Origin of the sequence: Vibrio sp. 10N.247.310.98 (assembly GCF_041467395.1) — a bacterium.
GTDB lineage: Bacteria > Pseudomonadota > Gammaproteobacteria > Enterobacterales > Vibrionaceae > Vibrio > Vibrio crassostreae_C.
In genome coordinates this window covers 1-57,671 of sequence record NZ_JBFSUL010000023.1, presented here as the reverse complement: position 1 = coordinate 57,671, position 57,671 = coordinate 1, and the positions used below count along the sequence as shown (strand labels likewise).

The window sequence follows — 57,671 nt, the reverse complement described above, 5'->3', positions numbered from 1 at the left end:
ATTGGCGGTTGTTGCGCTCCCATACTTTCATTTCCGCTTGCGCTTCTAACTGTGTCAGCATTCGACTCATCGCGGCAGGGTCAACGTTCATCATCTTAGATGCCTTACGTAACGACCTGTATTTTGATAACGCGTTTAAGTACTCGAGAGCACGGATATTAAAGTGGTGCATTCAACTTCCTTGTAATTCAACTGACACTTAATCAAGCGTCTCACAAATTTGCTGCGAACATATATCCCAATTTATCAAGATCGTCATTGCTCTTACTAACTTGTGCACCGAGTCACTTCAAGACATCACATCAAAGGCTGATATACGTGTTTTAGCTTGCTGTCGATAAAACAAAGGCGACAACTTTCGTCATCGCCTTTGTGGTCATTATCCCGATGTAAACCTCAAGCAGTCAATAACCGGTCACTTCACTACAGACCAACAAAGAAACTGATCACCAATGCGTTGATCAAATCAACAAAGAAACCACATACTAATGGCACCACAATGAATGCTTGTGGGCTTGCGCCATATCGATGAGTTACTGCGGTCATGTTCACAATTGCTGTTGCGGTCGAGCCTAGAGTGATACCACCGAAGCCTGAACATATCACCACAGAATCGTAGTTTCTTCCCATCAAGTAATAAACGACAAACACAGTAAACAACAGGGAAAGCAAGATCTGGATACTCATGACAACAGAGATATAGCCAAACAGTCCATCGAGATCCCAGATACGCAACCCCATCAATGCCATGGTCAAGAACATGCCTAAACAAATATCAGAGATCATCGCTAAGCCTTTGCGGCCTTGAGCGATTTTCTCTTGTGTACGACGTTTCTTAAACAGTGCGCGACCAACGTTTCCGATTAGGATACCTGCGATCAAACAGCTAACGAATAACGGCAGTTTTAGGCCCATCGAGTCGATAACTTCACTCAAGCTGTAACCCAGCATTAGTGTTAAGTTAAGAATCAACCACGCCCACAGAACGCCGTAGTGGCTAAGCTCTGTTTTTGTTTCACTCTCTTGGAATGCACCAACCGTAACCTCTTCTTCATTAGAAGGGCTTACTTTGTGTTTATTGAGCAGGTAGTTCGCAATCGGACCACCAATCACACACGCTGCAATTAAACCAACCGTGTTTGAAGCGACACCAAGTTCGAGCGCGTTAGCAATACCAAACTCTTCCACAAACATTGGCGCCCAAGCTAACGTTGTGCCTACGCCGCCTATCAAGCTAACAGACCCAGATAGCAAGCCTGCTTTCGCATCCATTCCAAAGCCAGAAGCGACTGCCATTCCGACTACGTTTTGCAACACGATAAAAATGGCAGCAAGACACAGTAGGATGAACAACGGTCGCCCGCCTTTAATCAGTGTTTTAATATCCGCTTGGAGCCCGATGCCAGCAAAAAAGTAGAGAAGCAAAAAGTCTCTGACATCTAGGCTAAAAGTGATTTGGATTTCAAAAATATAGTAAAGCGCCGCTACGGTCGCTGCGCAGACAAAGCCACCAATCACAGGCTCTGGCAGTGAATACTTTCTTAATACTTCAGATCGCTCGATCAAACCTTTACCGATAAACAGTAATGAAATCGCGATCGTAAAAGAGAGCATTGGAGAAACTAGGGTTTCTGTCATGAGGTTATGGATTCCTAATAGTTAGATTATTCATAATATTGCGTACTATTAATAATCTAGGTTCACGCCAAAAAATCAAGCGATTATCGATGATAAAAACATCTAATATGGTTAATTCTGCGACGGTATTAATAGAGATTATAACTATAAAGCAATGATTAAAGGAACGGATATTAGGGAGGTATACAGATGAGGTGGGATATAGAGGCTCTAAAACGAGAAAACCCCAGCATTTCTGCTAGGGTTTTGAATAGTGGTGGAAGGATGGGGATTTGAACCCCAGATACGCTATAAACGTATACTCGCTTTCCAGGCGAGCGCCTTAAGCCACTCAGCCATCCTTCCACAAATTGTGTGTTGAGCATGTCACTCAACGAGGCGCTACTTTATTGATTCTGCTTGCTTTGGTCAAGGGGCATTCTCAAAAAAAGTGCCTTTTTCGGTTTGTTCGATTACAAATTAACTCATTAGATCAAAAACAAACCAAATTTCATTCTTTCGCTGCACTTACGCTTGTTGCTTTTCTTAAGCTTGTTGATAGTAGCCAGGAACTCGAAACCATTTACGACACATATCGAGGAAGTAGCCGTAAAGTACGCCCATACCGCACGAGATAACTGCATTACTGGTGACAGCCGTAACGATCTGGTCGCCTGAAGCACCCACTGCCAACAAAATACCCGCATACACTGGAGACTGGAATAACACGTATGCCATCAAATCAGACAAGTTTTTCATCAATGAGCTTTCTGAAAGTTTTGCACCATTGCGTAAGAACCAATCACGAAAAACGCCATAAGGCCAAGCGATAGCAATGTTTATAGGAATAGATAACGTTCGAGAAGCAAGAGATTGCTCAAACGTCATACCAGAAATAAACACTTCTACGATCATGCCAGAAATAAAACAGAAAACGACCATAGCAAATGTATCCGCAGCTGCGTTTCGAATACAAAATGGACCACGAGACTTCATTGACGACAAACCTAAAATATATCACTGCTTAATTAGTGATTTAGTAACATATAAACAAGGCACATTTGCACCTCACCAGATAATGTCGCTATTAAATCACAAGATTAGTAGTCATACACTCCAAATTAAAAATCAAGTTGTAAATTAACAACCAAAAACCACTTTAAAAGCAGTCACTTTCACCAAAAAATCCAACCAAGGTCAAATATTGGACAGTTCGTCATTTACTTACCGTAATTAAACAACATTTAAGCCATAGGTAGATTTACAGTAATGATATTAATGACATCTTGTGTAGGTGGTGATCCTAAAGCAACCTGCTCTAACGCTTTATCGACTTGTTCAGTAAGTTCCGCGTTGTTCATAGCTTCAACGTGGACACGTAGGCTCTCTAGTGCAAATTGAATCAGTTCTAGGTTGTTGTCTTCTAGCGCCACATACAACGTCACTAACAGCTCTTCAGTGTTATCTTTCTTGCGAAGATCAGGTTTAGGCAGTGACTCGCTTTTACTTTTCGAATCGTGTGGTTTTACGTCTTGGCTTTCGAGCTCATCCGCTTTTACTTCATGGTATTGATAAAGCTTATTTGAATAGCGGAACAAGGCATCATCCAGTTCACGCTCGTCAATCGGCTTAGCAATAATATAATCCACACCTGCCCCCAACATACGCTCACGAGTCTCTTTAAAGACATCAGCCGTACAACCAAACACCAATACCGATGACACATCGCCTATCAAAGCACGAATAGCAGTGGTTGATTCAACGCCATCCATCACAGGCATATGGTTATCCATGAGCACCAAATCAAAGCGCTCAGCAACCACGGCTTGTATCGCAAGTTCACCGTTTTCGACGCTCTTACAGGTAAAGCCTTTACTGCTCATGAAGGCTTCAATGATCACCGTATTCGTTCGGTTGTCCTCGACGATCAGTACCTTTAAGCCAGAGTAGTCCAACTTCTTATGTGGCAAACTCTCGATTTCTCCTGGCTGACATGGCTGAATCTTCAAGCGAACATCAAAACTCGTGCCTATCCCTTCTTCACTGGTGACGGTAATACTGCCATCCATCAACTGGGCAATTTTCTTCACAATCGCGAGGCCAAGGCCAGTACCGCCAAAACGCCTTGTGGTCGAAGACTCCGCTTGTTCAAACGGTTTAAAAATACGCTTCTGAGCTTCTTTAGAAATACCAATTCCGGTATCACGAACTCGAATGCTCAGATAGGTGTCACTCCCCTCTACAACTTCTTTCAGGTACACCTCAACAAAGCCTCTGGAGGTGAACTTCACCGCGTTGTTCAATAGATTAAACAAAATTTGGCGAAGGCGAGCTTTATCTGAGAAGTACCAACGACCCGAAGTCACCTCAGAGTACACTTTGAATTGAAGCCCTTTCTCGGAAGACAATGTGTAGTAAACACTGTTAATACTGCCGATGATCGAATCAAGCGGGAAACGCGTTTCATCAAGATCCAACCTGCCCTGCTCGATCTTCGAGAAGTCTAAGATCTCGTTGAGTAGAGTCATCATATGATCGCCGGACTCATACAAGCTCTTAAGATGCTTCTCTTGTTCAGAATTTAGAGGCGTTTTTAATAGGATTTGAGCGGTACCCAATACCCCATTCATCGGAGTGCGAATTTCATGTGACAAGGTCGCAAGGAAAGCGGTTTTTGCATTGGTGGATGCCTGAGCTTTAACCTTTTCCGCTTCGAGATAAATGGTCTTTTCGTTGAAGGTTTTAATCAAATGGCCGATTTCGTCATCACTCGGGTAATCCACATCAATGATTTCGCCGGCTTTCGAGCTATCAACCTGTGCTGCAATCCTTGTGATTGGACTAATCAAATAACGGTTCAATAAGTAATACCCCGCCATGACACAAAGTAGCAATAGCGGAACAATACCGCCTTCAATGCTCATCACCTGACGAAACACTTCGTCTTCTACTCGTGATTTGGAGTTCACCACATCCACTTGCCAGCCGAAATCACCAAATTGATTGCTACTGATGTAAATGCCTTCAACGAGATTAAAGTTATGCGAAACCAACACTTGGTTAAGCTTATCTCTGAGCGTAATGCCAAGGTTGTATTCTTCGGCGTGGTTCTTGATAAAACCAAGCAGCTCTTCGAGCGAGAGATCCACCGTGGCAACACCGGCAAAAGTACCGTCGTAATAATAAGGGGAAGACGCCGTAATCATTCGAACGTGTGTGTATGGGTCGATATACACATCGCTCCAAGAGATCGTTCCTTGTTTTTTGTTGACGACAGAGGTGTACCAATACTCTTCTTGATAAGGGGCATTTTTGGGGTTGTTGTAAGAATATATCTGATCGATTCTTCCATCGTCGGCTTTATTAAAAAAGTAACTGTTGAGAAGCTTTTTAGAATCGAGCGCATAAGGTTCAGGCCAAATACCGGCACTGACAATTGTATCGTCGCTCGCCGCCAACATGGACTTAAATAGCGGAATAACATCATCACCATTGCGATGTGCTTGAGCAAACCCAACGAGACTGTCTACAAAGCCTTGAGAGCTGCTGAGTGGCTCTGTAATAAATGCGGATAACAATTGCGTACGCAAGTCGAGATTTTGTTGTAATTTGGCGCGCACAGGGGATTCTACGACGTAATACGTCACACTACCGACAATGGCAATAAACATCGCAAGGTATAATCCAAGCGCTACCATGCTTTTTTTCTTTAAAGACGACCGTATCTGCATAATTCTTTTATTGTTTTCTTTTCTGTTAAACCTAGTGTTTATCATCCATGACATCAAGCCTTTTTAGATTGAAGCTTGATTGGCACAAGTTCATTGGTACTATAAGCGCAAATATGTTCCCTTTTACGGTACCTCACTTTGACTTTACAAGATATTCTTGCGCTTCCAGAGTTGGAAGGAAAGCTAATCACAGAACACAAAACAATGGGCTTTGTCACTGCAATGGCAGCGGCACCGAATGTGTTAACCCCGCATGAGTGGCTACCGTTCTTATGGGGTGGCGAAGAAGTCGCACCTTTTACGGATGGTGAACAGCTAGAAAGCTACATTGAAGTTATCATCGAGCTTTGGAATAAAACCCGCCCAGAACTGATTGAAGGGACTTGGGTTTGGCCTGAAGCTTGTCAATTAGACGACGAAGAAGTGGTGAACACTGCCGCTCGTGATTTTTGTGAAGGCTTGCTTCAAGGCTGGCAGATTGCTCGCGACGATTGGGAAACACTAATGCCTGAAGAGAGCGAAGATAACGCACTCGTTGGCGGTGTCCTGCTGTCACTGAGCATGCTTTACGATCCAGAAACGTCAATTGCTACGCTTGCAGAGCAAGGCATCGAAGGCCTAGAGCAGTTCGAAGAGATCTTTAACGCTGTTCCTGTGATGCTTTGCGGACTAACGCAGCGTGGCATTGCACTGGCTGAAACTCAATAACAGTTAGCTTTATACAAGCCAAAAGGCCTCATTATGAGGCCTTTTTTAGTTTTCAGACGAAATAAAATAGTCGCTTTAGAAGCCTTTCCAATCGAAGTCATCAATTCGCTCATCAGCAATATAAAACAGCTTAGTGCCACTGCTGACCACTTGATCTAACTCTGGGTTGAGTTCAATACCGCTCCCCGTATCAATGGCGATCAGAGTTGCTTGATACTTCTCTTTAAACACTGAGAAAATAGGCGCGACGGTGACAGACTCAGCGTCTTCAGGGAAATACGTTGAATACTGTGTCATGCCTCTTGTTGAGCTCAATAATTCTTGGTGAAGCGCACTGGAACCTGGGTCTACCGCAGCCTTTGCTAGCATCTCAGCACCCACCGCTGGAATACATTCTGAGTTAGGGCAATGCTTGTGTAACAAATCGCTCAGCGCTTCATCTTTAAAGTAAACAAGAAGGTGCGCTTTAGGGTTTCGGTTGGCACAGTAAAGCGCCGCAGATAACGTAATGTCGTCTTCTGGGTTATCAATCAGGATGCAACTTGCAGACTCAATGCCCGTTTTCTCCATCTCTTTGCCATCGGTGTAGCTGTTTACTTTGACGAAATTGATTTCACCGGGTAACGGGTTCTCGATATCTGAACGCGTACATAGCACGATTGGTCGTTTACCCGTTTCTTCGTGTTGTAGCATGCGGATGAGATGAATGGTTCTTTGCTCATTCCACCCCAACATCAAAATGTGGTTGTCCACTCTAACTCTCCTTTTTCCTAGCAAGCCCGCTCGCCAATATTCAACACCTTCTGTCGCCACTTTACCGAGCAACGCGGCAAAAAGGCTCAACCCGCCTGGAATCACAAATAGAATAACGATCCACTGCCCCGCTACCGTGGTCGGTGATAAATCACCATAACCAACCGTAGAAGCCGTCACCACCAAGTAGTAAGCGAATACGGTAACCGAACTGGTTAAATCTGTTTCACCCGCCAAATACAGCATCGACCACGATAAAGCGATGTAGCCAAGAAAAGTGAACAGTAAGTTTTTGCCATTCAAAACAAAGATGTTTGCTTTGATCCAGCGTTTGAGTTGTAACCAGATTATCATTCGAGCCTCTAATCTTTTCCTCTTACTTACATGCTAGAAAAAATACGCGATATCAACAAGATGTATCATCAGAAAAAGATACATGACCACAAGATTGATATTGGCGGCCTATACGCAGATACAAAAAACCAGCACTATTGGCTGGTTTTTTTATTGGTTAGATAAAAGAACGACTTACGCGTTACCTTTTACCTGCACATTTAACTGCTCTGCAAAATCTAGCATGCGGTTCAATGGAATAAGAGACTTCACGCGTAATTCGTCAGAAACGAAGATTTCGTGTTGCTCACCACCATTCTCAAGCGCGTTTTCAATCGCTTCAAGGCCGTTCATTGCCATCCAAGGACAGTGTGCGCAGCTACGACACGTTGCACCAGCACCCGCTGTCGGCGCTTCAATCAGCTCTTTTTCAGGAACCAATTGCTGCATCTTGAAGAAGATGCCTTTGTCTGTCGCAACAATCATCTGTGGATGAGGCAGCTCTTTTGCTTTCTTGATCAGTTGGCTTGTTGAGCCTACAGCATCAGCCAGTTCAACCACGCTTGCTGGTGATTCTGGGTGAACCAAGATAGCCGCTTCTGGGTATACCGATTTCATTTTCTTCAAAGCATCAGCTGAGAACTCATCATGAACGATACACTCACCTTGCCAAAGCAACATGTCAGCGCCAGTTTGATTTGCGATGTAAGAACCTAGGTGACGGTCTGGCCCCCAAATAATGGGTTTGCCTTCAGCGTCTAGGCTTTCAACGATTTCTAAAGCGATGCTCGACGTAACTACCCAGTCTGCACGAGCTTTAACAGCTGCAGAGGTGTTCGCGTATACAACCACAGTGTGGTCAGGGTGAGCATCACAAAATTCTGTAAATTTGTCAGCTGGGCAGCCAAGATCAAGCGAACATTCAGCTTCAAGTGTTGGCATTAAAATGCGTTTTTCAGGAGTAAGAATCTTTGCAGACTCACCCATGAAACGAACACCAGCGATGATCAAAGTGCTTGCTGAGTGACGGTTACCGAACTTAGCCATCTCTAATGAATCGCCAACGAAACCACCAGTTTCTTCTGCCAGAGCCTGAATTTCAGGATCGGTGTAGTAGTGTGCAATTAGAACTGCATCTTTTTCTTGAAGTAGTTTTTTGATGTTTGCGATGTGGGCCTGTTTCTGAGCGTCGCTCAATGGAACTGGCTTAGGCGGAAACGGGTAAACTGTATCGATTTTATCTAGTATATGACTCATTGCTCTTGCTCTACGCAACTTCTTCCGAGAATCCGAGTATTCTACACAGGACAGCGATTGGGATCAAAAAGGATTGGTTGCAAGCGGTGACTAGCTAATGCTTAAAACGCATAAACAAGGCGATGTGTTGTCATCACTAGCAAGAGAAGTAAACACTAAACGGAAGTGAACAGGTATAAAAAAGAGGCGCCTAAGCACCCCTATTTTGGTTATAAGTGGGTTTTGGCCACTTTAGCCGAAGCACTGTTTGGGTGCTCGGTTACGACTTGTTGGTAATATTTCTTAGCTTGCGTCGCGTTGTTGTTGCGCGCTGCTATGTCACCAAGCTTAACCAGTGCATCTGCTCGCTTGTTTGAGTCTTTGTACGACACAACAGCAGCGAAGCTCTTCACGGCTTCTTTATCTTGCTTCTTAGCGAAATAAAGCTGACCTAACCAGTAATGTGAGTTAGGTGTGAAGGTAGAATCTGGGAAGTCTTTTTGAAACTTTTGGAATGCAGCGATAGCACCCGTGTAGTCTCGTTGCTTTAGAATCATATCTACAGCATTTTGATAAGCAGTTTGCTCATCCACATCAGTACTGAACGTACCAGAAGCGTCTTTAGAGCCTTCGCTCGCCGCCACTGCTACCGTTGCTATTCCTGCTGCTTTCACCTCGCCTCTTACGCGATCCAGTTCAATGAACAGTTCACGCTGACGCTCTAGCATTTGCTTCATATCGTAGCTGTTTCGTTCCAGCTCACCACGAAGTTCACTGATCTCCAGTGCCATGTCGTCGATTTGCTGTTGCATTTGAAGCTGAACGAGATTGCGATTTTGAAGCAGGCGCTCTAAACGCTCAATATCTGATTCGTTAGATGCTGATCGAGAGGAAGATGATGAATGGGTTGCGGTGCTATTGAGATCGGATACTGGAGCTGGTGCAGCGAACGCGGTGTTCGCTGCACTTGCCAGTAACGAAAGCAAAATGACTCGCTTTGTGTTACTGAACATGAGGCAATTCCTCAATTATATAGTCTACTAAAATTAGTAAACTAGTACTGCGCGACGGTTTTTAGCGTACACATCTTCAGATTGACCTAGAAGAAGTGGCTTCTCTTCACCGTAGCTTACGATAGAGATTTGGTCAGCTTGAACACCTAGAGCTTGTAGGTATTTCGCTACAGCTTGTGCACGACGCTCGCCAAGTGCGATGTTGTACTCAGGAGTACCGCGCTCATCAGCGTGACCTTCGATAGTAACGTTCATGTCAACGTTCTTAACTAGGTATGCTGCGTGAGCTGCTAGCATTTCTTCGTAATCGCCAGCGATAGTAGAGTTATCGAATGCGAAGTAGATTGTTTGAGTTTCACGTAGCGCTTGCTCTTTAAGCTCTTGCTCAGACAGTTGACCGTTAGCGTCAATTGGCGTTACAACAGTTGTGTCTACATTGCCTTCTGAACCTGAAGTTGTTTGGTTGCTTTCAGTACCAGATGTTGCAGATGTTGCTTCATCAGTTGAGCTACATGCCGTTACTGCCATCACTGGTAGTGCAATCATCAAGCCTTTAAGAACTTTGTTAAGTTGCATCTTTTTTTCCTTACGTTATCAAACTTAGTTTCTACAGCGACTAAGAGTGCTATAGATAGTTAAATGCCACAATAGTTAACACTATCAATAGCTAAAAGAATATGTAATTTTCCCTAGAGGAACGGTGACCATGCAGGCGCTCTTACGCGTCCGTTAGTTGCCGGTAATCTAGCTTTAAAACGTCCATCGATAGAAACCATCGATAGTACATTTGTTTTGTTGTAAATAGAGCTATAGATAACCATACCTCCATTCGGTGCAATACTTGGAGACTCATCTAACAATGTTTTTGTTAGTACCTGAACCGCACCGGTTTCCAAATCTTGCTTAGCCAAGTTAAAACCTGAGTTGCTGCGATTCACCATGATCATGAATCGACCATCAGGAGTGATCTGGCCACCTAAGTTTTGGCTACCTTGCCAAGTAATACGAGAAGTCGAATTATTGGACAAATTTACATTATAAATCTGTGGTTTACCACCACGATCCGATGTGAAAATAAGAGACTTGCCATCTGGGTGCCAGAATGGTTCAGTATTATTCGAACGGCCGCGGGTAATTTGAGTCAGCTTACGGCTAGCAAGGTCAAGTGTGTACACCTGAAGGCTGCCCGTTTTCGACAATACCAATGCCAATGTTTTACCATCTGGCGAGAATCTTGGCGCACCATTGTGACGAGGGTATGACGTCACTTTCTCACGTTCACCCGTGTAAATATTCATGATGAATATTTCAGCTTGGCCATTCTGGAAGCTCACATAAGCTAGCTTTTTGCCGTCTGGTGACCATGCTGGAGACATGAGAGGCTGCTTAGAACGAAGTACTAAACGCTCGTTAAAGCCATCGTAGTCAGCAACACGAAGTTGATACGGGTACTTGTCTTTATCGTTCACTACCACGTAAGAGATACGAGTTAAGAACGCGCCTTTCTCACCAGTTAGCTCTTCATACACTAGGTCTGAGATACGGTGTGCGTACTCTCTCAAGCGATTACCAGGAACCGTAGCCTTCTTATTGAATAGAACGTGATCTTTAGAAAGCACTAATTGGCCTTCATCACTCAGCGCACGACTTTGTCCTTTGGTCAGTTGACCACGAACAATGTCGATCAATTGGTAATTCACCACATACTGCCCTTCGGCATTTTTAGTGATACTACCGGTAAGCAATGAGTCAACACCTAGGTTAGTCCAAGCATCAAAGTTAACCTCAGTTTCGCTGTAAGGCGTTTGAGGCATTTTGCTTGTCGCAACTGGGCTGAATTTACCACTGCGCTGTAAGTCAGAAGCGATAACCGCTGATACATCGTGTGGCAATGGCTCTGAGCCTTCCCAACGGAAAGGTACAATAGCGATAGGTCTTGCAGAGTTAATACCGTCTGTAATAACCAGCTCCAGCGCTGCATGTGCAAACTGGCTGCTTGTAGCTATTAAGAAAACAAAACTCAGTAATAGTTTCTTTAACACAAGTTCGTCCTTTTACTCTGGTGATACAGTTAAGTTAATGTCTTTCAGTGAGTTCACAATGTCTGGGTCTTTAGGCAACGGGTAAGATTGTACTTGTGCCACCGCACGCTTGGTTGCTGCACATAAACGGCTATCGCCATCTAAGATACTCAAACTACCCAATATCGCGTTAGAGCCCGTTGGAATCAGCTTAAGGTTCACTCGACATGAGCGTCCTCGATAGCTGTCTTCTAACAACAGGTTCTGTTGAATCAGTTGGGTATAGATAGCCCCGTAACGTTGCGCTTCATCAGTGATAAATTGTTGTCTTGCTGAAGAGTTTTGAGTCGCTTCCGTTTCAAGCCCAGCAAAGATATCGTTCAATGCGGCTTCTTGTTGTTTACGCTCTTTTTCTGCTTTTGCTGCAGCTTCTTTTGCCTTACGGGCTTTCTCTGCTGCGGCTGCCGCTTCTTTCTCTTTCGCTATGCGTTGCTTTTCCGCGAGTTCAGCGGCTTCTTTCTCTTTACGAGCTTTGTCTGCTGCCTCTTTCGCTGCTTTTTCTTTTGCCACGCGTTCTTGTTCAGCTTTTGCGATTGCCGCTTCTTTGGCTTTACGCTCGTTCTCGGCTTTCACTAACGCAGCTTCTTTTAGCTTACGGTCAGCTTCGGCTTTAGCGGCTTTCTTTTGCTCTTGCTGTAAACGCGCTTCTTCAGCTTTGCGTTGTTTCTCTTTCTCAACTCGACGCTTTTCAGCTTCACGAGTTGCTTTAGCTTCTTTCGCTTGCTGTTCTTTTAGCTTGCGAATATTTTCTTCTTCAGCTTTACGATTCTTTTCAAGTCGTTCGCTTTCACGTCTTAGTTTGTCAAGACGCTCTTGCTCTTTCTTGCTTGCCGCTTCTCTTTGTTGACGAATCTGTTGAGCTTGCTGGCGAACCAACTGAGGATCAATCACCACTGCTTGAACCATCTGCCCTGTAGGCTTTGGCTCTGACATCGTGAAATCCGCCCCCCAAATGAGCGCAACGAATAAAATGACGTGCAGCCCAAGAGAAATAAGAAGCGGTGATCTGAAATTATTGGATTTTTTATTATTCGCTTTCATGAATGCTACGGAGCTATTCCCTTATATCCGTTAAAAGGCCAACCTTTGGCACACCTGCACGGCTTAATTCATCAAGTAATAAAACCACTTCAGCGTATGGCGTTGCGGCATCACCACCAACCGCCACTGGAGAGTTTGGCTTCAGAGACAACTCGGCTTTCACACGGACGATAATATCTTCCATTGATAAGCCACGCTGTACTTCTTCGTCATTAACGCTCAAGCCAAGTTCACCGTCTTTGTTCACTTCAACGATGATGAAACTTGCATTGTCGTCACCCAGTAGGTCTTGTGCCGATTTAGCCGTTGAAGCCTGAGGCAATTCAACGTCAACGCCTTGAGTAACAAACGGCGAAGTCACCATAAAAATGATCAGCAAAACAAGCATAACGTCGATGTAAGGTACAACGTTAATCTCTGCTGTCATTTTGCGTTTTTTAGGTTGGTATCCAGCCATCTATTATTCCCTGCCAGCCATCGCTTGACGGTGAAGAATACTGTGAAACTCTTCAGAGAAAGTCGCGTAGTTGTGTTCTAGCTTGCCTACTCGGCTGCTGAAGCGGTTGTACGCCATTACCGCTGGAATCGCAGCGAATAGACCCATTGCTGTTGCGATCAGTGCTTCTGCAATACCAGGAGCAACCATTGCGAGCGTCGCTTGCTTCACTTCACCTAATGCGATGAATGAGTGCATGATGCCCCAAACCGTACCAAATAGGCCGATGTATGGGCTGATAGAGCCAACGGTCGCCAAGAAAGGTAAGTTAGTTTCTAGTTCATCAACCTCACGAGCAACGGCAACGCGCATCGCACGGCCAGTGCCTTCCATAATGAAGTCAGGTGATGTTGCATTCGATTTACGAAGGCGAGCGAACTCAGTAAAGCCTGCGTAGAAAATTTCTTCAGTACCAGAAAGCTCGTCTTTGCGTTTGTTGCTCTCTTGGTACAGTTTTGCAAGATCAACGCCTGACCAAAATTTGTCTTCAAACACTTCTGTTTGTTTAGAAGCTTGAGATAACACTTTACTTCTTTTTATGATCATCGCCCAAGAAACAACAGACATGCCCATAAGAGTCAGCATGACCATCTTAACTAGTAAACTAGCTTCTAAAATTAGGCCTAAGATTGAGATTTCAGCAGTCACTATTCGTTAGCTCCGTGAGAATAAATGTTGGCATTGCTTTGGGTTTCATTTTTTGATTATCGATACATGCTACCTTAACCATTGCTTTACACAATGCCTTGCCATCAGGATTTACGATCTCTTGACAGAAGACCAAGGTAGCTCGCTTCAACTCGTAAATATTTGTAATGACTTGTAAAGAATCATCAAGACGCGCGCCTTGAATAAAATCAATGTCCATATGTCGGACTACAAAACCGATGTTTTGTTCTAACAATACTTGCTGAGAAACGCCAATTGAGCGCAACATCTCAGTTCGAGCGCGTTCGAAAAACTTAAGATAGTTTGAATGGTATACAACGCCACCCGCATCGGTGTCTTCGTAATACACAGTCACTGGCCACGTAAATAGCTTAGATAATCCCTGCAATTTGCTACCACAATCCAAAACGATAAAGATCTCACTATAACCTAACTCCTTATCATTAATAGTATATCGCTGTGAATTTTTTGATTTGAGAGACGAAAAAAAGGCCATCTGTATAAGATGACCTCTTTTTGGCTAAAAACCCAACAAGTATAAAGGCTCACGTTGTTATGAACCTAAATCCTTTGCCTTTTATAGAAGGCGCAGCACCGTTAGGTAGAGCAAAATTGTGAGTGAAACATATGGGCTAAACAGTAGCTGCCACATCCAAGCTCTTGGCTTAAATCCGATACCGTAAACCATGCTTGAGCATACTGCCCAAATAAACATTGGTCCGATGATCGCGTTAAAGCCACCGATGCTTGTCGCATACGCTTCAGGATCCCACATCACTAAACCCACATGCATGAAACCCAATACTAGGGCTAAGGCTCTAAGCAGAGTCTTATCCATTGGTTGATGCAGCTTAGCGATTTGCTCTGCGAGATTACTCACTGTCTTTGTCCATCATTTCTGAATGCTCTAGCCATAGAGCATTGATGATGCCGAATGCACATGCTAGAAGTACACCCAAAATCCATGCGAAATACCACATAAAATTTCTCCTAAGTTATTTCACTTCTAGCTTAGTAAGCTGAAACGTCGTTATCTTCGATGTGTTTCTTATCTAGACGACCGAACATTTTGTAGTATGTCCAAGTTGTGTAGCCAAGAATCACAGGAACCATTACCGCCGCAACGACAGTCATAAGACCAAGCGTTAGCTCACTCGCTGTTGAATCCCACATAGTCAAGCTTTGGTTAGGGTTCAGGCTTGATGGCATTACGAATGGGAACATTGCAAAACCAGCCGTTAGAATAACACCAGCGTTCGATAGGCTTGAGAACAAGAATGCGAAACCACCACGCTCAAAGCGAGATGCAATCACAGCAAGCAGTGGCATTGCTACACCAAGGATCGGCGCAGCCCACATTGCTGGATAAGTTTCGAAGTTTGTCATCCAAGCACCCACTTGAAGTGATACTTCTTTGTTTAGTGGGTTTGAGTCAGCAAACGTATCGATAGTGCTCGTAATTACATAGCCTTCGATAGATTGAACCCAGAAACCACCAATAACGAATAGAGCAATAGCAATTAGGCCAGTGATCTGAGCAACGTTACGAGCACGAGCGTGCAGCGCTTCTGTTGTCTTCATTTGAAGCCATGTTGCACCTTGCATCACGAACAACATCAGAGCCAACACACCACAAAGCAATGCAAATGGGTTAAGCAGAGCGAAGAACGTACCATGGTACTTAGACATCATAAATTCGTTCAGTTCAAATGGAACACCTTGTAGTAGGTTACCAAATGCCACACCGAAAATGATTGGTGGTACTGCGCCACTAAAGCAAAGTGCATAGTCCCAAGTTTTGCGCCATTTTGGATCTTCGATCTTAGAGCGGTAGTCAAGTGCAAGTGGACGTAACCAAAGCGCTGCTAACGTCGCGTACATTGCGAAGTAGAAGCCAGAAAACGACGTTGCGTAAACCAGTGGCCATGCAGCAAACAATGCACCACCCGCAGTGATAAGCCAAACTTGGTTACCATCCCAGTGAGGGGCAATCGTGTTTAGCATAATACGACGTTCAGTGTCGCTCTTACCGATAACAGGTGACAGAGCGGCAACACCCATATCAAAGCCATCAGTTACGGCGAAACCAACCAGTAGAACACCGATCAATACCCACCAAATAAGTCGTAAGCTTTCGTAATCAAACATAATATTCCCTCACTTATACTTCAACTGAACGGCTAACTTTGTCTTCAACAGAGTTATCGTTTTGTTCGAAGTGGTAACGGCCTGTCTTCAAGCTACTTGGACCTTTACGTGCGAATTTCAGCATTAGGTAAACTTCAGCAATCAAGAACACTGTGTAAAGTGCCAGGATAGCGAATAGAGAAGTCCAAAGCTGTTCAATAGTCAGTGCTGATGCAGCAACGTTAACCGGTAGGATTTCACCAACCGCCCATGGTTGACGACCAAACTCAGCAACGAACCAACCTGCTTCAATCGCAATCCAAGGAAGTGGGATTGAGAATAGCGCAGCTTTAAGTACCCATGGTTTCTGTTCGATTTTCTGACGACACGTTTGAACAAACGCAGCACCGAATACAAACAGCATGATGAAGCCACAAGCAACCATCAGACGGAATGACCAGAATAGAGGCCAAACTGTTGGGATAGAATCATCCGCAGCCATTTGGATTTGGTCTTCAGTTGCATCAACAACGTCGTCTGTGTAGCGCTTAAGAAGCAAGCCGTAACCTAGGTCACCTTTCACTTCGTCGAACGCAGCCATGTTTTCTTCAGACTTATCGCCTGCACGTAGCTTTTCAAGCAGCTCGTACGCGTACATACCAGTACGGATACGATCAACGTGGTCATCACGTAGGTCACGTAGGCCCGTTACTTCAGTATCAAGCGAACGCGTTGCGATGATACCCATTACGTAAGGAATTTTAATTGCGTAGTCAGTATTCATTGTCTCTTGGTTTGGAATACCAAAAACAGTAAATGCGGCTGGTGCTTCTTCAGTGTGCCATTCCGCTTCTACAGCAGCGAGCTTCACTTTTTGAACTTCACCAAGCTCGTAACCAGATTCATCACCTAGTACGATTACTGACAAGATCGCCGCCATACCGAAAGACGCTGCAATCGCGAAAGAGCGACGAGCAAAGGCAAGGTCACGACCTTTAAGAATGTAGTATGAGCTGATACCAAGGATGAACATTGCACCCGTTGTGTAACCAGAAGCTACTGTGTGTACGAATTTAACTTGTGCTACTGGGTTTAGTACAACTTCAGCGAAGCTCACCATTTCCATACGCATAGTTTCAAAGTTAAATTCCGCACCCACTGGGTTTTGCATCCAGCCGTTTGCTACCAAGATCCAAAGCGCAGAGAAGTTAGAGCCAAGTGCTACTAACCAAGTTACCGCTAAGTGCTGACGCTTTGACAGTCTGTCCCAACCGAAGAAGAATAGGCCAACAAAAGTAGACTCTAGGAAGAATGCAACAAGCGCTTCGATAGCTAGCGGAGCACCAAAAATGTCGCCAACATAGTGAGAATAGTAAGACCAGTTAGTACCAAACTGGAACTCCATGGTTAAGCCTGTCGCTACACCAAGAGCAAAGTTAATACCAAACAATTTACCCCAGAACTTGGTCATGTCCTTGTAAATTTGCTTGCCAGTCATTACATAAACTGACTCCATAATGGCAAGTAGAAATGCCATACCTAAAGTCAGTGGAACAAATAGGAAGTGATACATCGCTGTAAATGCAAACTGCAATCGCGACAGATCAACAACATCAATCATGGTAACTCCTTTGTGTCGGCTGAATGACACTTGTGTGATTATTCACCGCAAAAATCCATGTTAAAACAATTTATGTAATTGTTATTACAAGTTGAAATTTGTAGCAAAAACGTACCGTTATAGTTAGATTATTGTTAAGCATGAGCTAATATAGCTGGCGCTAATATTACTGGTAAAATCAGTATGTTTCAAAAGGTTTATGGGAGAACCCTGCGTTGATTTGTATCAAATTTATTCGAGCAAATTAGAGTTATTTTTGTACAATTATGATTAAAATCACACCAATTATGCTTGTCTTAATAACAGCGCATGATATCTGTGACAAATGCTCAGCACCGCCTCAACATCCGAATTACAACTACCTATAAAGTATTAACAAAAAATATGACAACTTATTTCATTTCCTGTTATCTAAATCAAACCTGAAATCAAAGTTTCCATTTTTGAAGCTCCCTTTTCGATCTTTTTATCGACTCGCTCAAAGAGTTGTTATTCAGTAAAAAGCAAAAAAACCCAGCGCTTATGCAACTGGGATCTTTAAAAATGAATAATTTAACGATTGGAGGGTTTATCTATTCCAAAGTGTAAATACGCTCTGTCGGTCGCGATTCGACCTCTTGGCGTCCTTTGAAGGTAACCTTGTTGAATCAAGTAAGGTTCTAACACATCTTCAATAGTGTCTCTCTCTTCACCAATCGCGGCAGCCATGTTGTCGATACCTACCGGACCACCACCAAACTTCTCCATAATCGCCAGCAGAAGCTTTCTATCCATGTAGTCGAAACCTTTAGCATCGACATCCAACATGTTTAGCGCTTTGTCAGCAACCTCCGGACAAATATGCCCGTCGCCTTTTACTTCCGCATAATCACGAACACGGCGCAGTAGACGGTTAGCAATACGTGGCGTACCACGAGCTCGGCGAGCAACTTCTAGCGCCCCTTCGGACTCCATAGAAAGACCAAGGCAATCTGCACTGCGCTGAACGATGTTTTGTAGATCTTCAACCTTGTAGTACTCAAGACGCTGAGTAATACCAAAACGGTCACGTAACGGCGATGTCAGTGAGCCAGCACGAGTGGTTGCGCCAATCAAAGTAAAAGGAGGAAGGTCAATCTTGATAGAGCGTGCCGCTGGGCCTTCACCAATCATGATATCTAATTGGTAGTCTTCCATTGCAGGGTACAACACCTCTTCAACCACAGGGCTTAAACGGTGAATCTCATCAATGAACAGGACATCATTTTCTTCGAGATTGGTCAGTAACGCCGCTAGGTCGCCTGCTTTTTCTAGAACAGGGCCTGAAGTCGTACGAATGTTGACATCCATCTCATTGGCAACAATGTTCGCCAACGTGGTTTTACCCAAGCCTGGAGGGCCAAATATCAACAGATGGTCGAGCGCCTCGTTACGCAGTTGTGCCGCTTTGATGAAAATCTCCATCTGGCCACGAACGTGATCCTGACCTTGATAGTCAGCCAGTGCTTTAGGGCGTATTGCACGATCAATGACATCTTCATCTTTGAATACTGGGTTATCCGGTGCAATCAGGCGATCGGCTTCAATCATAAATTCTGTTATTCCTAACTATGCTCTTGTTGACTCTGCGCTTCTTGACTCTGTGTAAAGGCAAAGTGAATGAGTCTATTTTGTCGAACAAGTATATTGGGTATTAAACCATCGATTTCAGAGCTTCGCGAATCAACTGTTCGCTGGTCATGCCATCTTTAGCCACTTGAGAAACCACCTTGGAAGCTTGAGTCGGCTTGTAGCCTAATGCAAGTAGCGCACTTACCGCTTCTTCTTCCGCGTCGTGAACGGTTGGCATAGAATCAATCGGAGCTGCATCTGTCGCTGGAGTAAACAAGTCACCCGCGCCCCACCCTTTCAGGCGGTCTTTCATTTCAACAACCAGACGTTCAGCGGTTTTCTTACCCACACCCGGAAGTTTAACCAGCGTCGAGATGTCTTCACGTTCAACACTTTGAACAAACTGGCTAGCCGTCATGCCTGAAAGAATGCCAAGGCCTAGCTTAGGGCCCACACCGTTCGCTTTGATCACTTCACGGAACAGCGCACGCTCTTTAACCGTGTTAAAACCATAAAGTAGCTGCGCATCTTCACGTACAACAAAGTGCGTGTAGATGATTGCCTCTTCGCCCACGTTTGGTAATTCGTAAAAACAGCTCATTGGCATTTGAACTTCATAGCCAACGCCACTCACTTCGATTAGTAATTCTGGTGGCTGTTTTTCTATTAATGTACCGCGTAGACGTCCGATCACAATTCACTCTCTTGATGGAATATAATTTGAGGGACAGAATATAAAAGAACTGGATGCTTATCCAGTTCTTTGTGTTTATTAGGATGATTTATTTAAGCTTGCTTAGCTTGGGAAACCACGCTGTTTAAGCCTTCGACCAGTTCTTTTACTGAGGTGACATGCCCGGTCAGTTCAGAACCATAATTAGCGACTAAACTTGACACGGATTTGGTTTCTGCAACGCTCTGCGCCACTTCTGAACTGGCGAGATCGAGTTCTTTCAATGAGCTCATCTGCATCGCCATAATATTGGTGAGCTGATTAACATCGGTCGAGATGGTTTGCACCTCAGAGATAATGCCGTTCATTTCATTGGCCGTAGTTTCAATGATGGCTCTGCCATGTTCCACTTCTTCTTTACTTCGGTCTAATAAGGTTCGAATTTCTATCGCGGAATGGCTGCTTTTCGCCGATAGCTCTCTCACTTGGTCTGCAACTACCGCAAAACCTCGTCCTTGCTCACCGGCACGAGCCGCTTCTATAGCTGCATTGAGTGCTAATAGGTTGGTTTGCTCGGCAACCGAGGTAATCAAATCAGCGACTTTCATGATTTCTTGATTACTTTGAATGATCTGGCTGATTGCACTGGTTGAGGCTTCTAGTGATTCTGAGCTCTTTTGCGCTTTCATTCCGACCGCTTCGCTGCGCTCTTTTAGCTCACCCACAAATGAATTAGATTCTTCGATGCCTTGAGTCATTTGATGCAGTTGTTGGCTCATCTGTTCTGCTGCACTCGCCTGAGATTCGCAATTGATGTTCAACACTTCAACTTGAGCATGCAGGTCTTGAGACTGCTGATCTAAATGGACAGATACGCCCTGTAAGCTTTCAGAGTTTGAGTTAGCTTGGTCTAGGACAATAGAAAGTCGACCTTCACTTTGCGTCGCTTGATTGGCAATCTGTTGGCTTTCCGAGATCGCATCTTCTGCCATTTCAATCGCCACCTCTTTTTGCTTAGCGGTAAACGCTTGAGCAATGCAAATCACCACCAGCGGCATGATCACACCAGACCATGTTTCAACCACCACCGCTTCCGGAGTAAGTACTAACTGCGGAAATTCAAAGCCATCAAGATGAGCTGAAGTCATCACCAAAGAAACGCCAATCACTAACCCACTCCATACAAGGGCGACAATTCGAGTTCCCGACAAGAAAAAAGCGACCACTAACAAAGGCACCCAATAAGCCTGTGTTGACGCCACCACACCACCGCTTTGGTAGATGATGTTCAACGCGTGTACTGCCATCCCGACAAAACCAAAGCTAAGTGCAAGGCTGGGTTTACTGGTAACACGCAACAGCAGTGCGGAGATCAGTTCAAACACGATAAGGAATACAGATGTGGTGATCAGAAGTTGCTCTTCGTGCTTTGTCCATTTAATTAAGCTGTAGACACCCACAAAGAAGGCGATAAAGGTAAAGAGTAATAAGATATCGGCTTGTCTGACTTGGTTGTTACTCCACCCATTACTTTTGGGTAGAAACAACGCGCGCCACAGCTTGATAGGGTTCATCAGTGATCATCCTTGATTAACTTGTTAGACCTCTAACCAATGTTAATAAAATGTTAAATGATGCGCAATGTTATTATTTGTTTGTGTTCGAAAGATCTCATTTCATCAAGGATTTAGGGGCGTATTGTTTTGAACTGAGCCAAACGAGGCGTAAGGCTCATGTAATGCAAGCTATTAGAAAATAGAGGGATGGGATTAACGGTAGCGCCCTTTTCTCGCGCCTGTCGCTTTACCAGCAAGAGCTACCAAGGTTTTATTGGTGTTGGCGTGAGTGATCGCTACGCCTAGAGCATCGGCAGCATCGGCCTGTGGTTTAGCGGGTAACTTAAGCATGCTCATCACCATGTTCTGAACCATCGACTTATCTGCACCACCATTGCCTGTCACCGCTTGTTTGATTAGACGAGCCGCATATTCATGAACGGGGAGATCAGCATTTACCGCTGCCACTATCGCACTGCCACGCGCTTGTCCCAGCTTAAGTGCAGAATCCGCATTCTTCGCCATGAAGACCTGTTCTATCGCAAACACATCCGGTTGAAACTGAGTGATGATTTCGCTCACACCGGCGTAGATTTGTTTGAGTCGGCCCGGCAGGTCTTTTTCAGAGGTGCGAATACAACCGCTACCTAAGTAATATAGATGGCGACCATTTTGACGAATCACGCCGTAACCGGTAATGCGTGAGCCAGGGTCAATCCCTAAGATAATAGACATAACTTCAAATACTGATTATTTATACATGCTTTATGAGCTTAGTATATCGAACGCAAAAAAAAATGCCCGTCAAATTAACGGGCATTTTATTGTTCTACTACAAAATTTAGCTCTATCGAAAACTCAAAGCTTCAGTAGAAAGTTAGGCTAATCGCTTGATTAGTCTTCTTTCTTCGCTAGTTTAACTGCGATTGCTAGCTCTTCCAGTGATGCTGGGTTCGCTAGGCTTGGCGCGTCTGTTAGTAGACATGCTGCAGCTGTTGTTTTCGGAAATGCGATAACGTCACGGATGTTCTCAGTACCACAAAGCAGCATTGCTAGACGGTCAAGACCGAATGCTAGACCAGCGTGCGGTGGCGTGCCGTACTTAAGCGCTTCAAGTAGGAAGCCGAACTTCTCTTGTTGCTCTTGTGCTTCGATACCTAGGATACCAAATACCGCTGTTTGCATTTCTGCGTTGTGGATACGTACAGAACCGCCTCCTACTTCGTAGCCGTTGATTACCATGTCGTATGCATCAGAATTTGCTGCTGCTGGGTTCGCTTTTAGCTCTTCTGCGTTCACACCTAGTGGTGATGTGAATGGGTGGTGCATTGCGTGTAGGTTACCTTCGCCGTCTTCTTCGAACATTGGGAAGTCAACAACCCACAGTGGAGCCCATGCAGATGTGTCTGTTAGCTCTAGATCCGTACCTAGTTTAAGACGAAGTGCGCCCATTGCTTCAGCAACGATGCCCGCTTTGTCTGCGCCGAACAGAATGATATCGCCAGATTCAGCTTGAGTACGATCTAGAATACCGTTGATTACGTCTTCGCTTAGGAATTTAGCAACTGGAGATTGAATACCTTCCATGCCTGCAGCACGGTCGTTAACCTTCATCCAAGCTAGGCCTTTCGCGCCGTAGATGTTTACATGTTCAGCGTAGCCGTCGATTTGCTTACGAGTTAGCTTAGCACCACCTGGAACACGGATAACTGCTACACGACCTTTTTCGTCGTTAGCTGGGCCAGAGAATACCTTGAATTCAACATCTTTAACCAAGTCAGCAACGTCAACTAGCTCTAGTGGGTTACGTAGATCTGGCTTATCAGAACCGAAACGACGAATCGCTTCAGAGAAAGGCATTACTGGGAATTGACCTAGTTCAACATCTAGAAGTTCTTTCCACATATCGTGAACAAGCTTCTCAGTCACGTTACGTACTTCTTGAGAAGTCATGAAAGATGTTTCGATATCGATTTGAGTAAATTCAGGCTGACGGTCAGCACGTAAATCTTCATCACGGAAACATTTAACGATTTGGTAGTAACGGTCAAAACCAGACATCATCAGCAGTTGCTTGAAAAGCTGAGGAGATTGAGGAAGTGCGTAGAAGCTACCTTTGTGAACACGGCTTGGTACTAGGTAGTCACGAGCACCTTCTGGTGTCGCTTTCGTTAGTACTGGCGTTTCGATGTCTAGGAATAAGTTCTCATCTAGGAAACGACGAACGAAGCTAGAAGCACGTGCACGAAGCTTAATACGGTCGCTCATTTCTGGACGACGAAGATCGATGTAACGGTACTTAAGACGCTGCTCTTCAGAGTTCGTTTGGTTGAAGTCTAGTGGAAGCGCTTCTGAACGGTTAATGATCTCTAGACCCGTCGCGTAAAGTTCTACTTCACCAGTAGCCATGTCTTTATTTACTTGGCTGTCCGGACGAACTCGTACTTCACCAGTAAACTTGATACAGAATTCATTACGCAGTTGGTTAGCGATCGGGAAGATATCTTTCATATCTGGATCGACAACAACCTGAACGATGCCTTCACGATCACGCATATCAATAAAGATAAGACCGCCTAAATCACGGCGACGGTTTACCCAGCCGCACAATTCTACAGTTTGTCCCGCCAGGGACTTGTTCAGGTTACCACAGTAATGGGTACGCATAATGAATTTCCCAATCTCTTAATTATTTACTAATTTCCAAGCTGTCAGTGGTCATTCCACACAACAGAGCAAAGGAACATTTATACGCGGAAACTCGCTTAAAATCGACCTTCCACATTCGAATTTATTGTGTTTTATCTGGCTTTGCTGCTTTTTAGCCCATCAAGTGCGCAAAGATTCATCAAAACCGAAAAAATTGCGATAATTATATCTCGAAAGTACCTTAATCAGCAAAACTCTCGTAAAGTAGATTTTCGTTTCAACCCAAAAACTTTTTGTAATGACTGATGGCGTGATGGATAACGGTGTAATAGATGGATAATCGTGTAATAACAACAGAAACTTTACCTCTAAGACTTGGATTAACTATGTGGTCTCATTCTGAGTGGCAAAGTCAGTTCTACGGTAAAGGCACCAAGCCTGCCGAACGCTTGGAAAAATACACCCAAGTTTTCCATACCGTTGAGGGCAACACCACCTTTTACGCTACGCCAAGTATGTCTACCGTTCACAATTGGAAAGCCGCCAGTCACGATGATTTCAAGTTCACCTTCAAATTGCCCAAATTCATCACCCACCAGCAACAACTGAGACACTGCCAAGCCGAACTCAAAGAGTTCTTGATGACGATGTCGCCACTGCATGACCGTATTGGTCAATGGACGATTCAGCTGCCGCACAGTTTTGAGCCCAGCATGCTGCCTGCCCTACAAAAGTTTTGCACCTTATTCCCAAAAGATATGCAGCTTGGCGTCGAAGTTCGACACTTAGGTTTCTTTGATAAGGGCGATGCGGAAAAACGCTTCAACCAATGGCTGGTTGAGGAAGGCATCAATCGCATCATTATGGACAGCCGCCCCGTTTTCTCTGCGCCACCCACCACAGAAGCGGTGATCGATGCGCATCAGAAAAAACCGCGTGTTCCTGTTCATGCAATTGCTACCGCCAATAACCCGATGATTCGATTTATTGGTCACCCAGACCAAGAACCTAATATTGAGTTTTTTAAGCCTTGGTTTGCCAAAATCCCAAACTGGCTTAATGAAGGCAAGCAGCCCTATTTAATGATCCACACCCCAGACAATAACCACGCACCTGAACTTGCGATTGCTATTTATAAGAGGCTACAAAAGCAAGTCTCTGAAAATACATCATTATTACTGCCCAACTTGGAACAATTTCCAGCTCAGAAAGGCAATCATCAAATCTCGATGTTTTAAGGCTTCTTGTACGTACAACAGTAATCCTCAACTGTAATCTGAGTTTTCGTGACAGCAGTCCTATTTTTTCGTAAAATACGCCCCCTTTTATTTGGTACGAGTTTTATACCAATAACGCTGACTGTCGAGAGAGAATGCTATGAGCAACACAGACAATATCTTTTCCGCTCCTATTGATAAAATTGGAGACTTCACCTTTGATGCAAGGGTTGCTGAAGTATTTCCGGATATGATTCAACGTTCGGTGCCTGGCTATAGCAATATCATCTCTGCAATCGGCATGCTGGCTGAGCGCTTTGTAAAGCCACACTCAAATATTTACGACCTTGGCTGCTCGCTTGGTGCTGCGACACTTTCTATGCGTCGTCACATTCAGCAAGAAGGCTGCACGATTTTCGCGATCGATAATTCAGAAGCCATGGTTGAGCGCTGCAAATTGCACGTTAATGCTTACCGCAGTGACACACCGGTAGAAGTGATTGAAGCCGACATCCGTGAAGTGGAAATCAAAGACGCTTCTGTTGTGGTGCTTAACTTTACGCTGCAATTTCTTTCTCCAGACGATCGATACGCTCTGCTTGAGAAAATTCATGCTGGCTTGCGCCCAGGCGGGATCTTAATCCTGTCAGAAAAATACGTATTCGAAGATGAAAGCTCAAATGAACTGCTTATCGACCTGCACCATGATTTCAAACGTGCTAACGGGTACAGCGAGCTAGAAGTAAGTCAGAAACGTAGCGCAATTGAAAACGTGATGCGCCCGGATTCGATCCCTGTTCACAGAGAGCGATTTGATAAGATTGGCTTCTCAAGCAGCGAAGTCTGGTTCCAATGTTTCAACTTTGGTTCAATGTTCGCGATAAAGTAAACATTTTAGATTACGTAACCGTCGCGACACCGTTAGCACGTACTAAAATGTCATCCTCAAGAGCGAGGAACAAACGAATTGGGGATCTCTTATCAAACACGATAAACGAGATTCCCTAGCATGTTTGTCCACACTCTTAATGGAGTGACAAATTTAATTTCTACACCACCAACTCAGTGAAAACCTATGTTTAATTTTGCCAATTTTTATCAACTTATTGCCCAAGATACTCGCCTTCAGCCGTGGCTAAATGTCCTGCCACAGCAACTGACCGATTGGCAAAATGCAGAGCACGGTGACTTTGACCGCTGGCTACGTGCACTAAACAAGATTCCACAAGACGTGCCAGATCAAGTTGACCTGAAAAATTCAGTGACGATTGGTAGTTCTACGCCATACCACACAGGCGAACTGAAAAAGCTAGAAAGCTTATTGAAGACTTTCCACCCGTGGAGAAAAGGTCCTTATACGGTTCACGACATTCATATCGATACAGAGTGGCGCAGTGACTGGAAATGGGATCGTGTGCTTCCACATATATCTCCATTAAAAAACCGTTCGGTTCTCGATGTAGGTTGTGGCAATGGTTACCACATGTGGCGCATGCTGGGTGAAGGTGCTCGCTTAACGGTTGGTATCGATCCTTCCCACCTATTCTTGGTTCAGTTTGAAGCAATTCGTAAGTTGATGGGCGATGACCAACGAGCTCACCTATTACCTCTAGGTATTGAGCAGCTCCCAAAGCTAGAAGCCTACGACACGGTATTCAGCATGGGCGTGCTTTACCATCGTCGTTCACCACTGGACCACTTGATTCAACTGAAAGACCAATTGGTGTCTGGCGGTGAACTGGTTCTTGAAACCTTGGTGATTGAAGGCGATGAGAACGCAGTATTAGTTCCGGTTGACCGTTACGCGCAAATGAGAAACGTCTACTTCTTCCCTTCAGCTCGCGCACTGAAACGCTGGCTAGAACAAGTTGGTTTTGAAGACGTACGAATCGTTGACGAAAATGTCACGACAATTGGTGAACAACGCACCACAGAATGGATGACACACAACTCTCTTCCAGATTACCTCGATCCGAACGATCCAAGTAAAACGGTTGAAGGTCACCCTGCACCGAGACGTGCGATTCTGGTAGCAACAAAGCCATAGATTTACTGCCCACAAAGCAGTGGCATATTGAGTAAATAAAGCACAAGCCTATTAAGGCAGCAAAACAATTGCTTGCATGGTCAAAAAGCCACTGTTAATTTCGCGGTGAACCTTGCTTCCTTAGCTTAAGAATTGAACAAAAATTGACTTGTGTTTAATAAGTGAGCTATTCCAAATAGCAATAATTGGCGTAGCGCTCACATTGCGATTCAATATGACCAGACTCTTACAATAGGATGCTTCACGCATCCTTTTTTGTGGGCTAAACTTCTAAATAGTCTGAACTATTCTCTAATTCTCAAAGGTTTTTTTATGTTTAAGCGATTATCGCCTATTGTGGCGGTTGGTTTGCTCTCTGGTTGTACTCTTACAAATGGTGCTACCTACCACCAAGAAACTCTCGACGCTATTTCCCGCTCAGAGACAAACATCGCAAATAAGGTTCAAAATCTTGAACTGCAACTAAGCAATCAAAGTGACTATATTGAAAGCTTAGAAGACGAAATTACTACCCTTTCTAGTCAATTAGATACCCATCTAACGAGCATGGAACACAAGGTTATTGAAGAGCTAGAGGAAGAGGAACCGGTCGCTATTGCCGTTGCTCCTATCGCTCCTATATCACAACCGACTATCCTTGGCGGCATCGAAAAAGTGTTTATCGACTCTATCAAGCAAAGCTTTGATGCTCGTGTTGATACAGGTGCAACCACCTCTTCTTTAAACGCTGTCGATATCAAAGAATTCGAACGTAACGGCAAGAACTGGGTTAAATTTCACCTAGACGACAAAGCCCAAGCTAAAGAAGACCAGAAATGGATTGAAGCGCCTGTTGTACGTTATGTAAAAATCCGTCAATCAACCAATGATCAAGCAGAACGTCGAGCTGTGATCGAATTATGGGTGAAAGTTGGAAAAATCCATGAAAAAGCGCAATTTACATTGGCGGATCGCTCTCAAATGAGTCACCCTGTGTTATTAGGGCGCGAATTTATCAAAGACATAGCGCTAGTAGATGTAAGTAAAAAGTACGTACAAACGGAAGTTAAATAACAATAGTAGGGTAAGCTATGACGTCAAGAATTCCATTTTATATCTCTATATTCCTGCTTATTGTGGCAGGTATAACACTGAGTATGTTCAGACATACGACCTACGGTGTACCTTGGACTCCAGGGGAAACCAGACAGGTTTGGGACGTTGAAGCTCGCATCGAGTTCAACGCAGTAGGCAAAGAAGCAAAAGTTTCCTTAGCGGCTCCTCATACTCAGTCTAACTACACACTTATCGGCGAATCGGCTTCATCGCCGGGTTATGGTATCTCTTACTTGAATACCGAATCAGGTCGCCGCGCAGAGTGGTCTATTCGATACGCAGATGGCCCTCAAACTATCTACTACAAAACACAATTCCTAGTCGACAACCAAGCAAAAGTTGATGCTATACCGCCAGAAGGCGAAGTCGCACAGCCAAGCTTCGACGGCCCTGAAGAAGCCGCTTCTTTTGCATTGATTGATAGAGCGACAAAGCGTTCTGCAGACAACCTCACTTTTACCCGTGAGCTCATCAAAACACTTAACGATCCAGACAGCCAAAACTCAGCGCTTATTCTGAATAACATGACTAAAGTGGAAGCGACACACAAGCTACTTTCAGCAGCAAACATTCACAATAAAGTGGTTGGTGTTATCGAGCTAGAAGATGGACGTCGTCGTCAATCTATCCAGCAAATGAACCAGATCTGGGATAACGATCAATGGGTTTTATTCTCTCCTGAATCAAGCGAACAGCAAGTTCAGCCAAACCTGCTAATTTGGGATGAATCAAATGTATCTCTATTAGACGTGGTTGGCGGTCAGAACAGTAAAGTTCACTTCTCGATGATTGCTCAGGAGGTGACTCCCACTGAAGCAACCAACAGTAAAGTCTCTGCGGATCAACTGTTAAACCTTTCCATTCATAGTCTGCCGCTAGAAGAGCAAGCGATGTTTAAAACCATCATGCTGATTCCTATCGGTGCTCTGATTGTTGTGTTCCTTCGTGTCATCATAGGTCTGAAAACGTCCGGTACCTTCATGCCAGTACTGATTGCGGTAGCCTTTGTGCAAACACAATTGGTAACGGGTATTGTCGGTTTCCTACTTATCGTAGGTACGGGTCTGATTATTCGAAGTTACTTGTCCAAACTCAACTTACTACTGGTCGCCAGGATATCCGCCGTAATCATCACGGTAATCATGATTATTTCTGTATTCACTGTGGTCGCGTTTAAAGTGGGTCTGACTGAAGGTCTATCCATTACGTTCTTCCCAATGATTATCCTATCTTGGACTATCGAACGTATGTCTATCCTATGGGAAGAAGAAGGGGCGAAAGAGGTAGTGCTACAAGGTGGTGGTTCTCTATTTACCGCTGTTCTTGTTTACTTAGGCATGACTAACCCGTTCATCCAGCATTTAACGTTTAACTTTATTGGTTTACAGCTTGTTATTCTAGCGACCATCTTGCTACTAGGTAACTACACAGGCTACCGTCTAACCGAGCTTCGTCGCTTTAAACCGCTAGCGGAGGACTAAGTTATGTTTGATCAATTTACTTCACCGTTTAAGTTGAAAGACAAAGGCATAATGGGAATGAACAAGCGTAACCATAGTTATATTGGTCGCTACAATGATCGTTCCAAGTATCCACTCGTTGATGACAAGCTTAAGACGAAGATCATTGCTGAACAGGCTGGTGCTACTGTACCAAAACTGATTGGCGTGATTGGTCATCAAGCTGAAGTAAAAACAATCCACAAGATGGTAAAAGAGTGGCCGGGTTTCGTAATCAAGCCAGCTCAAGGCAGCGGCGGTAAAGGAATCCTTGTTGTGACTTCTCACAAGGACGGCGTTTACACTAAGCCATCGGGTTCTACTATCAATGAAGAAGACGTAGAGCGTCACATAAGTAACGCTCTTGCCGGTCTTTTCTCACTTGGTGGTAAGAACGATGTTGCGGTAGTTGAAAACCTCATCAAGTTTGATGAGTGTTTTGATGGCTTCAGTTACGAAGGTGTGCCAGATGTACGAATCATCGTATTCAAGGGCTACCCTGTGATGGCGATGATGCGTTTATCTACTTCGGCTTCCGACGGTAAGGCTAACTTACATCAAGGCGCTGTAGGTGTAGGTATTTGTATTGCGACGGGTAAAGCCGTTCGTGCGGTTCAATTTGACCACCCAGTAACTCACCACCCAGATACGGGTAAAGAGTTGGCGCTACTTCAGGTACCACACTGGGAAAAACTGCTAACACTAGCTTCAAGCGCTTGGGAAATGACAGGTCTTGGTTACATGGGTACTGACATGGTTCTAGACCAAGAAGAAGGCCCAATGGTACTTGAGCTTAACGCACGTCCAGGTTTGGCTATCCAAATCGCGAACGGCGCAGGTTTATTGCCTCGATTGCACCATATTGAGAACCTTGGTACACCGGCTGAATACCCGAAACCAGCAGAGCGCGTTGCATACGCTGCTAAGCAATTTGGTGTTCACGGTAGCGAAATTGTTCCAAACTAAGCTCATCTAAATTAAAGCGAAACGACTCAGTTATTGATACTGAATCTAGCTCGATAAAAAGGCCGCATAACTCTGAGAGTTACGCGGCTTTTTAATGCCAGCCGTCTTCACCGAGCTAATATGATTAAGCCTCTGTTACTTCACTCTCAGGCTCACGAATAGGATCAATACGCACAGCCGCCACCTTAAATTCAGGGATCTTCGCGTGTGGATCAGTCGCTGTGGTAGTCAAACGGTTAACTGGTGATTCAACAAAATGGAATGGAATAAATACCACACCCTTTTGCATTCGTTTAGTCACAAAGGCCGCGATTTCGATTTCACCACGACGTGTTGAGACCTTAAGCATCTGACCATTCCGGATACCTAGCGCTTCAGCATCATGAACACTCACCATGGCACGCGGCCCTGCTAAGTTATCCAACCCTTTTGTTTTACGTGTCATGGTTCCGGTGTGGAACTGTTCTAGAATACGGCCTGTCGTTAATACTAACGGGTATTCCGCATCCGGTAGCTCAGCAGCGTATCTAAACGGAATCGCCTCCATTTGACCACGCCCACGCGTAAATTGGGTCTGGTGCATGATACGTGTGCCATCAGGGTTGTTCTTATTACTTGGCCATTGCACGCCGTTCACCGTAATGTTCTCCCAACGTAAACCACCATACTGTGGCGTGACACGCGCTATCTCATTGGTGATATCAGCAACCGAGTCATATTCCCAATTGCCGCCCATCGCATTAGCCAACATTTGGATAATCACCCAATCTTCTTTCGCTTCACCTGGAGGCAATACCGCCGGGTTAATACGCTGAACACGACGCTCGGTATTAGTAAAATGACCAGACTTCTCAGCAAACGAGCAAGACGGTAGCACCACATCGGCATATTGAGCGGTTTCGGTTAGGAAAATATCTTGAACCACGAGGAAATCTAACGCTTCAAGACCTTCAATCACATGCGCTTGGTTCGGGTCACTCAGCACTGGGTTCTCGCCCATTACGTACAGACCACGAACATCTCGATGACACGCTCCATCAATAATTTCGGTCAACGTTAAGCCTGTTTCAGCCGGTAGGTCAGAAACACCCCACTCCATCGCGAATTTTTGACGAACCATTGGGTTGTACACTTTCTGATAACCCGGAAGGTTATTTGGCAATGCGCCCATGTCACACGCACCCTGAACATTGGATTGACCACGTAATGGGTTGATACCGCCGCCTTCAATTCCGATATTGCCACACAAGAGCTGTAGGTTAGCGATTGATCGAACGTTATCGTGACCAGTGGTATGTTGCGTAATGCCCATCGAGTAGTACACCGCTGTACGCTCTGCAGTACCAATCAATCGCGCCATTGCGAAGATGTCTTCCGCTTTAACGCCAGTTACCAGCTCCACTTTGTCTAGTGAATAACTTGGTGACATTACCTCTTGAAGCAAGGTATCAAAGCCATCCACACGGTCTTCGATATACTCTTGGTCGTACCAACCGTGTTTGATGATTTGCTGCATCACACCATTGATCAACATTACATCAGTACCCGGTCGGTGCGCTAAATAAAGTTCAGCATGGTCAGCAATATCGATTCGTTTTGGATCGGCAACGATCAATCTCGCTCCACCATGTCTCACAGCTTGCTTGATATGCGAGCCAATAATTGGGTGTGCTGACGTGGTGTCGGAGCCAATAATAAAGATCACATCTGAGTGCTTGATGCTTGGAATATCATTGGTCATCGCCCCGCTACCTAGCGAAGCCTCTAAACCAGTAACAGTAGATGCGTGACAAAGGCGCGCACAGTGATCGACGTTATTGGTACCGAGTTCACGACGTATGAATTTTTGGAAGGCATAGTTATCTTCATTGGTGGTTTTCGCCGACGAGAACCCCGCTAAAGCGTTACTGCCAAAGCCTTGCTTAATCGCAGTAAACTTCTCGGCAATAAGCTTAACTGCCTCATCCCAACTTGCAGGTTGCAACCAGCCATCTTTACGAATTAATGGTGTGGTTAAACGCGCATCGCTGCCCACAAAATCGAAGCCAAATCGTCCCTTAACACACAACATGCCTTCATTAACCGGAGAGTCTCCGCCTTCGATATAGCGGATTTTGTTTTTCTGCTCATCGATATGCATGGTTAGCTTGCAGCCGACACCGCAATAGGTGCAGATGGTATCGACTTTCTTGAGTACGTCTGTGTCTCCCTGCTTTCTGTCGCGAGCATCCACCATTGCACCGGTTGGACACACCTGAATACACGATCCACATTGAACGCAGTTTGAGTCGCCCATTAAGGTCTTATCTGCCCCAAAGTTAGGGCGACATTCAGGTCTTGATGCAGGTTTGCCATCCGATTGATTCATGAAGCTTAGAACGCCATGAACATTCTGTTCTCGACATGCTTGAATACACTGGCCACAACTGATACAGCGGTTGGCGTCAAAGATAATGAACTCAGAACTGTCATCGACCGAAAATTTTTGCCTTGTTAACCCGACCTTCGCTTCTTCAGCACGAATCGCCTGCCAACTCTCATTCGAAGCCACATCGATTTTGTACTCTGGATGCGTTTGCGTTGCTTTGTATTCGGTCGAGTAGTCTCGTAGGTCGCAATCAGTATTGGCTTGGCAGCCACACTCTAGACATCTTGCAGCTTCCGCTATTGCATCAGCATTATCAAACCCTGTTTCTACTTCATCAAAGCTTTGTTCACGCTGCTCGGGCGTTAGTTCTGGCATGATCTTACGAGCCATACGTTGTATCGACTGGTATTGCTCAGGATCCACCGCTTTGAGCTGTTTGTGTTTTCTTGAGTTAAACGGTTTGGCCGGAATATTTTCCATATCACCATGGAAGAAGCGATCGATCGCTTGTGCAGCAATACGCCCATCCCCAACCGCTTCGACTGCAGTTGCAGGGCCGCGTCGGAAATCACCAATACTGAAAATATTTCCGGTTCCGGTATGCATGGTTTGTGGATCAGCATCTGCGGTATTCCAACGAGTAAGAGGAATATCAATTGCTTCATTGTCCATAAAACTCAGATCAGGCTTTTGTGACACGGCAGCAATAACCGTATCAAACGCTTCAACAAAGAACTCGCCCGTTGGTTTAGGGCTGCGACGACCTGAAGCATCAGCCGGACCCAAAGCCATACGCTCTAATCGTATTTCTGATACATGACCATTTTCATCGGCTATGTTTGCTGCCGGGTTGGTTAAGAAATGGAACTTCACACCTTCATGCTCAGCTTCTTCGATTTCGTAATCTTCTGCTGGCATCTCATCTCGAGTACGACGATAAATCAGCGTAGTATCCGCGCCATCACGAACTGCGGTTCGAGCACAGTCAATCGCTGTATTACCGCCACCGATCACGGCAACCTTTTTACCAGTGACGTACTGCTGATCGGTCACGTAATCTTTCAGATAATCGACACCCAAATAACAACCTCCGAGTTCGCTACCCGGGTAATTCATCTCGACCGCTTGCGATGCACCAACGGCTAAACAAACCGCATCAAAATCGTTACTTAAATCAGACAGTGTAAAATCAACACCGAGTTTTTTACCGCACTCAACCACCATTCCGTTGCGACACATCAACTCGATTTCTTTATCTAGAATCGACTTAGGTAAGCGATATTCAGGGATACCGTAACGCAGCCAACCACCCGCTTGCGGCATCGACTCATAGACACTGACATCATAGCCTTCGTTAGATAGGTAATAACCCGCCGTAAGCCCACCGGGGCCACTACCGACAATTGCAATACTCTTGCCTTTATTCGGTTTCTTAGCTGGCATGTAGCTCTCTTGAGTCGCTAAATCCGCGTCGGCAGCGTGTCGTTTGAGTTGGCGAATCGCAATGGATTCATCAACCAAGTTACGACGACATTCGGTTTCACAGAAAGCAGGACACACACGACCAATTGAAAGCGGCATTGGTAATGTCTTTTTGATCACTTCAATCGCTTTGATGTGATCATTTTGAGCAATATGGTGCAGGTAAGATTGGATGTCGACCCCAGCAGGACAGGCTGTTTGGCATGGCGCCTCACAGTCAGCGTAATGATCGGTCATAATGCGATTCAACGCTTCTTGTCGATGATTCGTTAACTGTTTTGACTGAGTGGTAATATTCAACCCATTAGACACTTCAAGCTCACAAGAGCGAGTAACACCAACGCCATCAACTTCAACGACACACAAATCACACGGCACTTTATCCGCTGTTTTGTTCAAACCACATAAAGATGGGATTTCCAAACCACATGTTTTTGCCGCTTCAAGAACGGTTTGTCCTTGCTCGACGATTCGATATTTCCCATCAATCACGATTTGAATCATACCTAAGTCCTACCTTTACCTTTCGCACACGCGAGTTATCAACAATTAAAATTTAAGTAATACAATATTATTAATATTATTAAATCTATGTCATTACCATACATTATTTGTGGTTTTGTGCGTGTGACCTCAAACAAGTTCCATTGATAATAACCACAAGGTATGAGTGGTCTTATCAGTATCGATAAAAGAATTAGGCGAGAGGAGTTCAGTTGAGGAAATTAGATTCAAGATACAAAAAAGCCCCTATTGATTAGGGACTTTGTACAAATATCATTGAGTCGCTTTCGAGCTTATAACTCAGTTATCAAGCTTATTGCTCGGCTATCAAGGTTATTGCTCAGCTTCTTCAATAAGCTCTTGAACTGGGGATGCCGGTTTGTTTTGAGCAAAACCGCGCAGGCCAACAACATGTACGTGCTCGTGATCTTTAAAGACCTTACGAACCAGTTTGTAGGTTGTGCCTTTCTCAGGGCTAATGTTCTCTGGTGCTGCAATCAAAAGTTGCATACCTAAACGGTCACACAGTTCGAACAAGGTAGAGATAGATTTCGCATCCAGACGAGCTGCTTCATCAAGGAACAACAAACGACATGGAACGATGTCTTTGCTACGAAGTCGACGAGACTCTTCTTCCCAGCTCTGAACAACCATCAGTAGGATAGACTGACCAGTACCGATCGCTTCACCCGTAGACAGTGCGCCCGATTCCGCTTGTAACCAACCGTCTGAACCACGGTTAACTTCAACACTTAATTCTAGGTAGTTGCGGTAATCCAGTAGCTCTTCACCTAGAACTTGTGGAGAACGTTGACCCATATCGATATGTGGGTTAACACGTTGGAACAACTTCGCCATCGCTTCTGAGAAGGTAAAGCGTGTTGATTCAAACAAGTCTTTGTGTTGCTCTTGCTGAGTCGCTAGCCCTGATAGCAAGATCTCGTGGCTTTCACGAATCTTAACGTTCAGACGTACGCCCTTAACCTGACCAAAGTAGATGTTCGACAGCCCTTGGTTCAGCATTCGAATACGGTTCTGCTCGCGCTGAATCGTTTTCTTGATGATGCTTGCTACCGACTCAGAGCTGATCGCCAAGCGGTTTTCACGCTGCGTCAGTTCTTCTGTTAGTCGAGCTAGCTCCACTTCCATCTCTTCGATTGCTTCAACCGGATCATCCGTATGAATGATGTCTTGGCGAATACGTTCGCGAAGGTGTTGATAAACCGCAATGTAGAACAGAACCTTACGCTCTGGATGTGCGTTGTCTTCAGATAGACGCAGCGAATCACGTAGGTCGTCATTGTCAGCTACAGCTAGACGTAAAGCACCCAGTGATTTATCCGACATAGAACGAAGCTCGCCCGCCGTTAGGTAAGCCAGTTCACGCTTATGAAGACGACGTTCAACATCATTTTCACGAGCTAAGCGAAGTACTGAACACCAGCCTGCTTTTGCTGCAACAACGAAAGTACGAAGCTCTGTGTACTCTTTCTGAACTTTCTTAAGACGCTTAGCCAAGGCTTTCATCTCAAGTTCTGTTGACGTAATCGTTCGCTCGTATTCGCTCTTACGGCTGCGAGATGTGTGCAGACGTTCTTGAAGTTCATCACGACGACGTACAGCACGCTCTTCAGCGCCTTCGTCAGCGTTTACGCCGAACTCTTGTAGCTCTTGTTTGAACTCTTGAACCGTCTCTTGCTTCGCTTGATGTGAGCTCTTCAGTGCCGCCAATACTTGGTTGTATTGGTTCATCTGTTCGCGAGCTTGCTTCAAGCCATCGCGGCCTTTGGTTCTTGCTTGTTCAGCTTGAACCAACTTCGCTTTCAGTTGCTCGCTCAGTTCACTGCTCTTGTTAAGCAAATCAACAGAATCCGCGTAAGCAAAGTAGTGACGACGCTCAATCAGATCAGACAGTGCGAACACTTTGCCTTTTAGCGTTTGTAGAGCGCTGTCGGCTTGACGATACTCGGCCTCCAAAGCTTCGAACTGCTCTGGGTCAGCGTCTAGTGCAGATACGATTTGCTCTAGAGAAGTAAGCGATTTGCCGTGCTTATTCAAGTAAGACTTAGCTTCACTTAAACGCTCTAGTTGCGCTTCTAATTCAGCTAAGCGCTCAGCCAATGTTTCGTCTTCTAAAATACGAACCATAGGTGCTAATTTATCTAGCGCACCAAGTGCCTGCTTGCTTTGTAGAAGCTGACTGCGTTGCTGCTGCTCTTTAGAGTTAAGCTCAGCCAGAGAACGAACAATTTGATTACGCTTATCACGAATCGCAGCAAGTGCTTGCTCTGGGTCTGCGTTAAACGCAACGTGCAGGTGCTTCGCAACAAAGCTGTTGAATGCTTGGTATAGGCGATTCAGTTTTTGAGAGTCAAACGCTGCCTTCGCGTGGTTTTCAACCACAACGTCACGCTCTTCGCGCAATTTCTCTAGACGTTGTTCACGAGCCGCACGGCCAAACAGTGGGATCTCAGGGAAACGAGAGTAACGCATTTGGCGATCGTTCAGCTGAACACACACTGCGCCTTCAAGCTCATCGGCATTGAATGAACTGTCATCAAACGCGTCGACATCGCCTTCTAGGATGTAAAGGTCTTCTGGACAATCATCAAGATCCACCAGCTTCTCTTTAATACCATCAAGATCAGAAACCACAATTGCGTGACGAGCCGGGCCGTACATCGCACTGAAGTACGGCGCATCACCAATAGTGATATCATCGTAGATCTCAGAAAGCAGCACGCCACCAAGCGTATCCGCTAGGCCTTTGAGGCGAGGATCGTTAGAACCACCTGGAGACGCTAAACGCTCAATTTCGTGCTCAAGTTCAGCTCGGCGCGTAGCCAACTGATCTTTTGCTACCGCTTGAGATTTCTCATCTTCAAGCACTTGTTGCATTTGAGTCATCACCGCTTGGCTATCTTCTAGCTCAGCGTCGGTTTGATCTCTTAATGCTTCAAGCGCATCGTTTGCCGTGATCCATGCTGGAGCAATAGACTCAAGTTTTTGAATCTCTTGATCGTGGTTTTGTTGTACACGACGTTGCTCACTCTTCGCTTCACGCAGCTCTTCTTGAGCGTACTCAAGAGACTCGATCTGCATAGCATGACGTTCACGTTCTTCATCGAAAACCGCTTCGTCAGTCAGTGAGATGTTGTGTTGCTTTTGGTATTCAGTCGCAAGCTCTTTTGCTTGACGCTGCTGAGCCACATCACGAGCCATATCGCGGTGCTGAGCACGCCACTGCTGTTCATTTTCAACAACGTGTTTTGCGTTACGGCCTTTTTCTAAAGCTTGCTTAGCGCTTTGAGACGCTTCTTTACGCTCAACGTCACCCACAATACTTTTAACAAGAGCGAGCGCTTTGTCGAACTGCGCAGAAGCAGCAGAAGACATGTCTAGTTTATGTTTAGTAGACAGCAGCGTTTGAGTGCTTGATTCTTCTTGTGCTTTTAGCTCTGAAACCAGAGTTAGTGCGCTTTCTGCCGTAATAGATTCATCACCAAGCAACTGCTTAGTTTTCTCTAATGCTTGAACCGCTTGCTGGTATTGAAGTGCACGCGTTTGTTGAACATCCAACGCTTGTTGGTAGTCAGCAAGCTGAGTTTTCAGGCTATCCACTTCTTCTTCAGTGATGGTTGCCTGCTCTTCGGCAAGAAGTACTCGCTCTTGAGCTTCTTCAACCACCATCATTTGCTCTTCTAGACGCTCGTTAAGCTCTTCTAGATCTTCGCTGTAGCGGGCAATTTTCTCTTGCTGACGAAGTGCAGTTTGAACCAACTGAAGATGATCCGATGCCGCTTGGTAATCTTGCTCTAGTGCCGATTCTTGATCGACAAGTAGTTCTAGTTCTTCTTGAACGCGATTCAACAAATTGTTTTGATCAAGCAAGGTTTCACGAGAACCGAACAGTTCACCACGGAACTTCATGGTTTGATCTAACTTGTTACGACGATCGTTTGCATGGCGCATGTAATCTGCAGCCACGTAGTTCGTAGATTCAGTGATCAAGTGCTTGAACAGGTCACGATCCGACTGAGTCGTCTTGATCGCTTCTAGCGTCATGCGGTTTTCACGTAGTGCTGATTCCATGTCTTGGAATGCTTTCTTCACACCACCGTTTTGCGGTAGAAGGTAATCACGCAGAGAGCGCGTAATTGCACTTGAGATACCACCGTAAAGTGATGCTTCAATTAAGCGGTAGAACTTAGAACGGTCGCTGCTGTTACGCAGTTTCTTCGGTACCACACCGTATTCAAACATCTGTGAGTGGTAATCAACAATCGAAGAGAAGGCTTTAAAATGCGCGCCTTCGTATTGTGCAACCGCCGCTTTCACGTCGTTCAACTGACATACGCGAGCGTGGCTGTCTGAAACGTTCTGAATCAACACATCCGTTGGTTTCACATGGCTTGGAAGGCCTTGAATAACGAACGGTTTGATGTCGACTTTCTTATCACGACCCGCAACTTGCTGCAGTTTTACTGCAAACAATAGACGTTGATTACGAGAGTTCACAACATCTAGCGCGGCATAACATGCGCCTGGCTGAAGCTTACCGTAAAGGCCTTTATCACGAGATGACTGCGAGCTACCCGCTTCCGTTGTGTTACGGAAATGCAGAAGGCTTTGGTCAGGGATCAGTGCTGTGATGAATGCCGCCATTGTGGTCGACTTACCCGCACCGTTACCGCCAGAAAGCGTTGTAACCAATCCATCAATATCAAAAGTACGCGCAAAGAAGCCGTTCCAGTTGACCATGGTTAATGATTGATACTTACCTCTTTCAATCATGCTTCACCTTCTACTTTTGTTTGTTCGCCATCGTTTGACTCAAGGTCAAAGTCAGCTTGATCGTTAAAAATGTCTTGTTGACCGTTTTCGTTTACGTCTGCAACTACTTCTGATACAGCTTCCGCTTGTTCTTCATTCAACAAGCTACCTTGGTTAGGCTCTTGGGTATGCACCACAGCTTCACCATCACGGATAAGACGTAATTGCGCTTCTTTCATATCGTCACCAACACGAACGTCAGCGCCAAAGCGGAATACCGCTTCGCTGATACGGAACTTGCCCGTTTCACCAATCGCAATCAGCATGCCGATACGGCGTAAACGACGCAGAGAAGTACGAACTTTTTCGAACAGCTTTTCTTTATCTAAGTCAGAACCAGATGCACGGTTGGTTGCTAGCTTCATGAGTTTTTTCTCATCCGCTAACGACATCAATTCATCAAACAGTTCTTGATTGGTGAAGATACCTTCATGAGCCAGACGTTCTGGGCTTAGGTATAAGAAACACAACACCTTGCCAACCAACATGTCGAGCTCAGACAACACACTACGACCAATCAGAGACGTAGAACGCGGACGCAAGTAAAAGAAACCTTCCGGCGCTTTTACCAGTTCCGTATTGTAGCGTTGATAGAAATGCTGAAGCTCAACTTCAAAATCAGACAGCAACGCGTGGTTATCTAGATCTTCTGTTGAAACATGCTTGCCTGAACGCAGCATGCTATCTAGCGCAGGGAACAGTGGGTTCGCTATCGCTTTTACCAGTTTCTCTGGCATGTAATCATCAGTACTTGTTAATGACATTTGCTTGTACCTTTGCACCGAAATCGTTGATTGCCTGCCAATCTGGCTGAATAGCCTGATAGTCAGACTCTGAGTAACCTAAGCGTACGGCTTGGTCGACAACAATTCTGGCTAAATCAAAATGGTGTGTGCGAGGGTGTGCAGCGAGGTAATCGCGTAACACAAGGCCAAGATCAATTGGCGCGCCTTGCTGTTTGTGAGCTTTTAACATCTCTGCAATTCGATCTGAAAGCAGGTCATTCACTTGCTCAAATTCTTCGTACTCTACGTCGATTGGTGCTTGTCCCATCACTTCGTCATCACGAAGCATAAGCGCTTCATCACGAAGATCCGTCAGCTTCTCTGCATCGGCGTAAGTCAAAAGCCAAGGCGCATCAAAGTAGTCGGTAACCGACTGACGCAAGCGTTGGCTAAAGGCACGGTTTTTATCCATATCAATCGCGGTACGAATAAACTTGTGAACATGGCGGTCGTAGCCGATCCATAAATCGATGGCTTGTTGACCCCAACTGGTGATTCGGTCTAGCTTCATCTGCAAGCCGAACAGGGTTTCGCCAACGAATTCGAGTTCATCGTCACCGTAAACAATTTCTTGAATATCGAGGATCTGTGTTTGCAGTTCATCACCCGCCGCTTGCAAGGTGTCTTGCAATTCTTTCAGCGTGGAAGAGGTTTCTGAAAGCAAGGTTTCACAGTTGTTAATCGCCTCTCGCCAATCCTTGTTTAAAAGGTCGGCAATTTGCTGTTTAACGGTTTGCTGCTGCTCATCCATAACACGTTGGTTAAGATCAATCTGATCGAAAATTTCACCAACAGAATACTTGAGCACGCCGTAAACATTCTTTCTCCAATGTCCTGGAGTTCCGCCTTTTTGTGCTGCTTCAATGGCTTTTGCCATCTCGTCCGCAACCATAGAAAGCTGGATAGACAGTTTTAACTTAGAGAACTGACGGTGGCGTAAGTAATAATCTGAAATACCAATCGCCAATGGTGATAAGCGATAAATACTCGCACCATCGGTGATTTCGCTGGTAAAGCGGCTAATCAACTTCTGTTTAACTAACTCGTTGATGGCATTGTTGGCACGAAACGCGGACGCTTCGCCAGTATCTTCAAACAGTCGAGTGACGATGGTAAATGCATCGTGCAGTTCACCCTCGCCCAACTCTTCATCGAACCTTTCATTGCTTAGTACTGCGATAGCGATCAAAAATGCTAAGCGCTCTGGTGGCAAGTTTAATGAAAAATCATGCTGCTTGACCCAGCCCACCAACTCATCAATTGGCTGCTCTTCGGCAGTTTGAGTCATTTCACTCATTGTGGTTCCTGTTACTGTTCTTCGTCATATCGAATGTATTAGATATGACGCCTATTTCTTTATGACGCGGGCTTCTTACGATTGCATAGCGCATGTTGTGGCTTCTTTTACCACATTCACCGCTGTTATTGCGCAGGTTTTTGAGCCCAAACGTGAATATAACGGCCTAGTGACAGATATGGCTCTTGGCGACATAGCTGTTTTTCTAGTTCCAATACATCTTCAAATTGGTAATCGCCCATGTACTCCATATTACCTATGTAGTCACTGAAAGAACGAATGCCTGATTTACCACAGATTTCTAGACCGGCGTCTTCTATCCATTGGTAAACCTCTTCTGGCTTCAAGCCTTTTTGTGGTTGCAGCTTAAACCGTTTTCGATGTGGCATCCCATTCAATACATGAGGAATGTTGCCACAAATCACATTTTTCAGGACTAATCCGTGGTGGTTGTAAAACATTATCGAAGCAACGCCACCGGGTTTTACTTGCTCCAACAATAAATCAAGCGCCTCTTTAGGATCGGCTAACCATTCCATTACCGCATGAAACATCACAAAATCGACTTTTTCATCGAGATGTTCTACGACTTTTTGTACCGGAGAATGGATGAATCGATACTGTTCTAACAAACCCGCTTCGTTGATACTTTCTTGTGCAAGCTTAAGCATCTCAGAAGAGAGATCACACAAAGAGACGTTATGCCCTAACGCCGCAATTTTTTGCGACATCTGTGCAAGACCGCCTCCCGCATCAAGCACATGCAGAGGCGAAGCTGAATGGTCAAATTTGCTCAAAGCTTGTTCTAAATCTTCCCATACGATGATCTGACGGATCTCTCCTTTGTCAGAGCCGTAAATATTTTTTGCAAATTTGTGGGCAATATCGTCGAAATTACGGTCTTCAGTCACGGCTACTTGAGTTATTATGTCCTATCGTGCCTGCTATTCTGTCACAGGAATTTCAGGAATAAAGAGGCGATGTCTCTTTTTACTACTAAGTGATGTTTTTTCGGACTATTCGGATATGTTTGAGCTGAAAAAAGTAGTGTCTTCGCTATTGATGCCACTGCCAGCAATGTTAATTCTCGCTTTTCTGGGTTTAGCCCTAGTGATGTTTACTACCAAAAGGAAGACTGGTTGCCTAATCACCCTCTCAGCCCTATGTGGTATTTTCCTAATCGCTTTCCAGCCAGTTTCTAGTCAACTTTTAATGCCAATGGAAAGGCAACACACCGCATTTTTACCTGTCGATGAAACCGTCGATTACGTGATGGTTCTTGGAAGTGGTCACGTCGTAGACGACCAAATTCCACCGACATCAGAACTTAGCCGCACCGGCCTGATGCGTTTAAGTGAAGGGATTCGTATTCTACGCCTCTACCCTGGTGCAAAACTCATTTTGTCTGGCTATGGCGCAGGCACTGAAGTAAGTAACGCAAGAATGATGGCTAAAGTGGCTTTAGCACTTGGCGTAGCAAAGCCCGACATCATTCTGCTTGAAACCGCAAAAGACACCTGGGAAGAAGCTCGCCAAGCCGCTGCGTTCGTTAAGAATAAAAGAATGGTGTTGGTGACTTCAGCGAGCCATATGACTCGCGCACTGAACGAATTCAATTCAGCTGGCATGAAACCACTACCTGCACCAACCAACTACCTTGCACAAGAAGGTATTGTTGAGCCGTGGGAAAAGTACATGCCGAAAGCGCTATACCTTGAGCAGACTGAGCGTTACTGGCACGAAACCATGGGATTGGTTTGGCAAAGCCTGCGTGATTGGCTAGATACAAGCAATGACATTGTTGAAGAGCCTGTTATTCCAGAAGCTTCCAGCTTAATTGAAGATGACGGTGACGTTTCTGCGGCCCAGCCTCAGTAACCCTATTGAATCTTTAAACTCATATGAGCAGACGAGTCGCCAAATATTTATAGATTTTCTGGTCGTTAACAATAAAAGCTAAGTAATAAAAAAGCCGAGACATCAATGATGTCTCGGCTTTTTACGTTTAAATGTCGTTGTTGATTAATCACTCCCAAAGGAAATCAATCACCAGCGAACATGTAACCTTCACCGTGAACCGTCACAAAAATTTGTGGGTTCTTAGGATCAAACTCCATTTTTGCACGCATACGACGAATCAATACGTCGATAGTACGGTCATTAGGCGCGTCCACTCGGTGGCTAATCATATTCAAAATACGTTCGCGGCTTAATACTTGGTTAGGGTAAGAAGACAAAGCCACTAGCAGTTCGTATTCTGCTTTGGTCAGTTTCACTGGTTCGCCGTTCTTGCTTAACGCACGACGAGGGATATCAAATGTCCACTCACCAAAACGAACCACAGACTCATCTGATGTTTCTTCTACAGCGCCCGCTGCTGTTTTACGAGCAGCAGAGATACGCCAAAGTAGGTTTTTAACTCGAACTAATAACTCGCGAAGTTCGAAGGGTTTAGTAACGTAATCGTCAGCGCCCATTTCAAGGCCTACGATCTTGTCGATGCTATCCGTGCGTCCAGTAACTAAAATAATTCCAATGTCTGATTGACTGCGTAATTCGCGAGTTAGCATCAATCCATCTTCGCCTGGTAAGTTGATGTCCAGCATAATGAGGTCAACGTTGTTTTCTTCTAACACGTTTCTCATTTGAGCGCCGCTTTCTGCTTCGCCCACTGTGTAACCCTCGTTCTGGAAGTATCCAACCAGTTTACTGCGGGTTACCACATCATCTTCTACGACTAATACGTGATAGCTCATCTACACCACTTTTCTTATTTAATAGTTTCAGTGACTATTCTATTCATAACTAGTAACAATTCTAGTGGTACAGAAGATAAAAGCCAGAAACATGGATTTTTTTTGATACAAGACAATCTTAAACCTTGCTATTTATCGTCCATCGCAATTCAATATAGGCATTACTACTAACGAGTAACTTTGCGTTTCGCAAATAACCTTGTTATTCAGCCTTGGTGTGCTTATGCCCAAGTGACTTCAAGATGCATATAAGCAACATCACAAGACTAAGTCAGGATCTAACAAATGAAAGATACGAAAGCGTTCAACGAGCAAAGAGCAGAAATATACTGGTGGCTATCAAGCTTATTTGCCAAAGAGCTCACTCAAGAAGAACTCGATCACTACCACTCTATTGAAATTCGTTCTTTCCTAACTGGTTTAGGCGAAAATGAGACACTAAAGCCAGCGATTGATAAGTTAGTGGATGCGCTGAACCGCCTACAAACTCGTGAAGATGCTCAGCTAGAACTGTCTGCAGACTTTTGCGATCTTTTCTTAAAGACAGATAAGCACGGCGCTCTTCCTTACGCTTCAATGTATATCGGCGAAACTGGCCTTTTGAATGATAAGCCAGCAAAAGATATGGAAGAGATCATGGCTAAGCACAACTTAGTTGTGAACCAAGATCTAAAAGAGCCAGCAGACCACATTGCTATCGAACTCGATTTCCTTGGTAACTTGATCATTCGTTCAAACGAAACGAATATTGAAGAAGAACTAGAGAATTCATTTGCCGCTCAACAGCAGTTTATCGAACAACAACTGCTGACTTGGTTACCAAAGTTCAACGTGAAATGTCATGACGTTGATGAATTCGGTTTCTACGCCTCCGTCTCATCGTTGCTACTCGCATTCTGTCAATTAGACACTCAATATTTAGCTGGTGAATAGCTTATTGGATGACTCGTTAAATAAATTCAGAAGAATGTGACAATTCACCCGGATTTCCGGGTGAATTTTATTGCGAGTAATTTCTAGTCAGTCTAAAATTGTGACCGCAAACGATAAAATATGAAACATTCACGAAATGCTATGCTTATTATAGTTTTGAGCATTTCGGTGTTAAGACAAGCCGCTCAATAGCGGTTTTTTGTTTTTTAGCACTTTTAGTACCCAAAGAGCCCTACAAATTTAAGCTCTTAGTTAGGTAGCTTAACGGCTACTTTATTCCGTACTTTGGGAAAGTAGCTTCTAATAGGATAAAACCATGGCCACTATAAAAGATGTCGCTCGCTTAGCCGGCGTATCAACAACAACCGTTTCTCACGTAATCAATAAAACTCGCTTTGTTGCAGAAGCAACGCAAGAAAAAGTAAACAAAGCCGTAGATGAACTGAACTATGCACCAAGTGCTGTTGCTCGTAGCTTGAAGTGTAATACAACACGCACCATCGGCATGCTAGTGACTCAATCAACTAATCTATTCTTCTCTGAAGTTATCGATGGTGTTGAGAGCTACTGCTACCGTCAAGGTTACACTTTGATCCTGTGTAATACGGGCGGTATCTATGAGAAGCAACGTGACTACATTCGAATGCTTGCAGAGAAACGTGTAGATGGCATCTTAGTTATGTGTTCTGACCTAACTGAAGAACTAAGAGAGATGTTAGACCGTCACGCTGACATCCCTAAAGTTATTATGGACTGGGGCCCAGAGAGTTCTCAAGCTGATAAGATCATCGATAACTCTGAAGAAGGTGGCTACCTAGCGACCAAATACCTTATTGAACGCGGTCACTCTAAGATTGCATGTTTAAGTGGCCACTTAGACAAAGCAGCATGTGTTGAACGTATTGCCGGTTACAAGCGCGCACTTAACGAAGCTAAAATTTCTGCCGATGACAATATGATCATCGAAGGCAACTTCGAGTGTGATACGGCTGTTCTTGCTGCAGAACAAATCGTTGAGATGGAAGATCGTCCAACGGCGGTATTCTGCTTTAACGACACAATGGCACTCGGCTTAATGAGCCGACTGCAAGAAAAAGGCATCCGCATTCCTGAAGATATCTCAGTGATCGGTTACGACAACATCGAACTCGCTGAATACTTCTCTCCGCCGTTAACGACAGTTCACCAACCAAAACGTCGTGTTGGTAAGAATGCATTCGAAATTCTATTGGAGCGCATCAAAGACAAAGACCACGAAAAACGCGTCTTCGAAATGCACCCTGAAATTGTTGAACGAAGTACAGTTAAGACGTTAAATTAATTGATAATTCGAGTTTAATTTCATCAAGCGCACCTTTCGGTGCGCTTTTTTTATCAGCAACTATAATGAACCCAGATGCACAACGGAAAGATCATTAATTGAAGCAGTATCACATTTTGAAATATCAAGTGTGAGCTTCATCCAACAAAAACTTTATTCTATTCAATCAGTCACGCACAGGGCAAACCACTCGAAAGAGTGAGACGCAAAGCTTCCGGCCTAAACCACTCGTTGGTATGGTAGCGGGGTTACCGATGGCAAAATGCAGTAACTACTAATAATTTAGTAATTTACGGCTTATTGACAATTTAATTGCAACATTTTGCTAATCTCTCGGACCTGCTTATTTGGTGGCGTAGTTCAAATACACCGAGATAAATAACATGGATAAACCGATACTAAAGGATTCAATGAAATTATTTGAATCCCTAGGAAAAATAAAATCACGCTCGATGTTTGGTGGCTTCGGTCTTTTTGCTGATGACACTATGTTTGCTCTGGTTGTAAATGACCAGTTGCACATACGAGCAGACAAATGCACAACGAAACAATTCGAACAACAAGGGTTTCAACCGTACGTCTACAAAAAACGTGGTTTCCCTGTCGTTACTAAATATTTCGCTTTACCTGAAGGCCTCTGGCAAGACCAAGAGAAAATCTTGCAGCTTGCAACCACGTCTCTAGGTTTTGCTAAAGAAGAAAAAGCTGAGCAGTCTTCTGCTAAGCCGACCCGACTCAAAGATCTGCCTAATCTTCGACTCGCTACCGAGCGTATGTTGAAAAAGGCAGGGATCGATTCTGTAGAACGTTTATATGAATCTGGCTCTGTAAACGCATTTAACGCCATCAAAGAATCGCATGCGTCTTCCGTCAGTATTGAACTACTTTGGGCGCTAGAAGGCGCGATCAATGGTACACATTGGTCTGTTATACCGCAGCAACGTCGCGAAGAGCTTATCAATCGCGTCAATTAACATTGTCAGTGCAATCTATATACATAACTAAGCCGCATTTACTGCGGCTTTTTTTATGTCGACAAAACTAGTCTTATGTATAGCTGAACCACTGAGTTCAAAAAGATGGACGGTAATAGTATTTGTAATCCACTTTAACCATCGGAATGAAGTTAATTTCTCCAGAGGAATCCATTATTTCTTTTACTTTGATGGTACCGTTTTTGATTTCAAACGAGCGTACATCTACTTTTTCAGAGGCTTGCGGTAAGATTTTGCTCAATTCATATGAGCGCTTACTGTTTATATCCATCCAGATTTTTTTTCCAGATTCGTAAGCCTGTGATTGGCTCGCCACTACATCGCCTTTAAATACTTTAGACTCAACAGCCGCACGGTGATAGACGCCCGATCCCATGGCTTGGAAAGAGAATAGGCCCGTTGTAGCAATAACCGTAATCATTGATAATAATTTCATAGCTAGCTCCTTAGTTGTCTGCCTGAATAATTATCTAAAACAATCTTCATGCCACGATTGTTACGTATATAGAACGAGCCAAGACCAAAACTCTTTCAAATTTTTGTTACTTTTTACGTGGTACAAATTATCGCTAATAAAATAATGCATACAAAACAAGTCCCTAGCAGAGAGTCACAACCTTCTAATCAACGAATCTTTTTCCACCTCTATTCCGCCAATACTTGTCGCTAACATAAGACTAAGCAATTAGGCTAGCTTTTTGCCCCCGATCCATCGTCTAGAACAAATAGTTTTTTATTAACTGGTGAAAGTTAATCTATGCTTTGCCTGTCTATCTATACTATCGGTATGCATTGAAAATTTAGAGGAAGTATCAATGAGTAAGAAAATGATATTGGGTATTGTGTTGGTCATAACCATCGTGCTGTTAGGCATCAATTTCGGCCAATACTTAACGCTTGAAAATGCTAAGGCCCAACAAGCTGTGTTAAATGACTACATTGACAGCAACTTTATTGCGGCTGCCGCTATCTATTTTGTCGCGTATGTCATGATTACGGCTTTCTCCATTCCTGGTGCCGCTGTTGTAACCTTATTAGGGGCCGCGCTATTTGGCTTCTGGAACAGCTTGCTACTGGTATCTTTCGCAAGTGCGATCGGTGCGACCTTAGCTTTCTTAAGTAGCCGTTACCTGTTGCGTGACTGGATTCAAACCAAGTTTGGTGACAAATTGGCGACGATTAACAAGGGGGTTGAAAAAGACGGCGCATTTTACCTGTTTTCTCTGCGTCTGATTCCTGTATTCCCATTTTTCCTTATCAACCTATTGATGGGTCTAACACCGATGTCAGTGAGTCGTTACTACATTACGAGTCAAATCGGGATGTTACCGGGGACGGCGGTTTTCTTGAATGCTGGTACTCAGCTCGCAGAAATTGATTCACTTTCGGGCATCGTCTCCCCTTCAGTACTATTGTCATTTGCATTATTGGGGATATTCCCAATAGTGGCTAAATGGTTGATGGGTAAGTTTCGCTCAGCACCCGTAGCTGAATAATGTATATAGCAGAATAGTTTATAATATCTAAACAACACAGATAGCCGAATAAGGTTCTATTTCAATGAAAATCTTCAGTGCATCGAATCCGACAGAAGCTCATATCATCTGTGGATTGTTAGAAAGCGAGAATATTGCCTGTGAAGTCCGTGGTGAGGGGTTGTTCGGATTAAAGGGGGAAATCCCATTCACTGAAGAAACTGACCCTTACGTATGGTTATATGAGCCAGAATTGGCCAGTAAAGCTCGCATGCTCGTCAATGACTACCAAAAGCAGCAAGATTCGATCATCTATGAAGAGTGGCGTTGTGGTGAGTGTCATGAAGTCAACGAAGCGCAATTCGGCTCTTGCTGGCAGTGCGGTGCTGCCTCACCTGAATAGCAGGGTTTCAGTGACCTGATAGAACGATTCGGTCAGATACCTCCTCCAATTAAAAACGGGAAGCTAAAGTTAGCTTCCCGTTTTTATTTCAATTCGATTAACTCATCATCTTTGATTTCACGCCTAGAAAATCACTGAATTTGTTTTTGAATAAACGCAATCGAACGCTGATTAAACTCTTCAGGGTTTTCCACGTTACACACGTGTCCACAATTCGGGATTTCTACTAGCTCACTCGATTCATGCGCTGCAACCATTTCTTTTACAGGCTTAATAAACATGTAGTCACGTTCACCCATCAAATAAAGAGTCGGTATTGGTAGCTCTCTATCTTTAAAATATTTCATCAAGGGGTTTACATCAGCCGTTAAGATAAACCAGCGTTTAAATTCTTTCTGGCACAGTTTTTTGGCTTCGCGGATAAAAAGGTGACGAGACTCTTTTTGGCTTTTTTGTGGCATCACAACATAAGCAAAAAGGCTGTATAACCACATGTAAGGAATGATGTGCTTGCTGAGGTTACCCAACTTGATTAACACTTGAGAGCGAGTGTTTAGCTTGGTGACAGCGCCACCCAGTACCATTGAACGTACACGGCCAGCCGCCAGTTCGGCAACGTTACGCACAATAATCGTGCCCAAAGACATGCCAACGAAATGTGCAGAACGGATCTTAAGATGGTCTAACACTTTAAGAATATCAAGCGTCACCGATTTGAACGTATAACGATTCGAAATCAGCCCTTTAAGTATATTGTCTGATTTACCGTGCCCTCTCAGATCAATGAGAAGTAAGTTGAAATGCTGTTTATACGCTTTGATCTGCTTGAACCAGATGGAGGAACTGCCTCCTGCGCCATGCACAAATACAACCCACTCATCGCTCGTAGGGTGAGTAAATGTTTTATGAAATAGTAAACTCTCAGACATACCTATCGCTTTAATTATTGGAATGGAGCTATGCCTCATCACGAGGCGATGACTAAGGATACCACGCTATTAAGAACTTTAAGTGATAATAGTGTCAAACCTATCATTAGTCATGTGAATACCTACCTCACCTTTTCTACCTGACAAAAATGAGTTTGCAAGCTTTGTCTTCGTAAACGTGATGTGCTCTGACCAGGAAACAAAAAGGCACTCAACAATTAGAGCGCCTTCATTTATTACGAGCTGTTGTTGCCCGCCCGCTAATTTTAAAGCTAAGTCAACAAGTTAAAATGCTGAATGATACATAGCTAGGTATTCTTTAGCCGCATCTTCCCAACTAAAATCTTGCTGCATCGCATAAAGCTGAGCACGCTTAATTTCAGATGGGTTTTGTGCATAAAGCAGTAATGAACGATGTAACACAGCCAATAACGCCTGCGGTGTTGGCTCTTCAAAAGCAAACCCAGTCGCGACTTCAGGATCTTCATCGTAATCATTCACGCTGTCTTTTAAACCTCCCACAGAACGAACAATCGGCAAAGTACCGTAAGCCATGCTGTAGATTTGGTTTAAGCCACACGGTTCAAATTCCGAAGGCATCAAGAAGAAATCAGAGCCTGCTTCAACCAAATGCGCAAGTTCATTATTGTACGCTTCTACGAACGAGAACTTATCTGAGTGAAGCGCTGATAGCTCTTTCAATTGACTCGCCAAAACCGGATCGCCAGTACCGACAATCACGATCTGAAGATCATTTTTCAAAAACTGTTCGATGATAGGCAGTAAGTAATGAACACCTTTTTGATTCGTCAAGCGACAAACCATGCCATAAACCGCGCAATCGGCAACGGGTAAACCTACATCTTGTTGCAGTTTTTGCTTACAAGCTGATTTTCCGCGAGCCATGCTGTGCTTGGTCGCTTTGTATTTACGAGGAAGGAAAGCATCAGTTTCCGGATTCCAAGCCCCATAATCACACCCATTCAAAATGCCGAACAGATCAGCCGATCTGTGTTGGAATTCTGCAGCCATACCGTGGCTACCTAATTCCGTTTTCAACTCTTCTGCATAGGTAGGACTTACTGCGTTCACTTTATCCGCGCACATCACACCAGCTCTTAGCATAGTGACATGAGTGTCACTCACTGAAGCTTCAGGCGCATGGTAACTGTGCATCTCTGGCAGGAATTGAAGTTCATCGTATGCGAACACACCTTTGAAAACCGCATTGTGAATCGAGATAACACTGCGCGTATTTTCAAAGAAATCGTGTTGTTGATAACGCGATTTAAGCAAGAAAGGAACGAAACCAGTATGCCAGTCATTTGCATGAATGATATCCGGTTGAAGACCAAGCTTAGGAAGCATATCAAGACAGGCTGCACTAAAAAACGAGAAGCGCTCTCCGTTATCAGCATAAGCTTGATTGTTTTCTGCGTACATTTCCGGGCGGTCGAAATACTTGGCACATTCGATACCAAAAACTGGAACGCCTTCTACGCTCAGTTTTTTAACTTGATAAGCCGTATGAGGCCAATGATCGAGTTCAGTCGATAAAATAACTTCTGCTGAATCAATGTTTGGAATGTTTCTATATGCGGGGATAGTCACTCGAACGTCCTGTTCGAGTGTTTGCAACGCTTTCGGCAGTGCCTTGGCTACATCAGCCAAGCCACCACTTTTAATCAAGCCTTCAACTTCAGACGCTACAAAAAGTACCGAGAGAGTCTTAGTAACCAACTCGTGCTCCTTTAGAAATCACTACGACACCATCGTCAGATACGTGGTAATGCTTTTTGTCTTCTGTCAGATTTACACCAATCTGTGTACCCGGTGCGATATCTGCGTCTTTATCAATGATAACGCGGCGCAAGATACAACCCTCACCCACTTTTACATCACCGAGTAAGATGCTTTCGCTAATATCACACGCTGATGCGATATTGCTGCGGAAGCCCAGTACACTCTTTTCAATACGCGAACCACGTACATAACTACCGCTACACACAAGGCTATCAATGATCTGAATTCGACCATTTGCCGAATCAGTAAACGTAGCTGGTGGTAGTGGCGGGTAATAAGTGTGTAGAGGCCATTTACGGTTGTATAGCGAGAATGGCGCATCTTTCTTAAGAAGGTCCATGTGCGCTTGCCAGTACGCGTCAATCGTACCTACATCGCGCCAGTAAACTTCTTCTTTCTCACCAGTAATACGGTTGGTGCTGAAATCATAAACAAACACATCACCACGCGGGAACATGTTTGGAATAATATCTTTGCCGAAATCGTGTGTCGAACCTTCTCTATCAGCATCTTCCGTTAGTTCAGCAAAAAGCTCTTTCGCTTCGAACACGTAGTTGCCCATTGAAACGAGCGCTGATTCTGGATCGCCCGGGATCGACTTCGGATTTGCAGGTTTCTCTTCAAAGCCAATCATACGGCCGTCAGCATCAACCTCAATAACACCGAATTCTGATGCTTCAGCAAGCGGCATGCGCAATGCTGATACTGTTAGAGCCGCTTTCTTCTCTTTATGGAAATCAAGCATCTGTTTGATGTCCATCTTATAGATATGGTCTGAACCAAAAATACATACTTGATCAGGTTCTTCCAACTCCATAAAGCCCATGTTTTGGTAGATAGCATCTGCTGTGCCTTCATACCAACGCTTTCCTTTACGCATTTGCGCAGGAATTGGGTCGATAAAACGGTCTGTTATACCACTGATATTCCAGCCTTTTTTCATATGGTGGAACAGTGACTGTGACTTAAATTGTGTTAATACGTAGATCTTCATTAGATCAGCATTAACGAAGTTGTTCAAAGCGAAATCAATTAAGCGGTAACTACCACCGAAAGGAACCGAGGGTTTGCTGCGAGATTCAGTTAAAGGTCTTAAGCGAGAGCCTTCACCACCAGCAAGAATCATTCCCAATACACCAGCCATTTTATTCTCCATATATCTATAGCTTGTCGATGTTAGTACTCGTAGAGGTATCTTCCTCTGGGGGATGAGCACCAACACTTATTTCGGTATTTAGCGAATATCCATTCACATACAGTGACAATATCCTAAGCCAAACGTTGTTATGTGTGCACTATTCTTTGCACTTGGTTTTATATACGTTATCGACTTTTCGGCCGAATTCAATTTTTAATACGCCATTCTGTGGTACGTAAGCTGATTGCTTTCCTAAGACTTAAAGCAGCTCACACTACACCGTCCAGACGAAACATTACATTAACACCCGACACACATCAGGTATACAACTAAACGCTGATCTGTGAGTTACAATATTTTAATTAAGTTACATTCTCGTTAAAGTTGCATAAGAAGATATGATTAATTACCGCCATTAATTTCGCGGTGTGAATTTAATAAATTCCGGCCGACGAAATACTAATTCAACAAGTTGCATAGTTAGTCATATTGAGATCAAAAAAAAAGCAGCCATTAGGCTGCTTTTTCATCAATAACGTTCAGTTACTTCTCTTTAGGCTTTTTACGCTTATCCGTAACTTCCCACTTACCGTCGATGTACAACGCAGTCCAACCGGACGGTTTTCCATCTACTTCAGTACGAACGTAGTTTTCTTTAGTCTTACGACTAAAACGAACCACTGTCGGCTTACCATCAGGGTCAGCAACTGGCGCTGATGCTAGGTATTGGAACTTAGGTGAGATACGGTCTTTAAAACGAACCAGCTCTTCCACTAATGGTGCACGTGTTTCACGTGATTTAGGGAAGTTGCTCGCAGCCATAAATAGACCAGAAGCACCATCACGAAGAACAAAGTACGCGTCTGAATTTTCACACGGAAGTTCAGGGAAATGCACCGGGTCTTCTTTTGGTGGCGCAACTTCGCCATTTTTCAGAATCTTACGAGTGTTCTTACAATCTTCACTCGTACAGTCCATGTATTTACCAAAACGACCGTTCTTCAGAACCATGTCAGAACCACACTTGTCACACTCAACAAGTGGACCATCGTAGCCTTTCACTTTAAATTCGCCGTGCTCAACCACATAACCTTCACAGTTCGGGTTGTTACCACATACGTGCATCTTACGCTTATCATCGATTAGATAGGCATCCATTGCCGTTTCACAAATAGGACAACGCTTTTTAGCTCGAAGTGCTGCTGTTTCAACGTCTTCTTCAAGCACGTTGATAATGCCTTCTTCATCACCAAGGTTGATTGTTGTCTTACAACGCTCTTTTGGTGGAAGTGCATAGCCAGAACAGCCAAGGAATACGCCTGTCGAAGCAGTACGGATACCCATCTTACGACCACAAGTCGGACACTCGATATCAGTTTCTACGATGTGGTTTGGCTTCATGCCACCCGCATCTTCGTCTAAGTCTGCTTTTTCCAAATCGCCAGTAAAGTCTTCGAAGAAGTTATCTAGCACGCCTTTCCAGCTTGCTTCGCCTTCTGCGATTTGGTCCAACTTCTGCTCCATACGAGCAGTGAAGTCGTAGTTCATTAGGTCATTGAAGCTGCCATCTAGACGGTCAGTAACAATTTCACCCATCTTCTCAGCATAGAAACGACGCTGTTCAACTTTTACATAACCGCGATCTTGAATCGTTGAGATGATTGATGCGTATGTTGAAGGACGACCAATACCACGCTTCTCAAGCTCTTTAACTAGCGCCGCTTCAGTGAAACGAGCCGGTGGCTTAGTGAAGTGCTGTTTAGGGTCTAGCGCAATCAGATCAAGCTTATCGCCGATCTGTACTGCTGGAAGGATCGTATCTTCGTTCTTGCCCATTGGACGCTGAACACGAGTCCAACCATCAAATTTAAGGATACGACCTTTCGCTTTCAACGTGTACTCATCTGCTTTAACGCTTACTGTCGTTGAATCGTATTGAGCTGGCGTCATTTGACACGCTACGAATTGATTCCAAATTAGCGAGTAAAGCTTGTGTGCGTCTGCGTCTACGCCGTTTAGATCTTCCGACTTAACATCTACACTTGAAGGACGAATCGCTTCGTGGGCCTCTTGAGCGCCCTCTTTGCTGCCGTATGCAAGAGCTTTAGGTGGAAGGTATTGCGCGCCGTACTCAGAACCAATGTATTCACGAGCGGCTTCTACAGCTTCTGAACTCAAGTTGGTTGAATCAGTACGCATATAAGTGATGTAACCCGCTTCATACAGGCGTTGAGCCAGCATCATGGTTTTCTTTACGCCATAACCAAGACGCGTACTCGCCGCTTGTTGCAGCGTCGACGTGATGTAAGGTGCAGACGGCTTACTCTTTGTTGGGCGGTCTTCACGTTTACATACTTCGTATTGCGCTTTTTCTAAAACGCTAACAGCAGCTTGTGTTTGCGCTTCATTTTCAGGTTTAAACGCAACACCGTCTTTCTGTGCAACTTGCAGTCTAAAGTCGGTTTTCTCTGCTGTTTTAGTATCAGCATGCACATCCCAGAACTCTTCAGGGATAAAGGCGTTGATCTCGCGCTCACGCTCTACCAGTAGTTTTACCGCTACTGATTGAACACGGCCAGCGGACAGGCCTCGTGCTACTTTTTTCCAAAGCAGAGGTGACACCATAAAGCCAACAACACGGTCCATAAAACGTCGTGCTTGTTGTGCGTTTACGCCATCAATATTTAGCTCACCTGGCGTTTCGAAAGCTTGTTGAATAGCATTCTTGGTGATTTCGTTAAAAACCACTCGCTTGTATCGCGTTTCATCGCCACCGATGATCTCACGAAGGTGCCATGCGATAGCTTCTCCTTCGCGGTCCAAATCGGTTGCGAGATAAACATGGTCTGCGTTCTCAGCCAGTTTTTGCAATTCAGCGACGACTTTCTCTTTACCAGGTAGGATTTGGTAGTTCGCTTCCCACTCTTTATACGGGTTGATACCCATCTTTTTGATAAGAGCTTTGCGATCTTTTTCTTTCTTGATACGAGCTTTGTCTTCTGGGCTCATACCCTTGGTTGAAACTGCAGCAGCCTTTTGACCAGTACTTTGACCTGCCGTTGGTAAATCACGTACGTGACCTACACTCGACTTAACGACAAAGTCTTTGCCAAGATATTTATTGATAGTTTTAGCCTTGGCTGGCGACTCCACTATAACGAGCGATTTACCCATATTGACTCTAACGTCCTTAATCACGATGCTTCAGCACCAACAATTTAGCTTGTGGGCTTTTACGCATGATATTCTAAATTCATTGCTTCTTTTTTTACTATTGTGCGAGATTACTAGAAGATCAACCGCTTTTTTCAAAATTGGATCTGATCGCTCGACAATTCGACGACTCATAGATAAAAGGGTCACAATATAAAGAAGCTATAAAGTACTCACTAAGAATACTTGCAAGAGCCTATTCATCAGGCATTACGTCTAAACGGGCTCATACTAAGCTTGTCCGCGAATCTAACGCGAGCCCCATTCAATTATTTTTGCCGTAAATCACAAAATAAATTGTGGATGTTTGAAAAGACTCTCTTAATCGGTTGTGAAATCATTGAATTTCTAGTTCGACACCATAAACTCAACGTTATATTCAGTTATCAGAGATAAACTCATGACAAAGAAAGTAATAGCAGAATTTGATTTACTGCTTATCGCAAACCAAATTATCCAATCACATGATGACTACATTGAAGGCATGCGCGCAAACAGCGTAGTAGAAAAAGACGATGTACTCGTCTTCAAAGGTGAATACTTCTTAGACAGCAATGGAATGCCGACCGAGAATACAACCGCGGTATTTAACATGTTTAAATACTTAGCGCACCACCTTTCGAAAGAATTTACAATTCAGCAATAATTAAAAAGCTTGCCACTTTGAACTGACCCCCAATAGTTGGACACCAATTATTGGGGGTCTTTTTATGTCCAA

The 57,671-nt window shown here is 44.4% G+C and carries 47 protein-coding genes, 1 tRNA gene and 1 riboswitch (1 of these 49 running past the window's edge); of the genes, 14 read left to right on the top strand and 34 right to left on the bottom strand.

Annotated elements, in window-relative coordinates; all coding sequences use genetic code 11:
* The 5 genes from AB6E78_RS11465 to AB6E78_RS11445 all read right to left on the bottom strand — a co-directional run.
* Positions 1 to 172: the 5' end (the start) of a LysR family transcriptional regulator gene (locus AB6E78_RS11465; RefSeq protein WP_372133563.1), read on the bottom strand. 755 nt of this gene lie to the left of the window's left edge; only the first 172 of its 927 coding nucleotides appear in the window; it begins with the start codon at positions 170 to 172; its stop codon lies off the left edge, out of view.
* 251 nt (positions 173 to 423) lie between these two features.
* The gene (gltS, locus tag AB6E78_RS11460) at positions 424 to 1,638 is read right to left on the bottom strand and encodes a sodium/glutamate symporter (protein WP_017062061.1); all 1,215 of its coding nucleotides are present in this window, start codon (positions 1,636 to 1,638) and stop codon (positions 424 to 426) included.
* 254 nt (positions 1,639 to 1,892) lie between these two features.
* Positions 1,893 to 1,983, bottom strand: a tRNA-Ser gene (locus tag AB6E78_RS11455).
* Between the two features lie 180 nt (positions 1,984 to 2,163).
* Positions 2,164 to 2,613, bottom strand: coding sequence for an L-alanine exporter AlaE (locus tag AB6E78_RS11450; RefSeq protein ID WP_017072260.1), 450 nt, complete (start codon positions 2,611 to 2,613; stop codon positions 2,164 to 2,166).
* Positions 2,614 to 2,861: 248 nt separating this feature from the next.
* Positions 2,862 to 5,315, bottom strand: a complete 2,454-nt coding sequence (locus AB6E78_RS11445; RefSeq protein ID WP_372133566.1) for an ATP-binding protein — start codon at positions 5,313 to 5,315, stop codon at positions 2,862 to 2,864.
* Positions 5,316 to 5,486: 171 nt separating this feature from the next.
* Between AB6E78_RS11445 and AB6E78_RS11440 the strand changes: the two genes are divergently transcribed.
* Complete coding sequence (locus AB6E78_RS11440) at positions 5,487 to 6,056, top strand: UPF0149 family protein (protein WP_136978944.1); 570 nt, start codon at positions 5,487 to 5,489, stop codon at positions 6,054 to 6,056.
* 75 nt (positions 6,057 to 6,131) lie between these two features.
* Here the strand turns inward: AB6E78_RS11440 and AB6E78_RS11435 are convergent, their stop codons facing one another.
* The 18 genes from AB6E78_RS11435 to aspS all read right to left on the bottom strand — a co-directional run bounded on the left by AB6E78_RS11435 (position 6,132) and on the right by aspS (position 23,912).
* Entirely contained in the window at positions 6,132 to 7,163 is a 1,032-nt protein-coding gene (locus tag AB6E78_RS11435; RefSeq protein WP_017063519.1) for a potassium channel family protein, read from the bottom strand.
* Between the two features lie 174 nt (positions 7,164 to 7,337).
* Positions 7,338 to 8,399 (bottom strand): quinolinate synthase NadA, encoded by a 1,062-nt coding sequence (gene nadA, locus AB6E78_RS11430; RefSeq protein WP_017062067.1) that lies wholly within the window; start codon positions 8,397 to 8,399, stop codon positions 7,338 to 7,340.
* 209 nt (positions 8,400 to 8,608) lie between these two features.
* The gene (ybgF, locus tag AB6E78_RS11425) at positions 8,609 to 9,391 is read right to left on the bottom strand and encodes a tol-pal system protein YbgF (RefSeq protein WP_372133568.1); all 783 of its coding nucleotides are present in this window, start codon (positions 9,389 to 9,391) and stop codon (positions 8,609 to 8,611) included.
* A gap of 33 nt (positions 9,392 to 9,424) precedes the next feature.
* The gene (pal, locus tag AB6E78_RS11420; protein ID WP_017062069.1) at positions 9,425 to 9,967 is read right to left on the bottom strand and encodes a peptidoglycan-associated lipoprotein Pal; all 543 of its coding nucleotides are present in this window, start codon (positions 9,965 to 9,967) and stop codon (positions 9,425 to 9,427) included.
* Between the two features lie 113 nt (positions 9,968 to 10,080).
* Positions 10,081 to 11,433 (bottom strand): Tol-Pal system beta propeller repeat protein TolB, encoded by a 1,353-nt coding sequence (gene tolB / locus AB6E78_RS11415; protein WP_017062070.1) that lies wholly within the window; start codon positions 11,431 to 11,433, stop codon positions 10,081 to 10,083.
* Between the two features lie 12 nt (positions 11,434 to 11,445).
* Complete coding sequence (gene tolA / locus AB6E78_RS11410; protein WP_017062071.1) at positions 11,446 to 12,513, bottom strand: cell envelope integrity protein TolA; 1,068 nt, start codon at positions 12,511 to 12,513, stop codon at positions 11,446 to 11,448.
* A gap of 13 nt (positions 12,514 to 12,526) precedes the next feature.
* Positions 12,527 to 12,970, bottom strand: coding sequence for a protein TolR (gene tolR / locus AB6E78_RS11405; RefSeq protein WP_017062072.1), 444 nt, complete (start codon positions 12,968 to 12,970; stop codon positions 12,527 to 12,529).
* Between the two features lie 3 nt (positions 12,971 to 12,973).
* The gene (gene tolQ / locus AB6E78_RS11400; RefSeq protein ID WP_017062073.1) at positions 12,974 to 13,657 is read right to left on the bottom strand and encodes a protein TolQ; all 684 of its coding nucleotides are present in this window, start codon (positions 13,655 to 13,657) and stop codon (positions 12,974 to 12,976) included.
* Entirely contained in the window at positions 13,647 to 14,084 is a 438-nt protein-coding gene (gene ybgC / locus AB6E78_RS11395) for a tol-pal system-associated acyl-CoA thioesterase (RefSeq protein ID WP_017062074.1), read from the bottom strand. The genes tolQ and ybgC overlap by 11 nt, the downstream gene beginning before the upstream one ends.
* 171 nt (positions 14,085 to 14,255) lie before the next feature.
* Positions 14,256 to 14,558 (bottom strand): cyd operon protein YbgE, encoded by a 303-nt coding sequence (ybgE, locus tag AB6E78_RS11390; RefSeq protein ID WP_017062075.1) that lies wholly within the window; start codon positions 14,556 to 14,558, stop codon positions 14,256 to 14,258.
* On the bottom strand, positions 14,551 to 14,658 hold the full coding sequence (gene cydX, locus AB6E78_RS11385; RefSeq protein ID WP_000270284.1) for a cytochrome bd-I oxidase subunit CydX: 108 nt from the start codon (positions 14,656 to 14,658) through the stop codon (positions 14,551 to 14,553). The genes ybgE and cydX overlap by 8 nt, the downstream gene beginning before the upstream one ends.
* A 31-nt stretch (positions 14,659 to 14,689) precedes the next feature.
* Positions 14,690 to 15,826: a cytochrome d ubiquinol oxidase subunit II gene (cydB, locus tag AB6E78_RS11380; protein ID WP_017067531.1), complete on the bottom strand. Its 1,137-nt coding sequence runs from the start codon at positions 15,824 to 15,826 to the stop codon at positions 14,690 to 14,692.
* 13 nt (positions 15,827 to 15,839) lie between these two features.
* Positions 15,840 to 17,426, bottom strand: coding sequence for a cytochrome ubiquinol oxidase subunit I (gene cydA, locus AB6E78_RS11375; RefSeq protein WP_017062077.1), 1,587 nt, complete (start codon positions 17,424 to 17,426; stop codon positions 15,840 to 15,842).
* Between the two features lie 552 nt (positions 17,427 to 17,978).
* On the bottom strand, positions 17,979 to 18,995 hold the full coding sequence (gene ruvB / locus AB6E78_RS11370) for a Holliday junction branch migration DNA helicase RuvB (protein ID WP_017062078.1): 1,017 nt from the start codon (positions 18,993 to 18,995) through the stop codon (positions 17,979 to 17,981).
* 103 nt (positions 18,996 to 19,098) lie between these two features.
* Positions 19,099 to 19,710 carry a Holliday junction branch migration protein RuvA gene (gene ruvA / locus AB6E78_RS11365; RefSeq protein ID WP_017062079.1) on the bottom strand — a complete coding sequence of 204 codons (612 nt, stop codon included), beginning with the start codon at positions 19,708 to 19,710 and terminating at the stop codon, positions 19,099 to 19,101.
* 92 nt (positions 19,711 to 19,802) lie between these two features.
* Positions 19,803 to 21,263 (bottom strand): methyl-accepting chemotaxis protein, encoded by a 1,461-nt coding sequence (locus AB6E78_RS11360; RefSeq protein ID WP_372110713.1) that lies wholly within the window; start codon positions 21,261 to 21,263, stop codon positions 19,803 to 19,805.
* A gap of 195 nt (positions 21,264 to 21,458) precedes the next feature.
* Positions 21,459 to 21,980, bottom strand: coding sequence for a crossover junction endodeoxyribonuclease RuvC (ruvC, locus tag AB6E78_RS11355; protein ID WP_372110710.1), 522 nt, complete (start codon positions 21,978 to 21,980; stop codon positions 21,459 to 21,461).
* A gap of 159 nt (positions 21,981 to 22,139) precedes the next feature.
* Entirely contained in the window at positions 22,140 to 23,912 is a 1,773-nt protein-coding gene (gene aspS / locus AB6E78_RS11350) for an aspartate--tRNA ligase (RefSeq protein ID WP_065585130.1), read from the bottom strand.
* 314 nt (positions 23,913 to 24,226) lie between these two features.
* On the opposite strand from aspS, the gene AB6E78_RS11345 reads away from it, so the two are divergent.
* The 6 genes from AB6E78_RS11345 to AB6E78_RS11320 all read left to right on the top strand — a co-directional run bounded on the left by AB6E78_RS11345 (position 24,227) and on the right by AB6E78_RS11320 (position 30,718).
* The gene (locus AB6E78_RS11345; protein WP_372133570.1) at positions 24,227 to 25,132 is read left to right on the top strand and encodes a DUF72 domain-containing protein; all 906 of its coding nucleotides are present in this window, start codon (positions 24,227 to 24,229) and stop codon (positions 25,130 to 25,132) included.
* A 139-nt stretch (positions 25,133 to 25,271) separates the two neighbouring features.
* Complete coding sequence (gene cmoA, locus AB6E78_RS11340; RefSeq protein ID WP_017062083.1) at positions 25,272 to 26,000, top strand: carboxy-S-adenosyl-L-methionine synthase CmoA; 729 nt, start codon at positions 25,272 to 25,274, stop codon at positions 25,998 to 26,000.
* Positions 26,001 to 26,186: 186 nt separating this feature from the next.
* Positions 26,187 to 27,158 carry a tRNA 5-methoxyuridine(34)/uridine 5-oxyacetic acid(34) synthase CmoB gene (gene cmoB, locus AB6E78_RS11335; RefSeq protein ID WP_017062084.1) on the top strand — a complete coding sequence of 324 codons (972 nt, stop codon included), beginning with the start codon at positions 26,187 to 26,189 and terminating at the stop codon, positions 27,156 to 27,158.
* 312 nt (positions 27,159 to 27,470) lie between these two features.
* Positions 27,471 to 28,211, top strand: a complete 741-nt coding sequence (locus tag AB6E78_RS11330) for an ATP-dependent zinc protease (RefSeq protein ID WP_017062085.1) — start codon at positions 27,471 to 27,473, stop codon at positions 28,209 to 28,211.
* Between the two features lie 17 nt (positions 28,212 to 28,228).
* Entirely contained in the window at positions 28,229 to 29,734 is a 1,506-nt protein-coding gene (locus AB6E78_RS11325; RefSeq protein WP_372133572.1) for an inactive transglutaminase family protein, read from the top strand.
* Positions 29,735 to 29,737: 3 nt separating this feature from the next.
* Positions 29,738 to 30,718, top strand: coding sequence for an alpha-L-glutamate ligase-like protein (locus AB6E78_RS11320; protein ID WP_372133574.1), 981 nt, complete (start codon positions 29,738 to 29,740; stop codon positions 30,716 to 30,718).
* 124 nt (positions 30,719 to 30,842) lie between these two features.
* On the opposite strand, the gene fdhF is transcribed toward AB6E78_RS11320, so the two are convergent.
* The 5 genes from fdhF to cmoM form a co-directional block, all read right to left on the bottom strand.
* Complete coding sequence (gene fdhF, locus AB6E78_RS11315) at positions 30,843 to 35,072, bottom strand: formate dehydrogenase subunit alpha (RefSeq protein WP_372133576.1); 4,230 nt, start codon at positions 35,070 to 35,072, stop codon at positions 30,843 to 30,845.
* Between the two features lie 333 nt (positions 35,073 to 35,405).
* The gene (gene mukB, locus AB6E78_RS11310) at positions 35,406 to 39,866 is read right to left on the bottom strand and encodes a chromosome partition protein MukB (RefSeq protein WP_372133578.1); all 4,461 of its coding nucleotides are present in this window, start codon (positions 39,864 to 39,866) and stop codon (positions 35,406 to 35,408) included.
* Complete coding sequence (mukE, locus tag AB6E78_RS11305) at positions 39,863 to 40,669, bottom strand: chromosome partition protein MukE (protein ID WP_017062090.1); 807 nt, start codon at positions 40,667 to 40,669, stop codon at positions 39,863 to 39,865. The genes mukB and mukE overlap by 4 nt, the downstream gene beginning before the upstream one ends.
* A complete protein-coding gene (gene mukF, locus AB6E78_RS11300) occupies positions 40,650 to 41,987 on the bottom strand; it encodes a chromosome partition protein MukF (RefSeq protein ID WP_372073341.1) in 1,338 nt (445 codons plus the stop codon). Before mukF ends, mukE begins: the two co-directional genes overlap by 20 nt.
* A 125-nt stretch (positions 41,988 to 42,112) precedes the next feature.
* A complete protein-coding gene (gene cmoM, locus AB6E78_RS11295) occupies positions 42,113 to 42,898 on the bottom strand; it encodes a tRNA uridine 5-oxyacetic acid(34) methyltransferase CmoM (protein WP_108093788.1) in 786 nt (261 codons plus the stop codon).
* Between the two features lie 115 nt (positions 42,899 to 43,013).
* Here cmoM and elyC point away from each other — a divergent pair, with 115 nt between their 5' ends.
* Positions 43,014 to 43,865, top strand: coding sequence for an envelope biogenesis factor ElyC (elyC, locus tag AB6E78_RS11290; protein ID WP_372073344.1), 852 nt, complete (start codon positions 43,014 to 43,016; stop codon positions 43,863 to 43,865).
* 164 nt (positions 43,866 to 44,029) lie between these two features.
* On the opposite strand, the gene torR is transcribed toward elyC, so the two are convergent.
* Positions 44,030 to 44,743 (bottom strand): two-component system response regulator TorR, encoded by a 714-nt coding sequence (gene torR, locus AB6E78_RS11285; RefSeq protein WP_372073345.1) that lies wholly within the window; start codon positions 44,741 to 44,743, stop codon positions 44,030 to 44,032.
* A gap of 285 nt (positions 44,744 to 45,028) precedes the next feature.
* Between torR and torD the strand changes: the two genes are divergently transcribed.
* From torD to AB6E78_RS11270, 3 genes are all read left to right on the top strand, one after another.
* Positions 45,029 to 45,676: a molecular chaperone TorD gene (torD, locus tag AB6E78_RS11280; RefSeq protein WP_372073347.1), complete on the top strand. Its 648-nt coding sequence runs from the start codon at positions 45,029 to 45,031 to the stop codon at positions 45,674 to 45,676.
* 316 nt (positions 45,677 to 45,992) lie between these two features.
* Positions 45,993 to 46,997: an HTH-type transcriptional repressor PurR gene (purR, locus tag AB6E78_RS11275; protein ID WP_017063507.1), complete on the top strand. Its 1,005-nt coding sequence runs from the start codon at positions 45,993 to 45,995 to the stop codon at positions 46,995 to 46,997.
* A 170-nt stretch (positions 46,998 to 47,167) separates the two neighbouring features.
* Positions 47,168 to 47,253: riboswitch (cyclic di-GMP riboswitch) on the top strand.
* 127 nt (positions 47,254 to 47,380) lie between these two features.
* A complete protein-coding gene (locus AB6E78_RS11270) occupies positions 47,381 to 47,971 on the top strand; it encodes a TfoX/Sxy family DNA transformation protein (RefSeq protein WP_004736448.1) in 591 nt (196 codons plus the stop codon).
* A gap of 97 nt (positions 47,972 to 48,068) precedes the next feature.
* Here AB6E78_RS11270 and AB6E78_RS11265 read toward each other — a convergent pair whose 3' ends face one another.
* Entirely contained in the window at positions 48,069 to 48,428 is a 360-nt protein-coding gene (locus AB6E78_RS11265; protein WP_017067843.1) for a DUF3316 domain-containing protein, read from the bottom strand.
* A 379-nt stretch (positions 48,429 to 48,807) separates the two neighbouring features.
* Between AB6E78_RS11265 and AB6E78_RS11260 the strand changes: the two genes are divergently transcribed.
* Both AB6E78_RS11260 and AB6E78_RS11255 read left to right on the top strand, forming a co-directional pair.
* A complete protein-coding gene (locus AB6E78_RS11260) occupies positions 48,808 to 49,488 on the top strand; it encodes a TVP38/TMEM64 family protein (RefSeq protein WP_017062098.1) in 681 nt (226 codons plus the stop codon).
* Between the two features lie 64 nt (positions 49,489 to 49,552).
* Positions 49,553 to 49,870, top strand: a complete 318-nt coding sequence (locus tag AB6E78_RS11255) for a DUF2007 domain-containing protein (protein ID WP_017062099.1) — start codon at positions 49,553 to 49,555, stop codon at positions 49,868 to 49,870.
* A 131-nt stretch (positions 49,871 to 50,001) separates the two neighbouring features.
* On the opposite strand, the gene AB6E78_RS11250 is transcribed toward AB6E78_RS11255, so the two are convergent.
* From AB6E78_RS11250 to topA, 4 genes are all read right to left on the bottom strand, one after another.
* Positions 50,002 to 50,799 (bottom strand): alpha/beta fold hydrolase, encoded by a 798-nt coding sequence (locus AB6E78_RS11250; protein ID WP_017062100.1) that lies wholly within the window; start codon positions 50,797 to 50,799, stop codon positions 50,002 to 50,004.
* Between the two features lie 285 nt (positions 50,800 to 51,084).
* Complete coding sequence (gene glgA, locus AB6E78_RS11245) at positions 51,085 to 52,539, bottom strand: glycogen synthase GlgA (RefSeq protein ID WP_372112218.1); 1,455 nt, start codon at positions 52,537 to 52,539, stop codon at positions 51,085 to 51,087.
* Complete coding sequence (gene glgC / locus AB6E78_RS11240) at positions 52,529 to 53,758, bottom strand: glucose-1-phosphate adenylyltransferase (protein WP_080582251.1); 1,230 nt, start codon at positions 53,756 to 53,758, stop codon at positions 52,529 to 52,531. Before glgC ends, glgA begins: the two co-directional genes overlap by 11 nt.
* A gap of 525 nt (positions 53,759 to 54,283) precedes the next feature.
* Positions 54,284 to 56,914: a type I DNA topoisomerase gene (gene topA, locus AB6E78_RS11235; protein ID WP_136982376.1), complete on the bottom strand. Its 2,631-nt coding sequence runs from the start codon at positions 56,912 to 56,914 to the stop codon at positions 54,284 to 54,286.
* A 439-nt stretch (positions 56,915 to 57,353) separates the two neighbouring features.
* Between topA and AB6E78_RS11230 the strand changes: the two genes are divergently transcribed.
* Positions 57,354 to 57,599: a YciN family protein gene (locus AB6E78_RS11230; protein WP_017062104.1), complete on the top strand. Its 246-nt coding sequence runs from the start codon at positions 57,354 to 57,356 to the stop codon at positions 57,597 to 57,599.
* The last annotated feature ends 72 nt before the right edge of the window (positions 57,600 to 57,671 follow it).

Bases quoted from the DNA above. Each gene is read 5' to 3' on its own strand.
- AB6E78_RS11445 (WP_372133566.1), bottom strand. From the start codon at position 5,315: ATGGTAGCGCTTGGATTATACCTTGCGATGTTTATTGCCATTGTCGGT.
- AB6E78_RS11450 (WP_017072260.1), bottom strand. From the start codon at position 2,613: ATGAAGTCTCGTGGTCCATTTTGTATTCGAAACGCAGCTGCGGATACA.
- tolA (WP_017062071.1), bottom strand. From the start codon at position 12,513: ATGAAAGCGAATAATAAAAAATCCAATAATTTCAGATCACCGCTTCTT.
- tolR (WP_017062072.1), bottom strand. From the start codon at position 12,970: ATGGCTGGATACCAACCTAAAAAACGCAAAATGACAGCAGAGATTAAC.
- pal (WP_017062069.1), bottom strand. From the start codon at position 9,967: ATGCAACTTAACAAAGTTCTTAAAGGCTTGATGATTGCACTACCAGTG.
- purR (WP_017063507.1), top strand. From the start codon at position 45,993: ATGGCCACTATAAAAGATGTCGCTCGCTTAGCCGGCGTATCAACAACA.
- AB6E78_RS11255 (WP_017062099.1), top strand. From the start codon at position 49,553: ATGAAAATCTTCAGTGCATCGAATCCGACAGAAGCTCATATCATCTGT.
- nadA (WP_017062067.1), bottom strand. From the start codon at position 8,399: ATGAGTCATATACTAGATAAAATCGATACAGTTTACCCGTTTCCGCCT.
- torD (WP_372073347.1), top strand. From the start codon at position 45,029: ATGAAAGATACGAAAGCGTTCAACGAGCAAAGAGCAGAAATATACTGG.
- fdhF (WP_372133576.1), bottom strand. From the start codon at position 35,072: ATGATTCAAATCGTGATTGATGGGAAATATCGAATCGTCGAGCAAGGA.
- gltS (WP_017062061.1), bottom strand. From the start codon at position 1,638: ATGACAGAAACCCTAGTTTCTCCAATGCTCTCTTTTACGATCGCGATT.
- AB6E78_RS11230 (WP_017062104.1), top strand. From the start codon at position 57,354: ATGACAAAGAAAGTAATAGCAGAATTTGATTTACTGCTTATCGCAAAC.
- elyC (WP_372073344.1), top strand. From the start codon at position 43,014: ATGTTTGAGCTGAAAAAAGTAGTGTCTTCGCTATTGATGCCACTGCCA.
- topA (WP_136982376.1), bottom strand. From the start codon at position 56,914: ATGGGTAAATCGCTCGTTATAGTGGAGTCGCCAGCCAAGGCTAAAACT.
- mukE (WP_017062090.1), bottom strand. From the start codon at position 40,669: ATGTCATTAACAAGTACTGATGATTACATGCCAGAGAAACTGGTAAAA.
- AB6E78_RS11250 (WP_017062100.1), bottom strand. From the start codon at position 50,799: ATGTCTGAGAGTTTACTATTTCATAAAACATTTACTCACCCTACGAGC.
- cmoB (WP_017062084.1), top strand. From the start codon at position 26,187: ATGTTTAATTTTGCCAATTTTTATCAACTTATTGCCCAAGATACTCGC.
- torR (WP_372073345.1), bottom strand. From the start codon at position 44,743: ATGAGCTATCACGTATTAGTCGTAGAAGATGATGTGGTAACCCGCAGT.
- AB6E78_RS11435 (WP_017063519.1), bottom strand. From the start codon at position 7,163: ATGATAATCTGGTTACAACTCAAACGCTGGATCAAAGCAAACATCTTT.
- AB6E78_RS11270 (WP_004736448.1), top strand. From the start codon at position 47,381: ATGGATAAACCGATACTAAAGGATTCAATGAAATTATTTGAATCCCTA.
- AB6E78_RS11320 (WP_372133574.1), top strand. From the start codon at position 29,738: ATGTTTGATCAATTTACTTCACCGTTTAAGTTGAAAGACAAAGGCATA.
- aspS (WP_065585130.1), bottom strand. From the start codon at position 23,912: ATGCGTACCCATTACTGTGGTAACCTGAACAAGTCCCTGGCGGGACAA.
- cydB (WP_017067531.1), bottom strand. From the start codon at position 15,826: ATGTTTGATTACGAAAGCTTACGACTTATTTGGTGGGTATTGATCGGT.
- AB6E78_RS11360 (WP_372110713.1), bottom strand. From the start codon at position 21,263: ATGAACCCTATCAAGCTGTGGCGCGCGTTGTTTCTACCCAAAAGTAAT.
- AB6E78_RS11345 (WP_372133570.1), top strand. From the start codon at position 24,227: ATGGATAATCGTGTAATAACAACAGAAACTTTACCTCTAAGACTTGGA.
- AB6E78_RS11260 (WP_017062098.1), top strand. From the start codon at position 48,808: ATGAGTAAGAAAATGATATTGGGTATTGTGTTGGTCATAACCATCGTG.
- cydX (WP_000270284.1), bottom strand. From the start codon at position 14,658: ATGTGGTATTTCGCATGGATTTTGGGTGTACTTCTAGCATGTGCATTC.
- mukF (WP_372073341.1), bottom strand. From the start codon at position 41,987: ATGAGTGAAATGACTCAAACTGCCGAAGAGCAGCCAATTGATGAGTTG.
- ybgF (WP_372133568.1), bottom strand. From the start codon at position 9,391: ATGTTCAGTAACACAAAGCGAGTCATTTTGCTTTCGTTACTGGCAAGT.
- ruvC (WP_372110710.1), bottom strand. From the start codon at position 21,980: ATGTCTATTATCTTAGGGATTGACCCTGGCTCACGCATTACCGGTTAC.
- AB6E78_RS11265 (WP_017067843.1), bottom strand. From the start codon at position 48,428: ATGAAATTATTATCAATGATTACGGTTATTGCTACAACGGGCCTATTC.
- AB6E78_RS11330 (WP_017062085.1), top strand. From the start codon at position 27,471: ATGTTTAAGCGATTATCGCCTATTGTGGCGGTTGGTTTGCTCTCTGGT.
- cmoA (WP_017062083.1), top strand. From the start codon at position 25,272: ATGAGCAACACAGACAATATCTTTTCCGCTCCTATTGATAAAATTGGA.
- cydA (WP_017062077.1), bottom strand. From the start codon at position 17,426: ATGATTGATGTTGTTGATCTGTCGCGATTGCAGTTTGCATTTACAGCG.
- mukB (WP_372133578.1), bottom strand. From the start codon at position 39,866: ATGATTGAAAGAGGTAAGTATCAATCATTAACCATGGTCAACTGGAAC.
- AB6E78_RS11325 (WP_372133572.1), top strand. From the start codon at position 28,229: ATGACGTCAAGAATTCCATTTTATATCTCTATATTCCTGCTTATTGTG.
- ruvB (WP_017062078.1), bottom strand. From the start codon at position 18,995: ATGATTGAAGCCGATCGCCTGATTGCACCGGATAACCCAGTATTCAAA.
- glgC (WP_080582251.1), bottom strand. From the start codon at position 53,758: ATGGAGAATAAAATGGCTGGTGTATTGGGAATGATTCTTGCTGGTGGT.